The sequence below is a fragment of the Xanthobacter sp. NM-25 genome, from assembly GCF_022138605.1.
In the GTDB taxonomy this organism is placed as follows: Bacteria; Pseudomonadota; Alphaproteobacteria; order Rhizobiales; family Xanthobacteraceae; genus Xanthobacter.
In genome coordinates this window covers 1-56,458 of the sequence record NZ_JACBFS010000004.1, presented here as the reverse complement: position 1 = coordinate 56,458, position 56,458 = coordinate 1, and the positions used below count along the sequence as shown (strand labels likewise).

Sequence of the window (56,458 nt, the reverse complement as noted above, 5' to 3'; positions counted from 1 at the left end):
CCCTGGATCTCGCCAGCGGTGGCCGGGTGGGCTGGAACATCGTCACCACGGCCGATCCCGCCGCCTCGCGCAATTTCGGCGCCGATGCGCTGGAGGCCCATGCCACCCGCTACGAGCGGGCGGCTGAATTCGCGCAGGTGGTGACCGCGCTGTGGGACAGTTGGGAAGACGACGCGCTGGTGGCCGACAAGGCCAGTGGCCGCTTCATCGATACCGCCAAGGTCCACGCCATCCACCATTCCGGACGCTATTTCCGGGTGGAAGGTCCGCTGAACGTGCCGCGCTCCAGCCAGGGACGCCCGGTGCTGGTGCAAGCTGGTGGCTCCGCCGACGGACAGGCGCTCGCCGCCCGCACCGCCGAGGCCATCTTCAGCGTGGCCCATTCCAAAGCCGACGCGCTGGCCTTCGCCCAGGCGATCCGCAGTCAGGCACGCGCCTTCGGGCGCAGCGGAGACGATATCGTCATCCTCCCGGGCCTCGGCACCATCATCGGCTCCACCGAGGCGGAAGCCCGGCGCCGCGAGGAGGAACTCTGGGAGCTGATGCCCGGCGACTATGGCCTGCGCCGGGTGGCGGGCATTCTTCGCGTGGATCCCGCCAGCCTTGATCTCGACAGCCCCCTGCCCGACGTGCCCCGCCCGAGCGATGGCATGCAGACCTTCTTCGATGCCCTGGTGAGCGCCGCCCGCCGGGACAAGCTGACGGTTCGCCAGCTCATCCGCCAGTTCGGCGGCAGCACCGGCCATCGGGTGGTGGTGGGCACGCCCGAGCAGATCGCCGATGATATCGAGGACTGGTTCCGCACCGGCGCGGCGGACGGCTTCAACCTGATGCCGGACGTGCTGCCCGATGGGCTCGAGGTGTTCGTGGATCATGTGGTGCCGCTGCTCCGCCGGCGCGGCATCTTCCGCACCCACTACCAGGGCCGGACCCTACGCGGCCATTTCGGCCTCGAAGTGCCACAGAGCCGCTTCGCTGCCAGCACCTGCACACCCGCCGCAGCGAACGCCTGAAAGCGGCCTGTCGCGCCTCACCTCAACGGGACCGGTCGCCGCCTGGAGCCTCACGCACCAAGCCAGCGGGGGGCTCATATTTATTGCCAGAACAGCGTTTTGGCCTGCCTCGCGACCCAACCTCGCGAACCAGAGGATTGGACGATTTATTTATTTGACTTAATCCATCTATTTAATGATTAATGGCGTTACACCGACGCGCGCCAGGAGCGGCGACGCTGCTTTCGACGCCAATCCCGCGTCACACGAGATCCCCCACGACATCGCCCGCGAGAACACCCATGAATGAAATCGTTTCCGCCGCACGGACGGCCCCTTCGGCACCCCTTCGTCCTCAGTCTCCGGCGCTCGATGCGCTGATCGAGGTCATCGCCGAAGGCGCGCTGAAGCGTGAGGCCGAGCGCATCCTGCCCCACGAGCCGCTGGCCCTGGTTCGCCAGGCCCGGCTCGGGGCGCTGCGGCTACCGGTGGACGCCGGCGGCGCGGGAGCATCATTCCGCGAGCTGTTTCAGGTGGTGCTGAAGCTCGCCGCCGCCGATCCCAACGTCACCCACATCCTGCGCAACCACTTCACCTTCGTGGAGCGCTACGCCCGCACCCCGAAGAATGAGGCGGAGGCGCGCTGGCGCGAGGCGGTGGCGGGGGGCGCCATCGTCGGCCTCGCCAATACGGAGAGCAACGCCAAGGTGGTGGGCGGCTCCCCCTTCGCCACCGTGCTGGAGCCCGATGGCGATGGCTGGCGCATCACCGGCCGCAAATACTACTCCACCGGCACCCTGTTCTCCGATTTCGTGCTGGTGCGCGTCGCCACCCCGGACGGGCGCAACGCCTCGCTGGTGCTGCCGGTGAAGCGTGAGGGAATCGAGCTGGTGGACGACTGGGATGGCATCGGCCAGCGCCTCACCGGCTCCGGCACCACCGTGTTCAACAATGTGCGGGTGGAGCCCGACGAGGTGGTGGTCGACGCCGACGGCATCGGCTACGGCGCCTATTACACCAGCACCCTGCCCCAACTGTTCCTCACCACAGTGAACGCCGGCATTCTGCGCGCGGTGCTGAAGGACGCCACCGCCCTCCTGAAGAGCCGTACCCACACCTTCTTCTTCGCCCCGGCCCCGGTGCCCACCGAAGACCCCATCCTGCAGCAGACCATCGGCGAGCTTTCGGCCTATGCCTTCGCCGCCGAAACCCTGATCCTGGCCGCCGCCGATGCCCTCGATGTGGCCGACCGCCAACGCAGCACCGGCGCTAGCGAAGAGGATCTGCGCGAGGCCGGTCACGAAGCCGCCGTACGGGCCGCGCGCGCCAAGGTCATCATCGACGACTTGGTGCTGCGCGCCGGCGGCCAGCTGTTCGATGTGGGAGGCGCCTCGGCGGCCCATCGCGACGCCAATCTGGACCGCCACTGGCGCAACGCCCGCACCATCGCCTCGCACAATCCGCGCGCCTACAAGGCCCGCCTGCTCGGCAAGCTGGAAATCGACGGCACGCCGCTGCCCTCCGCCAGCTTCTTCTGAGCCGCCCGCACTCCACATGCGCCGGCCAGGGCCGTTCTCGGCCGGCACCTCCTCATTCGTATCGAGCCTCCCGCGTCATGCCCCATTTCCCGTCCCGCCTGCCTGCCCTCTCCCGCCGCACGCTGTTGTCCGGCGCCGCCGCAACCTTGCTGGTGCCGGCCACCGCCCGCCTTGGCGCTGCCGCGACGACCTCCAGCGAATCCCCCGCGCCGAAGGCCGGCGGAACACTGGTGGCGGTGCTCGATCCCGAGCCCGCGGGCCTGGTGGCCGGCATCACCATCTCGGCCCCGGCGGTGGCGGTGTCCTCAAACATCTTCGACGGCCTCGTGGATTATGACGAGGGTTTCAAGCTCCGGCCGGCGCTGGCGAAATCGTGGGAGACTTCGGCCGACGGCACCACCATCACCTTCCGCCTGCGCGATGACGTGACCTGGCACGACGGCACGCCTTTCACCGCGGCGGATGTCCAATATTCCCTGATGGAGGTGACGAAGAAGACCCATCCACGCGGGAATGCGGTGTTCGCCAACCTCACCGCCGTGGAGACGCCTGATCCCTATACGGCCGTATTCCGGTTTTCCCGACCCTCTCCGGTAGTGTGGTCCGCCTTCAACGGCACCGAAACCCAGATCCTGCCCAAGCATCTCTACGAGGGCACCAACCCGCTCACCAACCCGTGGAATTCCAAGCCCATCGGTACCGGCGCCTTCATCTTCAAGGAATGGGTGAAGGGCGACCGGATCGTGCTGGAGCGCAACCCCAATTATTGGGACAAGGGCCGGCCCTATCTCGATCGGGTGGTGTTCCGCATCATCCGCGATCCCGCCTCCCGCGCCGCCGCCCTGGAGACAGGGGAGGCCCAATACATTCCGCTCAATCCGGTGCCGCTCGCCGACGTGGCCCGCATCCGCGCCTCGAAGGATCTGGTGGTCGAAACCCGTGGCTTTGAAGGCCCGGCACAGATGTATTTCTTTGACTTCAACCTGCGCCGCGAGCCGTTTGGCGATATTCGCGTGCGCCAGGCTTTTGCCCACGCGCTCAACCGGCAGGCGCTGGCGGATACGGTGTTCTACGGTCTCGCCAAGCCGGCCACCGGGCCGGTGCCGAGCTATCAGACCCAATTCTATACCGCCGACGTGCCGCAATACGACTACAGCCTCGCCAAGGCCGAGGCGCTTTTGGACGAGGCCGGGCTACGCAAGGGGCCGGACGGCGTGCGCCTGCGCATCGATCACATCCCCTCCGCTTATGGCGAGGACTATCGGCGCGCCGGCGAATACTTCAAGCAGGCACTGAAGCGCATCGGCATCGAAGTCACCCTGCGCAATTACGATCTGCCGAGTTATGTGAAGGTGGTTTTCACCGATTACGACTTCGATACCCATAGCGCCTGGTATTCCGCCTATCCCGATCCGCAGATCGGCGTTCAGCGCCGCTATTGGAGCCAGGCCATCAAGAAGGGCACGCCTTCTTCCAACGCCTCCGGCGTCGCTGATCCCGAGATCGATGCGGTCATCGCCCGCATCCAGACCGAAGGCAATGTGGAGGCGCGCAATGCCCAGATCCGCGAGCTGCAGCGCCTTGCCCAGGCGAAGCTGCCTTCGGTGAACCTGCTGGAACTCAGCTTCTTCCGCGTCTATTCGCGCCGGCTCGCCGGCATCGAATATGGCCCGTTCGCCGGCTACCAGTCCCTGAAGACCGTGTGGCTGGAGAGCTGACCCATGCCCCGGATCGCCCTTCGCCTGCCCGATGGACGGGTGCTGCGCTATCTCGGCCTGAGGGTGGTGCAGGTGGTGCCCACCATTCTCGCCATCGTGGTGCTGAATTTCTTCTTCCTGCGCCTCGCCCCAGGCGACCTCGCCGAGGTGATGGCGGGGGAGGCGGGCTCGGCGACGCCGGAATACATGGCGCTGCTGCGTCAGCAGTTCGGCATCGACGAATCGCTGCCGGCGCAGTTCGCGAAATACATGGGGCAGCTGCTGCAGCTGAACCTCGGCTATTCCTTCCGCAACTCCATGCCGGTGCTGGAGCTGATCTTGTCCCGCGCGCCCAACACCGCCCTGCTCATGCTCTCCAGCCTCCTGGTGGCGCTTTTGCTCGGCATGATGTTCGGCGCCATCAGCGCCCATTGGCGGGGGCGCTGGCCGGACGGCATCCTCTCCGCCCTCACCACGGTCGGCTTTGCCACGCCATTGTTCTGGGTGGGGCTGATGCTGATCGTGCTGTTCTCGGTGGAGCTGCGCTGGCTGCCGGCCGGCGGCATGTCCGACCTGCAGAACGTCCACACCGGCCTTGCCGCCGTGGGCGACGTGGCGCGGCACATGGTGCTGCCGGTGCTGTCGCTCGCCTTCTTCTACATCGCCATCTACACCCGCCTGACCCGCTCGGCGATGCTGGAGGTGCAGGAGCTGGACTTCGTGCGCACCGCCCGCGCCAAGGGCATCGCACCTCTACCCATCGCCGTGCGCCACGTGCTGCGCAACGCGCTGTTGCCCATCGTCACCATGACCGGCCTGCAGCTCGGCGCGCTGCTGTCGGGCTCGGTGGTGATCGAGACCGTGTTCGCCTGGCCCGGCATGGGGCGACTGGCCTTCGATGCCGTGTTCCAGCGCGACATCAATCTGCTGCTCGGCGTGCTGTTCTTCTCCTCGTTCCTGGTGATCGTGTCCAACCTCGCGACCGATCTCGTCTATGCCCTGCTCGACCCGAGGATCGACATCCGATGAGCCTCGACGCCACTTCAGCGCCACTGGCGCTGGCCCCCGCGCGGTCGCGCCGCAGCTGGCGGCTCAACCCCTCCTCCTTCACCGCCCGCTTCCTGCGCAGCCGCACTGCGCTCATCGGCACCACCGGCCTCCTCCTGGTCTCCCTGGCAGCGGTGTTCGCCGGCGTGCTGTTTCCCGGCGACCCCCTCGACATGGTGGCGCGGCCCTTCATCTGGCCCTTCACCACCTGGACCTATCCGCTGGGCACCGACATGCTCGGCCGCGACATCCTGGTGGGTCTCGTCTATGCCGCCCGCGTTTCGCTGGCGGTGGGGCTTGCGGCGGCGGCGCTGGCGGTGGGGCTGGGCGTTCTGTTCGGCGCCCTCTCCGGCTATTTCGGCGGCTGGGTGGACCAGGTGCTCACCCGCATCACCGAAGTGTTCCAGACCATGCCCTCGCTGGTGTTCGTGGTGGTGGTCGTGGCCATCCTCAGCCCCTCCATCACCTCCATCGTGCTCGGCATCGCCATCACCTCGTGGCCGCAGATCGCCCGGCTGGTGCGGGCCGAGACCCTGCGCCTGCGTGATGCCGAATTCGTGCAGGCGGCGCGGGTGATGGGCATGGGCCACGGCCGCATCATCCTCACCCACATCCTGCCCAACGCCATCTCCCCGGTGATCGTGGCCGGCTCCATCCTCGTCGCCCACGCCATCCTCACCGAGGCGGCGCTGTCGTTCCTCGGCCTAGGCGACCCCAACCTGATCTCCTGGGGGTCCATGATCGGCTCCGGTCGCGAGGTGCTGCGCACCGCCTGGTACATGACGGCGCTGCCCGGCATCGCCATCTCCATCACCGTCATGGCCCTCAACCTCCTGGGCAATGGGCTCAATGATGTTCTCAACCCGCGGGTGGCGCTGACATGAGCCCCGCCCTCCTCGATGTAGCCGACCTCACGGTGCGCTTCCGCACCCCGAGCGGCCGGCTGACGGCGGTGGACCGCCTCTCGTTCCAGGTGGCCGCGGGCGAAACCCTCGCCATCGTCGGCGAAAGCGGCTGCGGCAAGTCGGTGACCGCCATGGCCCTGCTGCGGCTGCTGAAGGCACCGCCGGCGGAGATTTCCGGCACCCATGTGCGGTTCGACGGCACCGACCTGTTGCCCCTCAGCGAGCGGGCCATGCGGGATCTGCGCGGCAACCGCATCGCCATGATCTTCCAGGACCCGCTTTCGGCGCTGAACCCAGTGCAGACCGTCGGCACCCAGATCATCGAGAGCCTCAAGCGCCATACCGCCCTGCGCGGCGCCGCTTTGCGGTCCCGCGCGGTGGAGCTTCTGGACCTGGTGCGCATTCCCGAGCCGCAGCGGCGGGTGGATGACTTTCCCCACCGCTTCTCCGGCGGCATGCGCCAGCGGGTGATGATCGCCATCGCCATCGCCGCCCGTCCGGCCCTCTTGATCGCCGACGAGCCGACCACCGCCCTCGACGTGACAGTGCAGGCGCAGATCCTGAAGCTGCTGGTGTCGCTGCAGCGGGAATTCGGCATGAGCCTGGTGCTCATCAGCCACGATCTCGGGGTGGTGGCGGAAACTGCCGACCGGGTGCTGGTGATGTATGCGGGGCGCAAGGTGGAAGAGCGGCCGGTGGCCGACCTGTTCGCCCGCCCGCTCCACCCCTACACCCGCGCCCTCATGCGGGCGCGGCCGACGCCCGGTGTCACCCGGGCATTTCTCGATGAGATTCCCGGCATCGTGCCCTCCCTCGCCGATCTCCCCGCGGGCTGCGCCTTCGCGCCCCGCTGCGGCTTCGCCATCGATGCCTGCCGGCTGCGCCCGCCGCCGCTGGAGCCTCTGGCGGGAGCCGGAGCCGTCGCCTGCATCCGCACCCACCACGCCCCTGTGGAGGAGCCCGCATGAGCGCGCCCGCCCTCGCCATCACCGACCTCGTGGTCACCTACGCCACCGCGCGCGGCCGCCTCACCGCCGTGGACGGCCTTTCCCTCACCATCGCGCCGGGTGAAACCCTTGGGCTGGTGGGCGAAAGCGGCTGCGGCAAGTCCTCCCTCGGCAAGGCCGTGGTGCAGCTGGTGGAGCCGCACTCGGGCGCACTCGCCGTGGATGGGCAGGACCTCACCACTCTCTCCGCCCGCGCGCGCCGCGCCCTGCGGCCGAAGGTGCAGATGGTGTTCCAGGACCCCATGGGCGCCCTCGATCCGCGCCAGCGGGCACTCACCATCCTGGAAACGCCACTGAAGCTCAACGGCGTTCGGGACAAGGCCGAGCGCCGCGCCCGGGTGCTGGCGCTGATGGAGGAGGTGGGCCTACGGCCGGAGCTGGTGGACCGGCTGCCCCATGAATTCTCCGGCGGCCAGCGCCAGCGGCTCGGTATCGCCCGGGCGCTGGCCCTCAAGCCCTCGGTGATCGTCTGCGACGAGCCGGTTTCCGCGCTCGACGTGTCGCTGCAGGCGCAGGTGCTGAACCTGCTGCGCCGGGTACAACGCACCACCGGCGTCGCCTACCTCTTCATCAGCCACGACCTCTCGGTGGTGGAGCACATCGCCGATCGCGTCGCCATCATGTATCTGGGCAAACTGGTGGAAATCGCCCCCCGCGACCGGCTCTGGCGAGCCCCCGCCCACCCCTATACCCGGGCGCTGATGGATGCGCTGCCGCGCATGGACCCGGCCCATAGCCGCATCGCCGACAAAGAGGTGATCGGCGGCGATCTGCCGAGCCCCTTCACGCCGCCGCAGGGCTGCCGCTTCCACACCCGCTGCCCGCTGGCGGTGGCGCGCTGCGCCGCCGAGGCGCCAGCGCTGAGACCCATTGCCGACGGCCATTTCGCCGCCTGCCATTTCGCGACGCCGGCGACGCCACAGCCCGCCCCCGCCGCGCCCCAGCGCCATCTCGTGACACCCGCCTGAGCGCGCCACGCCCCGCTGCCGACCGCATCTGCCTGCCCCCATTGCCTGCCCCGCCCGGCGCAGCCTCGTGCCCGCCGATCCGGAGACCCGACCCATGAATGCACGCATCACCCTGTCCCCCGCCGATTATCCCGACAGCCCCCTGTCGCAGGCATTGAAGCAGCCCCTGCTGCTCGGCCTGTTCCTACCCATCCAGAACGGCGGCTGGTCGCCCTCGACCCTGCCGCGCACCACCGACTGGACCTTCGACTACAACAAGGCCCTCACCCTCAAGGCCGAGGAGTTGGGCTTCGACCTCGCCTTCGGCCTCGCCCAATGGGTGGGCAAGAACGGCTATGGCGGCGCCCTCAAGTATCGCGAGCAGACCATCGACCCGTTCGTCACCGTGGCGGCGCTCTCCTCGGTCACCTCGCGCATCCTGCTCATCTCCACCATCCATGTGCTGTACGGGCCGTGGCATCCGCTGCACCTCGCCAAATTCTCGGCGACGCTGGACCACATCTCCGGCGGGCGGTTCGGCATCAACATGGTCACCGGCTATGCCCCGCGCGAACCGCGCATGTTCGGCATTCCCCACATCGAGCATGACGCCCGCTATGCCCGCGCCGACGAATTCATCGGCATGGTGGAGCGGCTGTGGGCCTCCAGCGAGAATGTCACCATCGACGGCCAGTATTGGAAGCTGGAGGAGGCCTTCGTCTCACCCCGCCCGAAATATGGCCGGCCGATCCTGGTCAATGCCACCGGCTCGGCGGCGGGCTTTGCCTATGCCGCCCAGCATTCGGATCTCGTCTTCATCACCAGCCCGGCGGGCGCCGAGATCGAGGCAGCGCTGGCAGCCCTGCCGGCGCATGTGGGCGCCCTGAAGGCCAAGGCGCGGGAGGTGGGCCGCGAGGTCAGGGCCATCATCAACCCCATGATCGTCTGCCGCCCCACCGAGCAGGAGGCGCGCGAATATCACGCCGCCATCCTCGCCCATGCGGATACCGAGGCGCTGCAGGGCTTCCTCGACCACCATGCCGCCGGCGACAGCCAGGCCTGGCGCAACCACAAAGGCGAGCACCGCATTCTGGGCGGCAACATCCAGATTATCGGCTCGCCGGAGCAGGTGGCGGACAAGCTCATCCGGCTGAAGCAGGCGGGCGTGGACGGCGTGCAGCTCGCCTTCTTCGATTTCCAGCCCGACCTCGATTATTTCGGCACGGCGGTCCTGCCCCTGCTGAAGCAAGCCGGCCTGCGGCTCTGATCCCTCCCACAACACGCACAGCACGACACGAACCGCAAAGGCTGCCCCATGTTCAATCGACGCGATCTCCTCCGCCTCGCCGCCGCCGGCGTCTCGCTAGCCACCATGCCCGTGGCCCGCGCCGCCGACGGCACGCCCGTGCGCGGCGGGCATCTGGTGAGCATCGTCGTGCCCGAGCCGCAAAACCTCGGCATCGCGGTTTCGAACCCCACCATCGTCATCGCGGCGAACATCTTCGATGGCCTTGTGACCTATGACGAGACCGGGACGCCCCAGCCCCGCCTCGCCGAGCGGTTCGAGCAATCCCCCGACGGTCTCACCCTCACCTTCCACCTGCGCCAGGGCGTGAGGTGGCACGATGGGGTGCCGTTCACGGCCGCCGACGTGAAATATTCCATCCTGGACGTGGTGAAGAAGACCCACCCGCGTGGGCGCGGTACCTATCAGCATCTCGAAGACATCGAGACGCCGGACGATCACACGGTGGTGTTGAAGCTGGCGAAGCCCTCCCCGGTGATCTGGGCGGCGCTTTCGGCCAACGAAACCCAGATCTTCCCCAAGCATCTCTATGAAGGCACCGACCCACTCACCAATCCGTGGAACGTCAAGCCCATCGGCACCGGTGCCTTCATCTTTAAGGAGTGGGTGCGCGGCAGCCACATCACATTGGAGCGGAACCCCAATTATTGGGATGCCGGCAAGCCCTATCTCGATCGCATCACCTTCAAGGTGGTGCCCGATGCCGGCACCCGCGCCGCCGCGCTGGAGACCGGCGAGGTGCAGTACATTCCCCTGAGCCCGGTGCCCCTGTCCGATGTGGAGCGGCTGGCGAAGCGTGGTGACGTGGTGGTGGAAACGCGGGGCTGGGAGGCGGTGTCGCCGATCTTCTTCTTCGACTTCAACCTTCGCCGCAAGCCGTTCGACGACATCCGGGTGCGGCGCGCCATCGCCTATGCCATCGACCGGCGCGCCCTCGCCCGCAACGTCTGGTACGATTTCGCGGTGCCGGCCACGAGCCCGGTGCCGGCGAGCCAGAAGCAATTCTACGCGCCGGACCTGCCGCAATATGAATACGACCCCAAGAAGGCGGAGGCGCTGCTGGACGAGGCGGGGTTGAAGCGCGGCCCGGACGGCGTGCGCCTGCGCTTCACCCACCTCAACCATACCTATGGCGACGACTTCAAGCGCTCGGGCGAATTCATCCGCCAGCAGTTGAAGCGTGTCGGCGTCGAGGTGGAGCTCATCAATTACGACCTGCCCACCTTCCTGCGCAAAGCCTATACGGACTACGATTTCGACACGCTGAACGTGTTCTATGCCGCCTTCTCCGATCCTCAGCTCGGCGTGCAGCGGCGCTTCTGGAGCCGCAACATCCAGCCCGGCTCGCCCTGGAGCAATGCTTCCGGCTATTCCAACCCGGAGTTCGACGCGGTGGTGGAAGAAGCCGCGGTGGAAGCGGACGTGGCCAAGCGCAAGGCGCTTCTGGCGCGCCTGCAGTTGATCGCCCAGACCGATATTCCCTCCATCTCCCTGCTGGAGCTGAAGCAGTTCCGCGTCTGGTCGAGCCGGCTGAAGGGCGTGGATGTGAGCCCGGTCGGCGTCTACGGCAGCCTCGGCTCCGCCTGGCTCGAACCGGTGCCGAGCACCAGGGGCTGAGCCCCCGTCGCGGGCGGGCCCGGCGGTTCAACCCAGCCGCCGGGCCTTGCACGCCCGGTGCCACTTCGGAGCGCTTGCCCGCTTCATGACGACCGCACGGGCCCGAATGACAGCCCGCACGACTTCCACGCACCATCACCCAACCTTCGCCCATCTCTTTTGTGGCAACGCTCAAATTTTAATTGAGTTATTTTATCGATTTTATTAAATTAAGAGGATCGACACCTCAGCAGGGCGCTCCGCCCCGCCTCTGAGAGAGGATCCCTTGCCCCTGCATCCGTCCCAGCTTGCGTCCGCTGCCGCGGCCGTTTCCCCCTCCACCGCACCGCCGCTGGTGCTGGTGGATCTCAGCCGCCCGGCCCGGCCGAACCGGGCCCGCTCGGGCCTCACCAAGACTCTGCGCCTGCTGCTGCGCGCTTTGGTGCCGGCGGTGCTTCTAGTGGTGTGGCAGGGGGTGTGCGCGCTGCATCTGGTGAGCCCGGAAACCCTGCCCTCTCCGGCCGACATCATCGCCGCCTTCGCCGAGCTGATCCGCACCGGCGAGCTACAGAGCGCCATTCCCGCTTCCCTGGGGCGGGCGCTGGTGGGCCTGGCGCTGGGCGCCACCACCGGCCTCATCCTCGGCCTGTGCGCCGGCCTATGGCGGCTCGGCGAGGAATTGTCCGACGCGGCGCTGCAGATGCTGCGCACCATCCCCTTCATCGCCATGATTCCGCTGTTCATCATCTGGTTCGGCATCGGCGAGCAGGCGAAGATCGCGCTCATCTTCGGCGCCACCATCTTCCCCGTCTATCTCAACACCTATGCCGGCGTGCGCGGCGTGGACGCCAAGCTGGTGGAGGCGGCGCAGGTGTTCGGCCTCTCGCCCCGGCTGATCGCGCAGCGGGTCATCATCCCCACCGCCCTGCCCTCCATCCTGGTAGGCCTGCGCTATGCCGCCGGCGTGGCACTGCTGGCGCTGGTGGCCGCCGAGCAGATCAACGCGCGCTCCGGCATCGGCTTCATCCTCATTAACGCCAACCAGAACCAGCGCACCGACATCATCATCGCCGGCATCATCGTCTACGCGCTGCTCGGCATTCTCATCGATCTCGCCATGCGCGTGGTGGAACGCCTCGCTCTGCCCTGGAGGCCCAGCCTTGTCCCTGCATAGCTCGTCCCTGCATCACCCCGCGCCGGTGCGCGCCACCTCCTACATCCCCGCTCCCGATCCGTTCGCGGATAACCCGGTGGCGGTCCATCTCGCCGGCGTGCGGCGGGTGTTCAACGGCCGCGCGGTGCTCGACGGCATCGATCTTGACGTGCGGCGCGGCGAGTTCATCTCCCTGCTCGGGCCCTCCGGCACCGGCAAGACCACCCTGCTGCGCATTCTCGCCGGGCTCGACGGCGCCGATGGCGGCCGGGTGCAGGTGGCCGCCGCCCGCTCGGTGGTGTTCCAGGAGCCGCGCCTCGTCCCCGCCAAACGGGTGTGGCAGAACGTGCTGCTCGGCGCGCCACAGACCGCCGCCACCCGCACCGCTGCCGCCCGGGCTTTGGAAGAGGTGGGCCTCGGCCGCCACACGGACGCCTGGCCGCGCACCCTCTCCGGCGGCGAGGCGCAGCGGGTGGCGCTGGCCCGGGCGCTGGCCCGCGAGCCTCACCTCCTGCTGCTGGACGAGCCGTTCGCCGCCCTCGATGCCCTCACCCGCATCCGCATGCATGATCTGGTCGCCCAGCTGTGGCGGCGCCATCTGCCGGCGGTGGTGCTCGTCACCCACGACGTGGACGAGGCCATCCTCCTGTCCGATCGGGTCATCGTGCTGGCCGGCGGCAAGGTGCGCTTCGACGCGCGGCTCGATCTCGCCCGCCCCCGCCAGCGCGGCGACGACGCCTTCGTGGCCCTGCGCGCCCGCCTGCTCGCCGAGCTGGGCGTCGCCCCCTCCATCCCCCACCACGCCTGACCCTCTTCTGCGGAGCCCTCACCGTGACCTTGCCCGTTCTATCCCGCCGCCTGATCCTCGCCGCCGGCCTCGTGTTGTCTGCCACCCCCGCCTTCGCGGCGGAGGAGAAAGTGAAGCTCTTGGTCGGCTACCAGGATCTCACCGTGCCCAGCACCGTAGAGGCGTCCAAGGTGCTGGAAGGCGCGCCCTATGAGGTGCAATGGGTGATCCTGCCCGGCCCGGCGGCGCAATTGTCGGCGCTCTATTCGAAGAATATCGATGTGGGTCATATGGGCGACACCTCGCTCATCATCGAGCAGGGCAAGGCCAAGGAAGACTGGGACCCGGCGCGGCCGCCGCTGCAGATCGTCGCCGGCTGGCGCGCCACCGATGCCAAATATCCGCCCATCGTCACCGTGGCCCGCGCGGATGCCGGCATCAATACTTTGGCGGACCTGCGCGGCAAGACCTGGGCCTATAATTTCGGCGGGTTCAACTATCTCCAATACGTGCTCTCCGGCATCAAGGCGGGGCTGACGCCGAAGGATTACGAGCCGGTGCAGCTCGGCGATCAGAACGCCTCGGCCGCCGCCTTCAACTCCGGCCGGGCGCAGGCCTATTCCGGCTCCATCGCCCCGGTGGCGGAAGGCATCGAGAGGGGCAGCGCCAAGGTCATCGTCACCAGCGACGCCCTCGACATTCCCGCCCTCAACGTCTTCACCGCCCGCGGCGATGTGCTCAAGGACCCGGCCAAGGCCGCCGCTCTGGCCGATTTCCTGGCCCGCGTGCGCAGCCATTGGACCTGGTATGCCAACAATCTCGATACGGTGGAAAAGCTCTATGTGGAGAAGGTGAAGCAGACGCCCACCCGCGCCAAGCTCACCACCGCCTATCAGAACGCCACCTTCCAGCCGCTGGATGACAAGCTGGTGGAACGTGAGCAGAAGATCGCCGACATCCTGTTCGAGGCCGGTGCGATCCCCAAGAAGATCGACGTCAGCGTCGAGTTCAACCGCGCCTTCAACACCGCCACGGTCGGCGGCAACTGAGTCGGGGCGCTCGTTCAACAGGAGGATCACGCCATGACTCTTTCGTCCCCGGCAATCCCTCTGCCGGCCGCCGACACCGCCGCGCTGGCGCGCCTCGCCGCCGAGGTGCGCCAGGATCTGGAGCGCATCGGCGAGACCGGGGCCGACTGGGTGCCCGCGCCCGACGGCATCGATCACAACGTGGTGGTGGTGGGCGCCGGGCAGAGCGGCCTTGCCATCGCCCTCGGCCTCAGGCGTGCCGGCATCGGCCGTGTGGAGGTGGTGGATCAGGCCCTGGCGGGAGCGGAAGGCATCTGGCGCGGCCCCGCCCGCATGAACGTGCTGCGCACCCCCAAGGTGCCGCCGGGCCCGGAGCTGGGATTGCCCAGCCTCTCATTCCAGGCCTGGTTCGAGGCCGCCTACGGCCGCGAGGCCTATGCCGCGCTGCCGGCGATCCCGCGCACCCTCTGGGCGGACTATATCGACTGGTTCCGCACCGCCGCCGACATCCCCGTCCGCAACGGCGTACGCCTGGAGCGGGTAGAGCCGCAGGCGGGGCACCTCAACCTCCATTTCAGTGCCGGCGAGGCGCCCTTCACCCGCACCGCCCGCAAGCTGGTACTGGCCACCGGCATTGCCGGCTCCGGCGGCCCGTTCATTCCGGAGGTGGTGCGCCAAGGCCTGCCGGCCACCCTCTATGCCCACACGCACGCCTTCGATCCCGCCGCCCTCAAGGGCCGCACGGTGGCGATCCTGGGCTCGGCGGCCTCGGCGTTCGATGCGGCGGGCGCGACGTTGGAGGCCGGCGCACGGGCGGTGCACCTGTTCGCCCGCGGCGACGATCTCGCCCGCGGCTCGGCCATGAAACCTTTCTCCTTCTTCGGCGCCTGGGAGCATTTCTACGCGCTACCCGATGCCGACCGCTGGCAGGTGATGCGCCATTTCCGGCGGCGCGCCGCGTTCCCGCCGGTGCCCGCGGTGAAGCGAGCGACAGCCTTCGCCAATTTTCACATTCATCTTGACGCCGATTGGGGGCGCACCGCGCCCCACGACAGCGGCGTGCGCATCACGCTGCGCTCTGGCGAGACCTTCCATGCGGACCATGTGCTGCTCGGCACCGGGTATCTGGCCGATCCACACCTGACCCCTGCCTTCGCCGACTTCGCCACGGACATCGCCCGCTGGTCCGATGTGGTGCCGAGCGCCAGCACCGACGATGAGGCGCTCGCCGCCGCCCCCTATCTCGGCGCCGGTTTCGAGCTGGTGGCACGGCCGGGGCAGAACGCGCCGTTCCTCGCCGACATCCATTTCATGGCCTTTTCGGCCATGACCTCCACCGGCCGGCCGGTGGGCGACATCGCCAGCCTGCGCCACAATGTGCCGCGCGTAGTGGCCGCCATCGGCCGCGATCTCTTCCTGAAGGATCGGGCGCTGCATCTCGGCCGGTTCCTGGCGCCCGTGGCGGACACCGATCTGCCGCGCGACGCCTATGCGGCCGCGCTGGCCGCGCCCGCGGAAGCGGCGGAATAAACCGGCCTGGGCGGAGCGAGCCAGTCCCCGCCTGTTCCTTCGCCCACGCCAAAGCGGCGGGCCGGCCCCCAGGACCGGCCCGCCGTCTCATGTCAGCCCCACACCTTGAAGGAGACCGTGTCGTCGGCCTCGATCTGGCGCAGCAGGTCCACCTCCCAATCCAGATAGCGCTGGAACGCGGCATGACGGTCGCCGTCTTCCTGATAGGGGGAGCGCCAGACGTCATCGGCCGTGTGGAGCAGGCGCGAAAGGCTGCTTTCCAGCGGCAGACCCGCCGCCTGCCAGCCCAGCGTGCCGCCATCGAGCACCCACACCTCGCGGCCGGCGCCGGCGAGGTCCGCCACCGCCAGCGCCGCCAGCCGGCCATCGGCGGAGGTAAGCACCAGCGGACGCGGCGGCAGATCGGCGATGCCCACAGGAAGGCGGGAGCGGACGGCGAAATGCGCCCCGGGCACATGGCCGCGCTCGTAAGCCAGGCTGGAGTCGAGATCGAGCACCACCACCGCATCCTGCGCCAGCAATTGCTGCAGCCGCTCCGGGGTCAGCCGGGGCACCGTGGGCAGAGGCCCCAGCACCGGAGGGGCATCGGGCCCGCGGTCGAGGCCGGACGCCCGCGGATCGAGGGTGGTGACGAACACCTCGCCGATGCCGAGCTGGATCAGCCAGGACGCGGTGATGGCGGCGCGCACCCCGTCGGCATCGTCCACGAGCACGATGCGGGCATTGCGGGTGCCGATCCAGCGATCGGTGGCCTGCACCAATTGGCCGCCTTCCGCCCACCGGCTGTCGGGCAGGTGGCCCGCCTCATATTCCGCGCGGGTCCGCACATCCAGAAGGTAGAGGCTGCGGGCCTCCCGCTCCGCCGCCAGCCGGGCGAGGCCTGCGGCGTCCAAGTGGCGGATGCCGAAGCGCGCGGCAAGCCGCGCCACTGTGGCGCGTGCCTTCTCCAGGGCGTCGCCTTCAGGCGCCGGAGCGGGGCGCTGGGCGCCATGGGCGAGGCCATAACCCTCGAACAGCCAGGCCATGGTGCCGTTTTCCAGGGCCACCACCGGGTTGGGCAGGCCGGCATTGATGAGGGCCTGGGCGCCGATGATAGAGCGGGTGCGCCCAGCGCAATTGACCACCACGAGCGTGTCGTCGGAGCCGACCAGCCCATGCACGCGATAGGGCAGCTCGGCATTGGGCACCGCATGGGCGCCGGGAATGCTGAAGGCCTCGAACTCCTCCAGCGTGCGCCCGTCCAGCACCACCAGATCCTCGCCCCGGTCGATCCGGGCTTTCAGATCCCGTGCCGAGAGGTGCGGGGTGCCGTAAGCGTGCTCCACGAACTCGCCGAAGGCCTTGGAGAATACGTTGGCGCCGGTGTAGAGCGCACCGCCCGATTCGGCCCAGGCGGCGGTGCCCCCGTCGAGCACCGTGACATCCCGATAGCCGGCGGCCTGGAGCCAGTGGGCCGCCCGCGCCGCCAGCGTGCCCTCGCCGTCGTCCACCACCACCACCGGCGCATCGAAGCGCCCCAGCAGGGCGCTGGCGCGCAGCTCGATCTGGCTCAAGGGAAGCGGCACCGATTGCAGGATGTGGCCGGAGCCGGAGCGCACTCCCTCCTCCCGCACATCGACAACGGCGATCTCGCCCGATTCCGACAACAGCCGGCGCAAGGCCGCGGGAGTGATGCGCGCCACCACCTCGGCGGCGAGCCGGCGGTCGGCAAAGGCGGATGGGTGGGTCGAAAAAGCAGCAGGGACGGCGCTCATAGCAGAAGCTCCTGTGGGGGATGGCGCATGGTCTTCGCTTTGATTTATTATTTCAATTGATTTTATTGACTAATGCAAAAGCGACTGCTTACCTAAGCCTCCGATCGCCGCCGCACCGGGTTGCCGCGCCCGGAGCCCGCATCGCCGGAGAGTGAAATGAACTTTGCCATGCCCCATGGACCTGGGACGACATCCGGGAGCGGAACCGACGGTGGCGAGCAATTGCTCTGGTCGCGCCTGCGCCGCGAGGCGCGGCTCGCGGTGGACGAGGAGCCACTGCTGGCCGGCGTGCTGCAGGCCACGATCCTCGATCAACCCGATCTCGCCCACGCCTTCGCCTATCGGCTGGCCAACCGCCTCGGCGGCGGCGACCTGAGCCGCCTGGCGGTGCGCGACATCTTCGCCGCAGCGCTCGCGGCGCGGCCTTCACTGCGCATCGCCTTCGCCGCTGATCTCGCCGCCATCTATGATCGCGACCCCACCTGCCGGCGCTATCTGGATCCCTTCCTTTACTACAAGGGCCTGGCGGCGCTCGAAGCCTACCGCATCGCCCATTGGCTTTGGGCGGATGGACGAACAACCCTGGCCCTGCACTTCCAAAGCCGGATCTCGGAAGTGTTCCAGGCCGACATCCACCCCGCCGCCCGTATCGGCACCGGCGTGTTCATCGATCACGCCACCGCGGTGGTGATCGGCGAGACCGCCGTGGTCGCCGACGACGTGTCCATCCTCCAGTCGGTCACCCTCGGCGGCAACGGCAAGGACCGGGGCGACCGGCACCCCAAGATCGGCCGCGGCGTGCTGCTCTCCGTGGGCGCCAAGGTGCTCGGCAACATCCGCGTGGGCGAAGGCGCGCGGGTCGCTGCCGCCGCCGTGGTGCTGCATGACGTGCCCGATTTCGCCACCGTCGCCGGCGTGCCCGCCAAGGTGATCGGCCAGGCGCCCACCACCGGCCCGTCCCAGTCCCCCGCCTTCACCATGGATCAGATGTTCGGCGACGGCATCTGATCCCCCAACGACCCAGCCACCACACAAGGCCCCATCATGAGCGCCCAAAGATTGAGTGTCAGCGCGGCCGCCGCCCGGAATCTGGCGACCGCGAGCGTAACCGTCGTCCAGAATTCAGAAAATACGCCGCGTTGGCTGCATCGCCTTCTGCCCTGGGTGGACGTCGCCGGCGGCGTCTATCGCGTCAACCGCCGTTCGGTGCTGGTGCCGAAGCCGGGCCGGGTGGCGGTGGCCGAGAGCGATGGCGCGACCCGCATCGTGCCGGAGAGCCTCGCCGCCATTCCCCTGCTGAGCGATCTCGACGCGGATGCCGCCCGCGCCCTCGCCGCGGCCTTCACCGTGAGCCGCCACGGCGCCGGCGAGGTCATCGCCGCGCCTGCGGCAGATGGCCAGAAACTGCTGGTGGTGGCCGATGGCACCCTCGAATATTTCGTCACCGGCCCGTTCGGCGGCCTGTTGCGCCAGGGACTCGCCACCCGCGGCGACTATTTCGGCGATCATGCCCTGGTGGGTGAAAAGCGCCATGTGCCGGGCATCAAAGCCCTTTCCGACGTGACCCTACTGAGCCTCGATGTGGCCACCCTCGCCGGCCTCAACGCGGTGCGCGATGCCATCGCCGCCACCGCCACCCGGCTGAAAGCCCTGGAGGCCGTGACCAACCCCTATGGCGAGCCGCGCATCAAGCTGCTCTCCGGCCACACCGGTGAGCCCGAGCTGCCCACCACCTTCGTGGATTATGAGGAGCGTCCGCGCGAATATCACCTCTCCACCATCCAGACCGTGCTGCACACCCACACCCGCATTACCGATCTTTATTCCAACGAGATCGACCAGCTGCGCGAGCAGATCCGCCTCACCGTGGATGCGGTGAAGGAGCGGGAGGAATGGGAGCTCATCAACAATCCCGATTTCGGCCTGCTGGCAGAGGTGGCGCCGCGCTTCCGCATTCCCACCCGTTCCGGCCCGCCGACCCCCGACGATCTCGATGAATTGCTGACCCTGGTGTGGAAGCGCCCCGCGTTCTTCGTGGCCCATCCGCGCACCATCGCCGCTTTCGGCCGCGAGGCGACCCGGCGCGGTGTGCCGCCGGTGGTCATCCATCTCTATGGCTCGCCGTTCCTGACCTGGCGCGGGGTGCCGCTGGTGCCCTCCGACAAGCTGCCCATCACCGTCGATCCCGCCAGCGGCATCGCCTCCTCCTCCATCCTGCTGCTGCGGGTGGGCGAGGCGGAACAGGGCGTGGTGGGGCTGCAGAAGGCCGGCGTCACCGGCGAGGTGGAGCCGGGCCTGTCGGTGCGCTATTCGGGCACCAACGAGCACTCCATCGCCTCCCACCTGGTCACCCGGTATTTCTCGGCGGCGGTGCTGATCGAGGATGCCATCGCCCGTCTCGATAACGTGCTCATCGGCCGCTACCATGACTACGCCTGAGGCCCCCGCGAACCGGTCCGGCGCCGCTGAGGCGCCGCTCACCGCCAATCCGTTCCACACCACCCTCATCACCCGCCTCGCCAACGCCCTCTACCGCGAGGGCGAAGGCGGACAGGCCGCCGGACCGCTCTGGGAAGATCTAAGTCTCCCCAGCGGCCCGGATCTGCGCACGGTGGCGGTGCCCGGCCTTACCGGCCGGGTGCTGGCAACCGATCCATCGGCACACAGCCGCGATCACACGGCACCGGTACATCCGGTGGCGCAGCCCTCGGCGCTGACGCCGGCGCCAACTCCAGCGTTGCCGGCCTCACCGGGATCCTGGCGCCGGATCTCAGTGGTCGACACGCCGGCGGGCATCGGCCGCGATGATCCCTTCGCCACGCCCGATTTTTATTTCCTCACCCCCGGCACCTCGCGCACGGCGCCGGGCCGCGCAACCGCCGCCCGGGTCGGCCCCACGGGCACGCCGCTGGGCTTCGACCCTTACGTGGTGCGGCGGGATTTTCCCGCCCTCCACCAGAAGGTGAACGGGCACCCGCTGGTGTGGCTGGACAATGCCGCCACCACCCACAAGCCGCAGAGCGTCATCGACGCAACGTCGGATTTCTACGCCCACGACAATTCCAACATCCACCGCGCCGCCCACACCCTGGCGGCCCGCTCCACCGACCTGTTCGAAGGTGCGCGGAACAAGCTCGCCCGCTTCATCAACGCCGCCAGCGCACGGGAGATCATCTTCGTGCGCGGCACCACCGAGGCCATCAATCTGGTGGCCAACACCTTCGGCCGCAGCCAGATCGGCGCCGGCGACGAGATCATCGTCAGCGCCATCGAGCACCACGCCAATATCGTGCCCTGGCAGCTCCTGGCCCAGGCCACCGGCGCGGTGCTCAAGGTGGCGCCGGTGAACGACCGGGGCGAGATGATCCTGGAGCAGTTCGCCGCCCTGCTCACCGGCCGCACCAAGCTGGTGTCGGTGACCCACGTGGCCAATGCCCTGGGCACCGTGCTGCCGGTGGCGGAGATCATCGCCATCGCCCACGCCCATGGGGTTCCAGTGCTGCTGGATGCAGCCCAGTCCTCGCCCCACATGCCGCTCGACGTGCGGGCGCTCGACGCCGACTTCCTGGTTCTGTCCGGCCACAAGATCTTCGGCCCCACCGGCATCGGCATCCTCTACGGCAAGGCCGAGATCCTGGAAAATCTGCCGCCGTGGCAGGGCGGCGGGCACATGATCCGCGACGTCACCTTCGCCCGCACCGCATTCCAGGGGCTGCCCGAGCGGTTCGAGGCCGGCACGCCGGACATTGCAGGCGCGGTGGGTCTCGGGACGGCGGTGGATTATCTCCAAAGGACCGGCCTACCCGCCATTGCAGCCTATGAGCACGCGTTGCTTGACTATGCCACGGCGGGGCTTGAGGAGGTGCGCGGCCTCACCCTGATCGGCACCGCCCGCCACAAGGCGAGCGTGCTCTCCTTCGTGATCCGCGACAAGGATCCCCAAGACGTGGCAAAATTCCTTGATCGCCGCGGCATCGCCGTACGGTCGGGGCATCATTGCGCGCAGCCGGCCCTGCGCCGGTTCGGCGTGGAGGCGACGGTGCGTGCCTCCCTCGCCTTCTACAACACCCGCGAGGACGTGGACGCCCTGGTGACAGCGCTCCACGCTTTGCCGAAGAGCTGAACAGGAGGCCCCATGGCCGAAATCATCTCCATCGCCGCATTGCGCAGCCGGCTTGAGAGCCAACCGGACCTCGTGCTCATCGACGTACGCACCCCAGCGGAATATGCGCAAGTGCATATTCCGCAAGCCTTGAGTGCTCCCCTCAGCGGGCTCGACCCGGAGGCGCTGGCCGTGAGCGGCCGCGCCCCGCGCGACCGGCGCATCCATGTCATCTGCCGCACTCAGAACCGCTCGAAGCTCGGCGCCGCCGCCTTCGAGAAGGCCGGATTTCCCGACGTGACGGTGGTGGAAGGCGGTACGGCCGGCTGGGAGGCCGCCGGCTTTCCGGTGACGCGCGGCGCGGTGGCGGTGATTTCGCTGGAACGGCAAGTACGTATCGCCGCCGGCAGTTTGGTCGTTCTGGGCGTGCTGCTGGCCGTTCTGGTGCATCCCGCCTTCATTGTGCTGTCGGGCTTCGTCGGTGCCGGGCTGGTGTTCGCCGGCATCACCGATATCTGTGGTCTCGGCCTGCTGCTGGCCCGAGCACCGTGGAACCAGCGCGTGGAGAAGGCTTGATCGTCAATACTTTACACATTTCCGACCGGCCGTCTGACGGACCAATCCGGTGAGCTTTGCCGCAAATTCGCCGGGGTTTCTCCGCCGACTTTCCTTGACCCTGTAAGTCTGGCGTAAGCTGAGCCGACGACTTTCCGCTCGACCTTCCAAGGCAGGATGAGTGGAGCGGATGTCTCAGCTGATCATCGAGCCCGGCGATGCCGAGCGGAGCGACGTCGAAGCGTTCATTCAGAACGTTTACCAGCGGCAATACGGGGCCCGGATCCAGGCTTTCGCCAGTCGTCTGATCTGCCGTTTCAGCCCCCGCGGCGACCTTCTGTGCGCCGCCGGATTGCGTCTTGCCGGGGATGGCTTTTTCTCCGAGCAATATCTCGGCGCGCCCATCGAGGCGCTGCTGACAGCCCGCGAGGGCCGAACGGTGCGGCGCGAGGAGGTGCTGGAAGTCACCACCCTCGCCGGTCGCTCGCCGCGAGACATCCGCCCCTTCGTCGACGACATCATCGGCTTCGGCGCCGACCACGGAATCGGCTGGGGCTTCTTCACCCTCACCCACCGCCTCAGCCTGCTGCTCGCCCACCGCGGCCTTGCCCCCATCCCCCTCGCCGAGGCCGACCCCGGCCGGGTGGCCGATGCAGCCGCCTGGGGACGGTATTATGCCACGTCCCCGAAGGTCTACGCCGTGCGCGGGGCTCCGCTGCTGCGCAGCCGCGTTCCGACAAGCCGGGAGGCGGGGCATGCGGACCTTCTTTGAGCAGGTTCTCGCGAACGCCCATGCGGCGCCGGAGCGCCCCTTGTTCAGCGATGCGGCGGGCACCCTCACCCGCCGCGGGCTGCTGGTGGAGGCGGGGCGGCTCGCCGCTCAGTTTCCCGCATCGGCGCGGGTGGTGGGCCTTTTGCTGCCGAACGGGCGGGAATGGGCGGTGGCGGCGTTTGCCTGCCTGATGTCCGGCCGGATCGCCGTGCCGCTGCCGCCCTTCTTCAGCCCCGCCCAGCTGGCCCATGTGATCGGCGATGCGGGGATCGATCTGGTGCTGACCACCGCCGGCGCCCCGGCCCTGCCCGGCCTTCCCTGCCTGTCGGTCCGGCTAGGTGATGGCGAGGGGCCGTGGCCCAGCTATCGCGAGGGATTTGGCGCCATCATCTACACCTCCGGCTCCACCGGCCGCCCCAAGGGGGTGCGCCATGAGAGCGGCCAGCTCGGCTGGTCGGCGGCGGCGCTCGCCAGCGCCATCGGCGCCACGGCAGAGGATTCCTATCTTTCGGTGCTGCCGCTGGCCCTTTTGCTGGAAGCGCTGTGCGCCGTGCTGGTGCCGGCCCTGGTGGGCGGGCGGACCTATTTCGACACAGCGCTCGCCGATGCCGTGGGGCACGGCCAGCCCACGGGCCTTGCGGCCACCTACGCCCATCATCAGCCCACCGTCGGCGTGCTGGTGCCCGAGCTGCTGCGCGTGTGGGTGGGGGAACTCGGCGCCACCGGCCGCAAGGCCCCGGAGAGCCTGCGCTTTGTCGCGGTGGGCGGCGCGCCGGTGCCGGCGGGAGTGGCGGCTGCCGCCTGGCAGCTGGGCATTCCGGTGCATGAGGGCTACGGCCTTTCGGAATGCTGCGCCGTGGTGGCCCTGAACCGGCCCGGTGCCCGGGTCGCGGGCACCGTGGGCGCGCCGCTGCCGGGGCTCGCGGTCTCCCTCGCCGCCGATGGCGAAATTCTGGTGGACGGCCCCTCGGTGACCGATGGCTATCTCGGCGGCCCACCGGCACGCCGCCCCTGGGCCACCGGCGATCTTGGCGCCTTCGACGATGCCGGCCGGCTGCGGGTGCTGGGCCGCAAGGACAATGTGATCGTCACCGCGCTGGGCCGCAATGTGCGCGCCGAATGGGTGGAGACCACCCTTCTCGACGATCCCGACATCGCCGCCTGCGCGGTGGTGGAGGCGCACGGCGCGGTGGCGGCGCTGATCCTGCCCACGGCCCCGGCGGAAACCGCCCTCACCACGGACCCCGCCCGCCTCATCGCCCAGGTGGCGACGCGCTGCTCCGGCCTGCCGGCCTATGCGCGCCCGGTCCGGATCGAAGCCCTGACCCGCGCCGAGGCCCAGGCGCTCCAGCTCCTCACCGGCAACGGCCGCATGCGCCGGCAGGCGGTGCGAGTCCATTTCGCCGCCGCCACATCCGCCGGCGCCGCCTGACCCCCCAATCAAGACGAAAGGCCCCCCACGTGACCCAGACCACCCAAACCGCACATTCCCCGGCGCACGCGCCGCGCTTCTATGAGCGCCTGACCCAGGAGACCACCGCCGAGCGGGAGCGCTTCCTGGCCATTCCCTTGGTGCAGCAGGCGCTGCGCAACGGCGCCCCCAAGGCGCTCTATGTGGCGTTCCTCACCGAGGCTTACCACCATGTGAAGCACACCTTTCCGCTGCTGGCCCTGGCCGCCTCCCGCACCGGCGACGAGCGCTATCAGGATGCGCTGATGGCCTACATGCAGGAAGAACGGGGCCACGAGAAATGGATCCTCGATGACATCCGCGCCTTGGGGGGCGATGCGGACGCGGCGCGGCGCGGCACGCCCGGCCCGGCCTGCCGCATCATGGTGGCGTTCGCCTATCACGCCATTGAGCATGTGAGCCCCTATGCCATGCTCGGCAGCGTGCATGTGCTGGAAGGCATGTCGGTGCTGCTGGCCGATCGGCTGGCCGATACCCTCAAGCACAGTCTCGGCACAAAGGGTGAAGCCGGCTTCACCTATCTGCGCACCCACGGCAGCCTCGACCAGGACCATGTGGCCTTCTTCCGCAATCTGGCGGACGGCATCGACGCGGCCGCGACCCAGGACCTGATCATCGATCACGCCAAGCTGTTCTACCGGCTCTATGGCGACATCTTCCGCGATCTCGGCGCCGGCGCGGAGCTGCATCATGCCGCGTGAGACCCCCGCCGCACGGCACGTGCTCATCACCGGCGGCGGCTCCGGCATCGGTCGGGCGCTGGCCCGGGAGGCGGCGCGCCGCGGCTTCAAGGTGGCCCTGTGTGGCCGCCGGGCCAAGGCCTTGGCGGAAACCGCCGCCGGCCTGCCCGCGTCCGCCGAGCCGCTCATCATTCCCTGCGATCTCACCTCCCCCGCCGATCGCCAGAAGCTGGTGGCGCGGCTCGGCGCCGCCTGGCCGGGGCTCGATGTCCTCATCAACAATGCGGGCGTGGTGGAGGGCGGCGATGTCTCCGCCCTCGATGACGCGGCGCTGGAAGCCACCTTCCGCACCAATGTGGTGGCGCCCATGGCGCTGACGCGGGACCTGCTGCCGCTTCTGGAAGCCGCCCGCCCGTCGCGGGTGGTGAATGTGGGCTCGGTGTTCGGCGACATCGCCTATCCCGGCTTTGCCGCCTATTCCGCCTCCAAATTCGCCTTGCGCGGCTTCTCCAGCGCCTTGCGGCGGGAATGGGCGGCGCGGGGTATCGGCGTCACCTATGTGGCACCGCGGGCCACCCGCACCGCGGCCGCGTCGGCCTTCGACGACCTCATCGCCACAACCCGTATGGCCCTCGATGCTCCGGAAGCGGTGGCCGGCCACATCTGGCGCGCCATCGCGGCGAGCCGCGACAGCGCCTATCCCGCTGGGCCCGAGCGGCTGTTCGTGCTGGTGCAGCGCCTCGCCCCCAAGCTCATCGACCGCGCCCTGACGCGCACCACCACACGGGCCGCCTGAAGGCGCCTTCCCCCCTCTCGCGCCCTGCCGGGCGCCCCCATTCAAAAAGGACACCCCATGCGCCACTCCCCCAAGCTGCTGCTGCGCGCCGCATTGCTCGCCACCGTCGCGCTGGCGGCGAGCCCCCTCGCCTGGTCGCCCGTAGCTTTTGCAGCCCCGCCTGCCGGCACCGAAGATGCCCTCGCCGCCCAGGTGCGGCAGATGCAGATCAAATGGGAAACCATCAAATTCACGGTGCCGGAAGGCGACCGCCAGACCGAACAGATGAACGCTCTGGGCGCCGAAGCGGACACCATGGCGGAGAAGAATCCGGATCGGGTGGAAGCGCTGATCTGGGATGGCATCATCACCTCGGAGCGGGCCTCCATGGTCAACCCCATCTCCGCTTTGTCGCTGGCGACGCGGGCCCGCGACACCCTGGAGAAGGCCTATCGCATGAGCCCCACCGCCCTTGATGGCGGCGCGGCCACCAGCCTCGGCGTGCTCTATTATCGGGTGCCCGGCTTCCCCGTGGCGTTCGGCGACAAGAAGAAGGCCCGCCATCTGTTGGAGCAGGCCACCGCCGCCGCGCCCAACGGCCTCGACGCCTGGTATTTCTATGGCGACTTCCTGATGGACCAGGGCGAATACGTCAAGGCTCACGAGGCCTTCACCCATGCGCTGGCCATCGCACCCAACCCGCAGCGCCCGTTGTGGGACAAGAACCGCCGCCTGGTGATCCAGGAGAAGCTCGAAAAGATCCAGGCCAAGCTGTGATGAGTGCCGTGACCGAAACATCCCCCGCGGCCGAGCGGCGGCTGTGGCATCGGCTCGGGTGCCAGCTCGCCCATCCCGAGGGCACCACGGGCCGGGTGATGGGCCACCTGATGGCGCGCCTGAACCGGGAGCCCAACCGCCACGCCATCAAGGCGCTGCGCCTGGAGCCGGATGATGACGTGCTGGAAGTGGGCTTTGGCCCTGGCGAGGCCCTGGTGCAGATCGCTCGCCGGGTCACGCGGGGCCGCATCTGCGGCCTCGATGGCTCGCCCACCATGCTGGAGCAGGCCGGGCACCGCAACGCCAGGATGATCGACGCCGGCCGCATGGAGCTGCGCTGCGGCGACATGCGCCGCCTGCCCTGGGCCGATGCCAGCTTCAGCAAGCTGCTGGCGGTGAATGTGGCCTATTTCTTCGATCCGGAAGGGTTGGCGGCGGCCGAGCTGCATCGGGTGCTGCGCCCCGGCGGCCTCCTCGCCCTTTACGTGACGGAGCGGGCCACCATGGCCCATTGGCCGTTCGCCGGGCCGGACACCCACACCACCTATGACGGCGCGGACCTCGAACGGGTGCTGCGCGCCAGCGGCTTTCGCGCGCAAAACCTCCAGGTGCGCCCCCTGGCGCTGCCCTTCGGCATCGCCGGCCTCGTCGTCACCGCAGCGGCCTGAGCGTCCATCGGACGGGCCCCGCCTTCCCCCGCTTCCGCCGTGCCCCCGCCGCGGCGAGAGGCGCGCCGCTCTCCGTCAGCCCGCGCTGACGGCGGGCGGCGCGAGGGGCGGAAAGCGCATTTCCGCACTGCCCCCACCCCTCTCCCCATTGGACAGGACCAGTTCGCCCCCATGCACCAGCATGGTGCGCTCGACGATGGCAAGGCCGAGACCCACACCTTCCCGCCGATCACTGCGCACCAGCCCGCGCCGGCGATGCTCCGCATCCAGCACATCGGCGGGAAGGCCGGGGCCTTGATCGACAACGCGGATCGCGGGGGTATCGGTGACGACCACTAAGATCAGGCCACCCTCCGGCGAATGCTCCAGCGCATTGTCGATGAGATTGCGCAGGGCACGGAACACATCGTCGCGGCCGCCCGCCACCAGCACCGGCACCGGGCCGGCCTCCACCTCGATCAGGCGATGGCGGGCGATGATCTGCGGCGCCAGGAACGCGGCGGCCTCGCGCGCGGCGACGGCCAGATCCACCACATCCCCCGGCTCGATGCGGAAGCGGCCGAGCCGGACCCGATCCAGAAGCTGCTCCACCAGCCGCTCCATGCCCGCCAGCTCCCGCTCCAGCACCCGCGCGAACGGTGCATCGGTGGCGGCGAGCTGCGCCTTCATCACCGCTAGCGGGGTGCGGAGCTCATGGGCCATGTCACCGACGAATTCTTCCTGCGCGCGGTAGCCCTCCCGCAGCCGGCCCAGCGCCTGGTTCACCGCCCGCACCAGGGCCAGTACGTCATCCGGCAGGCCCTGCTCGCTCAGGGTCACCGAGACCCCGCCGGGCTGGATCCGTTCCGCCTGTTGGGCCGTCTGCGCCAATGGTCGCAAGGCGATGCGCGCCACCAGAAGGTTGGTGCCGAGCATGATCAGCATGAAGGGAATCCACAGCCAGGCGATGTCCTGCAGAAACTCCTCCAGCACCGAATCGAAGACCACGTCGCTGCTGGGGAACACCACCTGCACATAGGCCGGGGGCTGCAAGCCCGGCACCTGGAGCGACAGCCCATAGAGCGCCTCGGCCGAACCGCCCTGGGGCAGCTCGAAATAGCGCTCCGCCTCATCGGCCACCGGCACCAGCGCATCCTTCATGTCCGGCGAGCCGGCGATGCGCTCGCCGGAGGCACCGAGCACGATGAAATGGCCCCCCTCCTGGGCGATGCGATGCACGGTGGAGGTGCGGATGGGGCCGAAGGTGCCGGTGGCGTCAGGCCGCACGTCCTTGGCGATGCTCATGGCGAAGGAATGCAGCGTGCCTTCCCGGAACCGGGTGTTGATGGCATCGAAGCGCACATAGAGGAACAGGGCGGCGACGCACACCGCCAGCACGCTCACCACCACCATGCCCAGCATGAGCCGGCCGAACAGGCCGCGGACCGCCCGCCTCACGGCGCGATCCTCGCCAAGAGATAGCCGATGCCGCGCAGGGTGTGGATCTCCACATCAGCCCCCACGCCCGACAATTTCTTGCGCAGGCGGTGGATCAGCACCTCGATGGCATTGGAGCTCACCTCCTCGCCATGGCCGTACAGCGCCTCCTCCAGCGCCGCCTTGGAGACCACCACACCGCTGCGGCGCAGCAGCAGCTCCAGCGCGCCCACCTCGCGCCGGCTGAGATCGAGGCCCGTGCCGGCCACCGTGGCGCGGCGGGCGGCGGTGTCGAGCTCCACATTGCCCTCCTTGAGGGCAAGGCCGGCCGGCGCCCCCGGCCGGCGCAGCAACGCCCTGAGCCGCGCCACCAGCTCATCCATGTTGAAGGGCTTGCGCATGTAGTCGTCGGCGCCGCCATTGAGGCCGGCGATGACGGAAGCGGCATCATCGCGGGCGGTCAGCACCAGAACCGGCGTGCCGAGCCCGCGGCGGCGGATGAGGGCCAGCACCTCCATGCCGTCGAGGTCGGGCAGCCCGAGATCGAGGATGATGGCATCATAGCCCGTGGCCCGCAGCGCCACCTCCGCATCCCCCGCCGCGCCCACCGCGTCCACCGCGAATCCGGCGGCGCGCAGGGCGCTGGTGGTGAGCGCATTGAGGCGCGTGTTGTCTTCAACGAGCAGAATGCGCATGGGCCGCCCCGCACAGGAGCGGCCACTTAAGGCACCAATTATGGCGCAAAAGCCAGCCATGGCGCTCCTGTGCGCCTTCTGTTGTCAGGCGTCGCCGCTCTCACTATAGATCGCAGCGGATGAGACGGGCGCGACCCTGTCGCGCGAAGCAGGCTGGAAACCATGGTGGCACGCATCTACAAGCCGACCCGCAATGCCATGCAGTCGGGCGTGGCGAAGACCAAGCATTGGGTGCTCGAGTTCGAGCCCGAGCAGCCGCGGACCGTGGAGCCGCTGATGGGCTACACCTCATCCGGCGACATGCGCAGCCAGCTGCGCCTCTCGTTCGAGAGCAAGGAAGAGGCGATCGCCTACGCCGAGCGCGAAGGCATTCCCTACCAGGTGTTCGAGCCCCACGAGACGAGCCGCAAGAAGATCGCCTATTCGGACAATTTCGCGTTCCGCCGCATGGGCGCCTGGACCCACTGAGCGGCAGCCTCGCCTCCGGCCCCGTAGCTCAGCTGGATAGAGCAAGTGCCTTCTAAGCACTAGGTCGCAGGTTCGAGCCCTGCCGGGGTCGCCATTTCGCGCTGGAGCAGGCCGCTGCAGCGCGCGGCCGGTGGGCGCTCGCTTCAGAGCCCGGCCGGCCTGCTGCTCACCACGGTGCGGATGGCGAACGACGACTGGATGCGTGCCACGCCCGGCAGGCGGGAGAGCACCTCCTTGTGCAGCCGTTCGTAATCAGCCGCGTTGCGAACCTCGATCTTCAGCAGATAGTCGGCCATTCCGGTCATCAGATAGCAGTCCGTCACCTCCGGGCAGCGCCGGGCCGCCGCCTCGAAGCGGTTCAGGAACTCCTCGGTCTGCCGGTCGAGGGTGATCTGGGTGAGCACCACCAGCCGGTCATCGGGCCCCGGCCGGTTGATCAGCGCCGTGTAGCCGCGAATGACGCCGGACCGCTCCAGCTGCCGCATGCGCCGCAGGCACGCCGAGGGCGACAGGCCGACCGCCGCCGCCAGATCCGCATTGGAGATCCGCCCATCGCCACGCAAAACCTGAAGAATGCGCGTGTCCACGTCGTCGAGACTGGTCATGGCAGAATCTTTCGCTGCAGCGCAGAAAATTGCAGCTCATGGCGCGCTTGAGCAGATAGTGGCAGCGATTCGCCGGAAATGTCTTCGCCACAGACGTACACTTGTCCATGTCCCGGAGGCAGAGGGCCGAGGGCGGGAGGCGGACATGCGCATTCTCATTCTCGGAAGCGGCGTGGTGGGGGTGGCCTCGGCCTATTATCTCGCCAAGGCCGGCCATCAGGTCACGGTGCTCGATCGTCAGCCCGGCGCCGGGCTGGAAACGTCGTTCGCCAATGCGGGCCAGGTGTCCCCCGGCTATTCGGCGCCGTGGGCCGGCCCCGGCATTCCGCTCAAGGCCATCAAATGGCTGATGATGCATCACCGGCCACTGGTGGTGTGGCCGAGCCTTGATCCCAAGCTCTATTTCTGGCTCGCCAGCATGCTGGCCAATTGCACCGAGGACGCCTACCGCCGCAATAAGGCGCGCATGGTGCGCCTCGCCGAGTTCAGCCGCGACGCGCTCAAGGCGCTACGGGCGGAAACCGGCATCACCTATGACGACCGCGCCAAGGGCACCCTGCAATTGTTCCGCACCCAGAAGCAGCTGGACCACGTGGGTGCCGACACGGTGGTGCTCGATGCCCACGCCGTGGCCTATGAGGTGCTCGATCGGGCCGGCTGCATCGCCGCGGAGCCGGCCCTGGCCCGGGTGAAGGAGAAGTTCGTGGGTGGCCTGCGGCTGCCCGGCGACGAGACCGGCGATGCCCACCTCTTCACCCAGCGGCTGGCAGCGCTGGCCGCCGGCATGGGCGTCACTTTCCGCTATGGCCAGACCATCGAGGCCCTGCGGCACGAGGGCGGGCGCATCACCGGCGTAACCCTGAAGGGGGGCGAGGTGACCACCGCCGACCTCTATGTGGTGGCCATGGGCAGCTATTCCCCGGCGCTGGTGGCGCCGCTGGGCATCCGCCTGCCCATCTATCCGGTGAAGGGCTATTCGCTCACCCTGCCCATCACCGATCCGCAGGCCGCGCCCGAATCCACGGTGATGGACGAAACCTACAAGGTGGCCATCACCCGGCTCGGTGATCGGATCCGCGTGGGTGGCACCGCCGAGCTGGCGGGCTTCGACCTGCGGCTGCGGGACCCGCGCCGGCAGACCCTGGCCTTCTCCGTGAGTGATCTGTTCCCCGATGGCGGCGATCTCGACAAGGCCAGCTTCTGGACCGGCCTGCGGCCCATGACACCCGATGGCACCCCCATCGTCGGCCCCACCCCCTTTGCCAACCTGTTCACCAACACCGGCCATGGCACTCTGGGCTGGACCATGGCCTGCGGCTCTGGAAAGGTGCTGGCCGATCTCATCGGCGGGGGCGCGCCGGATATCGCCGCCGACGATTTCGCCTTGTCGCGCTACGCGGCCGCCGCCTGAGCGGGCACCGCCCGGTCAAGTCCGCCCCTCAGGCCGACCTCCAGCGGGTCGGCAGCGGGTCCAGCCCGTCCCGCTCCAGGCCGAGGGCGAATTCCACCGCCCGCGCGATCATCGCGTCGGTCTTGTCGATACCGCTCACCTGCACCTGCGCGCCGCCCATGATCTCGGCTACCGGCTGGCCGGCGCGCACCGCCACTCCCGGCCGCAACAGGCCGCGCAGCCGCCCCTCCATGGGGGCCGCGAGCAGGGTGGTGCCCACCAGTCCCAGCATGTCGCCGGCGGGGACCGTCTCGCCGATGCGGCGCATGGAGTGGAACACCCCGTCAACCGGCGCCGCCACCAGATCCTGCGCGCGGCCATGCCGGCGCGGGCCGCCCTGCGCCGGGCCAGCCCGCAGCACGGCGCCGGGATCGGCCCCGCCCACTTCCATCACCAGGTCGCAATCGGTTCCCGCGCAGCCGCCCGGCCCCAGTACCAGCACCAGCTCCATGGCCAAGCCGGCCCGATCCGCCCCCGGCCCGCGCGCATCCACCAGCGCATCCCAGGGCCAACGAGCGACATCCGCCAGCCGTGGCAGGGTCAAAAGCGGAATGAACATGCCGCTCCGCAGGCCGGCCAACAGCTCTCCATCGTTCCCCACCCGCCGCGCCTCGACACCGCCCAGGGTCGCGCTGCCGTCGAACCAGGCATCGCCATAGGCCATGCGGCGGCGCAGCAGGGCGGGCGGTCCTGCCTCATGCAGAGCCACCGCATAGCCCGACAGCAGCAGAGTGCGCGCCACCGCCGATGCCATCTCATCCACCCCGCAGACGAGGACGCTGCCCTTGTCCCCCATTCGGCGCCCTCCCCTGTGATCCGACAGCAGCTTCAGCGCCGCTCCGGCATTATCGGCTGTTCCCCACACATGGCGCTCGGCGCCGCGACGGCCGCGCGCAAGCAAGCCGCCGCCCCGACCTTCCCCCTCCGGAGGCCGGGACGGCGGATGCCCCCCAGACGACGCCGCAATGCGGCGCCGGGATGGATCAGGCGGTGAGCTCGGCGGCGGTCTTGCCCACCTGGCTCTCGTCCACGGCCTTCATGATGCCGTGCTCCATGAGCAGGTCTTCCAGCTCGTCCATGGTGATGGGGGTGGGGATGATGCCGTTGCCCACATTGGCGTGCACCTTGGTCGCCAGGTTGCGATAGTGCTGCGCCTGCTGGGACTCGGGCGCATACTCCACCACGGTCATGCGACGCAGCTCGGCGTGCTGCACGATGTTGTCGCGCGGCACGAAGTAGATCAGCTCGGTGCCGAGCTTCTTCGCCAGGGACTCCGCCAGTTCATACTCCTTGTCGGTCTGGCGCTCGTTGCACACCAGCCCGCCCAGGCGCACGCCGCCGGAGTTGGCATACTTCAGAATGCCCTTGGAGATGTTGTTGGCCGCATACATGGCCATCATCTCGCCGGACATGACGATGTAGATCTCCTGGGCCTTGTTCTCACGGATGGGCATGGCGAAGCCGCCGCACACCACGTCGCCGAGCACGTCGTAGGATACATAGTCGATGTCCTCGTAGGCGCCGTTCTCCTCCAGGAAGTTGATGGAGGTGATCACGCCGCGGCCGGCGCAGCCCACGCCCGGCTCCGGACCGCCGGACTCAACGCACTTGATGTCCTCGAAGCCGATCTTCATCACGTCTTCGAGCTCGAGGTCTTCCACCGAGCCGGCGTTGGCCGCCAGCGACAGGATGGTGTCCTGGGCCTTGGCGTGCAGGATCAGGCGGGTGGAGTCCGCCTTCGGGTCGCAACCCACGATGAGGATCTTGTGACCCATCTGCGCCAGGGCGGCGAGGGTGTTCTGGGAGGTGGTGGACTTGCCGATGCCACCCTTGCCATAGAAAGCAATCTGCCTCAGGCCCATGCTGATCTCCTGAATGAGAGCACCCGCCGCGGCCGACCAGGCTGGCCGAACCCTCAAGCGCATGACACGACGAAATGCTGCAGAGGACTTGAGCAAGACCAGTGCCAACAACAGTTGTACTGCGACCCGACGGGCGCTCTAAGGGAGATGGGGCCGGACGCCCAACCACGCCGCACTAAATTTCTACCGATTTTTCATCATGCTATGATGCATGATCGCGGATCGCCTGCCGGGCGATAGGTCATCGCTATGATTTATCATTATATGACGATGGTCGGTCGGCGCCGCAGCGCCACCACCGTTGGTGCTGCGCCCACAGCCAGCAACTGCTGCGGTTTTCCGTTATTTCTCTGCCACCTGGATCCTGGCCGCGCAGCCGCCCAGGAGATCGCGACACAATGGCCTGCCACGGCGCGCTCTGTTGCAAAGCACACAGGGATGTCACAAACGCCACAGCTTCCCCTGCCTTGAGGGCGCCGCCCGCAGATCTTGGCGCGCGCACCTTATGTATGCCGATTATATGGCGTGCTCCATGCATGCCGGTGCCGGGTGGTTATGATAGACAGGAAGCCAGACGTCGCCGCAGCGCAGCGACAGCCGGGGGGTGAGGAATGGGCGCATCGACCCGCATCGACGCCATGCTGGCGTTGCGCAGTGAGGGCCGCTTTCTGGTGGGGCGCGATCGCATCGCCATTCTGGAGGCGGTGGCCCAGCACGGCAGCATCACCGAGGCGGCCAAGGCTTTGGGATTCAGCTACAAGACCGCATGGGATGCGGTGGCCGCCATCAACAACCTCATGCCCCGCCCGGTGCTGATTACCCGGGCCGGCGGCAAGCGCGGCGGCGGCGCCACCCTCACCGAGGAAGGCCATCGGCTCATCGCCGCATTCCGGCGCCTCGAAGACAAACTGGCCCGCATCTCCACCCTCATTGCCGAGGAGGGGCTGGACAGCCACACGGATTTGCTGTTCTGGAGCGTGGCCATGAAGACCAGCGCGAGAAACGTCTTTCATTGCACCGTGCGGGAGGTGCGCCGGGCGCCGGTGAATGTGGAGGTGGTGCTTCAGGTTTCCGAGGCCCATTCCATCGTCGCCGTCATCACCAATGAGAGCGCCGATGACCTCGGCATCACGGTGGGGCGGGAAGCCGTCGCCCTGGTGAAGGCCTCGTTCGTAATGCTCGCCCGCCCCGAGCCGCACCTGCGCCTGTCCACCAGCAACGTCATTCAGGGCAAGGTGCTGGAGCGGATCGACGGCGGCGTGAACAGCGAGATCGTCATCGATCTCGGCGGCGGCAAGACCCTCACCTCCATTATCACTCGCTCGGGCGCCGATGCCATGGGCCTGAAAGCCGGCGAAGACGTCTGCGCCTTCTTCAACACCTCCCAGGTCATCCTCGCGGTGGATTGAGAGCCGTCTGGCCCGCCAGGACACGCGCGGCGCAGCACCTTGCAAAAGCTGGAGCGGCGGGCCGCGCAAACGCGACCCGCCGCTCATCCGAGACCGTCTGTGCCGGCTGCACCTGCCTTTCGCGGAGCGGCGGACGCCCTGGAGCCGGAGAGCAAGGATAGCTCCAGACCCTCACGCCGCACGCGAAACAGCGGCCGCCGGAACGGGCGACCCGGTTTCCAGGCCGATCAGGCGGCGATGTCCGCCGTCAACTGATCGAAGGTCGGGCGCGGAATGCGGAAGAAGCCACGGCCGTTGGCCAGGGTCTGATAGTGTTGCGGCACGCCCATATAAAGCAGATTGAACCATTCCCGATCGGTCATGGCCTCCGGCCGCCCATCGATGGTGAAGATCTCGGCGCTGGGCCAGAAGCGAACGTGGATGAGAACTTCACTGGGTTCTTCGACAAAAGCAGTCGTCGGCTCGACAATCTTCGCAAGCGCCGTCATCGACAGTCTCCGGATCGCGGTGTCACGGGGATGGGGCAATGACAGTGTCATATATTTTCTTTACATAACGGGTCAAGGCACGAAAAGCGGCACGCTGCTTTTTTCATCTTTCGCGGCGCCATGTATAGGAAGTGCATGCAAGGCGGGTCCAAAATGGTTGTTCATGCGGCACTGAAAACCCGCCCGGCGCCTTGAAGGACATCAAGTTCTGCGGAAAGCTGCGGCATTTCCGGTGCACCGAAGCTCATGCCCCCCTCGTCCGCCCGCCCACCAGTCGACGCCCCCATCGGCACCCGCCCGCGCCGTGTGATGCTGGCCTGGGAACAGGGGCGGGGATTCGGCCACACCACGCGCCTGCGGGTGCTGGCCGAGCCCCTGATGGCCCGGGGCATCGAGGTGGTGGCGGTGGTGCGCGATCTCGCCCTTGCCCGCCCTCTGCGCGATGCCGGGGTGCGGCTGATCGAAGGGCCGCCCTGGGCGCCGCCGGCCCCGCAGCCGGGCGATGACGTCCCCGCCTCCGCCACCATCACCGACGCCCTCGCCGCCTTCGGCCTGCGCGACCCGGACAGCGTGCGGCCGGTGCTGGCGCGCTGGCGCGCCCTTCTCACCGCAGAGCGGCCGGACCTGGTGGTCTGCGATTACGCCCCCCTCGCCACCTGCGCCGCGCGGGGCTTCGCCCCCATCCTGCAGACCGGCTCTGCGGTGTTCATGCCCCCGGCGCATCTGGAGCGCATGCCGCTGCTGCACGACTTCGCCCCGCCCCGCCATGGGGACGCGGCCCTGTGCGACACCCTCAACCGCTGCCTGCGTGCCGAGGGGCTGCCGCCGCTGGATCGCATCGGCGACCTGTTTGGCGGCTCGGCCTGCTTCGTCGCCTCCTTCCCGCTGCTCGATCCGTATGTCGACCTGCGCGGGCGCGATGCGGACGGCCCCCTCCTCACCGGCGACTGGCAGCCGCAGCAGCCCACGGCCGCGGGCATCTTCGCCTACCTGCATCCGGACGTGGCGAGCCTACCGCAGGTCCTCGCCATGCTGCGCGCGCTCGGGCCGCGGTTGGAGATGCATATCCCCCTGGTGCGGGCCCCGTTGCAGGCGGCGCTGGAAGAGGCCGGCGCCCGGGTGCATGTCCAGCCGGTGGCCATCGGCCCCACCCTCGCCCGCGCGCGAATGATCCTGCACCAGGGCAATGCGGGAGTGGCCACCGATGCGCTGCTGGCGGGCATTCCCCAGTTCTCCATGGGCCAGCACATTGAGCATCACTTGAACGGCTCGGCCCTCACCGCCGCCGGCGTAGGGCGGCACGTCAATCTGTTCGATCCCGCCTGTCGCATCAGTGCGGACGATGTGCTGACGGTGCTGCACGACGACGACATGGCACTGCTCGCCGGCGCCGCGGCGACCATGCACCGGCCCCTGCTGAACCCCTCCCCCCGCGCCCGGCTGCTGGCCACCTGCCTCGCGCTGCTGTGAGCACGGCGCCGCGGCGTCAATAGCCGTAGGGCGGTGGGATCTGCTGTTCGATGGGGTGGAGCACGTAGTCCTGCCCCTGCTGCGAGGCCTGCTCGACGATGAGATCCGCCTCGCCCTGCAGCCGGGTGTTGGAGGAGCGGCAGGTGGCCACCGCCAGATCCAGCGTCGTCTGCCCCTGGGCCGGCCGCGAGCAGGGATGGGCGGCCGCGGCGGTGACCGGCATGTCCGGCGGCGGCGCCTGCCGGCGCCCGCCGGTCTGGCCCGGACGGCTGCGGGTTTCCGCCAGCAGCGCGTCCATCTCCGCCTGCGGCACCCGCGCCGGAGCGGAAATGCCCTGCCCGCTCACATCCACCATGAAGCCGGGCCGGCGCAAGGTCACGCTCTGGCCACCGGGGCCCACCACGTCCAATTGGCCGAACTGCAGCACCGCGCGGGTGACGCCGTCGCGATGGGCGAAGGTGGCGACGCCGCCCCGGATGCCGATGGTGGCAACCGGCGTGCGCACGCTCGCCGCCCCGCCATGGCTCGCCTGGCCGCCGACGAAGCGCAGGGTGCCCTTGGCGAGATCCACCGCCATGGAGCCGGCATCGCGGGCGGGATCGAACACGAACTGGTCGATCACCAGATCGGACCGCGGACCGATGTTGAGGGTGGTCTTGTCGAGAAACACCACCTGAACCGTGCCACTCTCGGAGGTCTGCACCCGCTCGTTGCGAATGATGGGCGAACCGAGCTGGAGCGTGCGGGCGCCGGATGCGCCGACGCCGGTGGAGCGGGGGTTCACGGCGGCGGCGGTGCCGACGGTCTGCTGCGCCAGCGCGGCATCACTCGCCGCCACCAGAGCCAGGGAAGCGACCGACGCCAAAAGACGGGCGGGTGTGCTGATGGGCATGATCGACGCTCCTCAGAACCGCACGTTCGGGCCGACCGAAATGCTGAAATTGTTGAACTGATAGTTCGGCAAGGCGGAATCCGACCACGTGTACTGTACCTGGGTCAGCACGCCGAACAGCTCGTGCACCGGCACATCAAGGGCGAGGCCCACGCGATACTGGTCATCGGTGCGGGTGATGAAGCGGGAGACGAACGGGTTCGCCGCGTCGAAATCGTAGCGGGAATAGCCGATGCTCGGAATGGCGAGCCAGCGCTTGACGCCCCACAGGCCCTCGAACTCGATGGGCAGGGCCAGATCCACCGCGAAATTGTCGTAGCCATACCAGGGCACGTCGGCGCTGGCGTCGTTATAGGCGAGGCGCATGCGCCAGCGCACGCTGTCGGTGAGGGCGCCGAACAGATTGGCGCCCAGGGTCCACATCTCCCCACTCTGCAGCCCGGCGGTGGGATAATCGGCCGTGTCGTTGTAATTGCGCTGGCGCAGTTCCACGAATGGCTCGATGCCCAGCGGCGCATAGGCCGGCCCTGGCTGCAGGGTGCCGAAATGGAACGGCAGCAGCAGCGAGGCGCCCACGCCATAGGTGCCAAGATAGCTCGCCCCGCCCAGGCTGACCCCGCCCAGAATGCCGTAGGCCCGCACCGAGGAGCCGGGCAACGCATCCGGCAGCAGAGCGAAGCGCGGGCCGGAATTGAACTCGACGAAGCCCAGGTTCAGCCGCTCCAGATCGAACTGCTGAGAATAATAGAGATTGAGATTGCTTTCCCAGACATCACCCCTCTGGGTGCCGAAATCATAGACGTGGCGCACGGTGGCGAGACCGAACACGCTGCCATCTGCCTTAGCGGCGTAGCTGGGCGGCAGCAGCGCCGCCACGTCGTCGCCGATGACGATGCGGCTGGAGGGGCCATAACTGGCGTTGGACTGGTAACGCACCCCCGCCTGCGCGTAGAGGCTCCACTGGTTCGGCGCGAGCCGACGCTCGATCTCGGTGAGATAGGCCGCCACATTCTCCCGCTCGCTGGCGCTGAGCTGCCCGGAGGCGGCCAGTGGGGCGAAATAGCTGCGGGCAGTCTCATAGGAGCCGAGCCGGTAATAGAGCCGCGCCAGCTGCAGGCGCACCTGCACCAGCTGCGGATCAAAATCCACCACGCGCTCATAAATGCCGATGGCGGCTTCATAATCGCCGCGCGCCACCGCCTGCTCGGCGGCGGCGTAGGCGAGCCGCACATCGCCGGGGTTGCGCATGGAGCGCTGATAGAGCGCCTGTGCATCCTCTCCGGCGCCATCGGCCGTGGCCGGCTGCGCATGCGCGCCCGCGCCAAGCGCGCAGCCCAGCGCCAGTGCACCCATTCCACCGGCGTGCCGCAGCCAGCCGCGCGCCCTCTTTCCCGAGACCAGCATAGCGATTTTCCAGCTAGTGCTGGCAAGGCCCCGCCCCTTGCCTTCCCTTTTCTTTTAACATTCGGAAACAAAAAAGGGGATTCCGTAGAGGAACAGAGCGCGCCAAACGGCACTCTTTGCCTGCCTGATCCGCATTTTTGTCACACTGCGCTGTGTTCGACGCCAGAATGCTACCACTGAAGCGGTAGTATTCGGCAGACAACCGGAAGGTTGAGATCAACGGATCTCGCGCGGGGGCGGCAAAGGCAGAGGCGCCGCGGTCGCAGGGCCGGGGGACTGGCCAGCCCGTGCCCCGTCCACCGCCTCCAGAACCGCCTCGAACGCCAGTTGCGCCAGACACCCATAGCCGGCATCGTTCATGTGGAAGCCATCCCAGGCGAACAGGGCGCGAAAGCCCTTGGGGTCGGCCGCCGCCCACGCCTTCATCATCCGGTAGCGCCCCAGCACGGTGATGCCGCGCGCCTGCGCGGCGCTGTTCACGGCCGCCACGAACTGCTCGTAGCGCGGCACGCTGAGGATGGCGCGGAAATACTGCTGGTCCACCACCATCACCGCCACATCGGCCGCCTGGGCCGCTGCCAGGCCGTCGGTCACCATGGTCGCCAGCCGCTCCGGCGTGCCGCCGAAGATCACGTCATTGGTGCCCACCTGCCAGATCACCAGATCCGGTGTCTCCGGCGCCTGCAGGAAGGCCTGCAGCCGCTTCAGCGTGGCCGGAGAGCTTTCTCCCGAGACCCCGGCGTTCGTCACCTCCACGCGCCCCTCGCCCAGCGCCGCGCCAAGCCGATCGGCCAATTGGGCGGGAAAGGTGAGATTCGGCCGGGACGCCCCGACACCAGCCGTGCTGGAGGAGCCGATGGCCAGAATGCGCAGCGGCAGCCCCGCCCGCAGCCGCTCCACGGCACCGGCCCGCAGTACTAAAGGCGGCTCCGGCCGCGCCTCCGGCGGACAGGCCCGCGCCGGCGCAGCCCCCAGCGCCCCAGCCACCAGGACAGCCGCCACGAGACCCCGTGCGGCGACTCCGCGCGCTGCAAGCCTCCGTGCTGCAAATCGCCATGCAGGAAACTGCTTTGCCGGAAGCGCGGCGACCGCGATCCGCCACCGGCCCGGCATCGCCGCCACGATCGGATCGCCGCGCATTGCCTGGGCGCCGCTGCCGTCGGCGCCCCCGCGCCCACACTGCCATTTCATGAAGCTTCGCCCACCCTGCCCGCGCCCGGCCGCCACACGCCGGCGCCTGAGCGCGCATCGGCGCATTAACATAGGCAACGCCCCCGGCTCAAGGCGAACCCCTTGATTGGGCGTGGCATTCAGATGATTTTCGGATTTTCGCGACGGAGAAGATGGCGGGAGTGACGGGGCTCGAACCCGCGACCTCCGGCGTGACAGGCCGGCGCTCTAACCAACTGAGCTACACCCCCGAACCGGTGCGACACTGTCCGTCGCGCCGTCGAGGACCGCTTGATAGGTTAGGTGCCCTCGTTTCGTCAAGCGAGCGGCTGCGTTTTTGTGACAAGGGTGTGGATAGCTTTGCCCCTTTCGCGGGGAAATCCGCGCGGCGCCTCGGTTCCCGCGGCGGATCCAGCCTGTTGCACCGCAGGCGTGCGGCGTCCGCTGCCCAGCGTGAGGCGGCGACCCGACTGCAGGACTCGCCGCACATGATTCTGAAAGTACTGAGAAATGGGGGACTGGTGGGCGGTGACGGGCTCGAACCGCCGACCCTCTCGGTGTAAACGAGATGCTCTACCAACTGAGCTAACCGCCCGGATGCGGAGGCCTGTGCCGCGCGCCGATCGCTGCGGGCGAGGCCCGGCTGCCGGTGAAAGCCATATAAGCTGCGCCAGCCGGCGCGTAAACCTCAGCGAGGGGAACCTCAGGCGGCCGCTCCGCCCGCCGTATAGACCATCAGACCGGCGTTCGCCGCCCGGGCTGCACCGGGCCATCTCCGTGACCAGCCTCAGCCGCGCTGCACGGCCCGACAAGCGGCACGCGGCTCAGCAGGTGCAGTGAGCGCCCCCACAGCCCCGAACGCCATCCAGCGCCCCCGAAACACAAAGGGCGCGCCACCACGGCGCGCCCCTTTCATCCCTGAACGGCGCACCTCGAAAGATGCGCCCGCAGGATCTCGCCGCGCGGCAGGCGGCGCGGCCAGCCGTACGATCACTCGTTGACGGCTTCCTTGAGGCTCTTGCCGGGGGTGAACTTCGGCGCCTTGGAGGCGTTGATCTTCACCGGCTTGCCGGTGCGCGGGTTGCGGCCTTCGCGGGCGGCGCGGGTGACCACCGAGAAGCTGCCGAAACCGATCAGCTTGACTTCCTCGCCCTGCTGGAGCGCCTTGGCGATGATGTCGAAGGTGGCGTCCACAGCCGCAGCCGCAGCCGTCTTCGTCAGCTTGGCCTCTTCAGCCACCGCAGCGATCAATTCGTTCTTGGTGGTCATCTGACCATTCCCTTCCGTTGTCAAAACGCGAATCGTGAGGGGCGCGGCCCCTGCCGATCGGCGCGAGCATCACGGAAAATATGGCATTTGCAAGCGCGATCGGGGCCAAACCCGCACCAATGCACGATTTCTCAGTGTGCGAGCGCAAAAAAATGACGGGCGGCGCACAGGGTGCGCCGCCCGTCGATTTTGGCTAAGTGGTTGAAACTGCTCAGTGAGCAACCACGCCGGAGGCATCTTCGCCCGCCACCGGCGCATTCACCGGCTTCTCTTCCCAGGTGATGGGCTCCGGAGGCCGCACCAGGGCGTTGGCGAGCACTTCATCCATCCGCGAGACCGGCACGATCTCCAACGCATTCTTCACGTTGGCGGGCAGGTCCGCGAGGTCCTTGGCGTTCTCCTCAGGGATCAGCACCTTCTTGATGCCGCCCCGCAGCGCCGCCAGGAGCTTCTCCTTGAGGCCGCCGATGGGCAGCACCCGGCCGCGCAGGGTGATCTCGCCCGTCATGGCCACGTCACGCCGCACGGGAATGCCGGTCATCACCGAGACGATGGCGGTGGCCATGGCCACGCCCGCCGACGGGCCGTCCTTCGGGGTCGCCCCTTCGGGAACGTGCACGTGGATGTCACGGCGCTCGAACAGCGGCGGCTCGATGCCGAAGTCCACCGCCCGCGAGCGGACATAGGACGCCGCCGCCGAGATGCTCTCCTTCATCACGTCACGCAGGTTGCCGGTGACCGTCATCTTGCCCTTGCCGGGCATCATGAGGCCCTCGATGGTCAGCAGCTCGCCGCCCACCTCGGTCCAGGCGAGGCCGGTGACCACCCCCACCTGATCCTCGGTCTCCATTTCGCCGTAGCGATAGCGCGGCGCGCCGAGGAAATCCTCGAGGTTCTTGGCCGTGACCTTCACCGACTTCTTCTTGGAGAGCATCAGCTCCTTCACCGCCTTGCGGGCGAGGGTGGAGATTTCGCGCTCCAGGTTTCGCACGCCCGCCTCGCGGGTGTAGCGCCGGATCAGGGTCATCAGGGCCGCGTCGTCGATGGCCCATTCCTTCGCCGCCAGGCCGTGCTTCTGCAGGGCGTTGGGGATCAGATGCTTGCGCGCGATCTCGGCCTTCTCGTCCTCGGTGTAGCCGGCGATGCGGATCACCTCCATGCGGTCCAGCAGGGCCGGCGGGATGTTCAGCGTGTTCGCCGTCGTCACGAACATCACGTTCGAGAGGTCGTAATCCACCTCCAGATAGTGGTCCGCGAAGGTCTTGTTCTGCTCGGGGTCGAGCACCTCAAGCAGGGCCGAGGACGGGTCGCCACGGAAATCGGCCCCCATCTTGTCGATCTCATCCAGCAGGAACAGCGGGTTGGCCTTTTTGGCCTTGCGCATGGACTGGATGATCTTGCCCGGCATGGAGCCGATATAGGTCCGCCGGTGGCCGCGGATCTCCGCCTCGTCCCGCACGCCGCCGAGGGCAACGCGCACGAACTCACGGCCCGTCGCCTTGGCGATGGACTTCCCGAGCGAGGTCTTGCCGACACCGGGCGGGCCGACAAGGCACAGGATGGGACCCGTGAGCTTGTTGGCGCGGCTCTGCACGGCGAGATACTCGACAATGCGCTCCTTGACCTTGTCCAGGCCATAGTGATCGGCGTCCAGCACCTCCTGGGCGTAGTTCAGATCCTTCTTGATCTTGCTCTTCACGCCCCACGGGATGGACAGAAGCCAATCCAGATAGTTGCGCACCACGGTGGCTTCCGCCGACATGGGCGACATCTGCCGCAGCTTCTTGAGCTCGTGGGTGGCCTTCTCACGCGCCTCCTTGGTGAGCTTGGTCCGCTTGATGCGGTCTTCCAGCTCCTGGAGGTCGTCCTTGCCGTCCTCGTCGCCCAGCTCCTTCTGGATCGCCTTCATCTGCTCGTTGAGGTAGTACTCGCGCTGGGTCTTCTCCATCTGCCGCTTGACGCGGGAGCGGATGCGCTTTTCCACCTGCAGCACGGAGATCTCACTCTCCATGAGGCCGAGCACCTTCTCCAGCCGATCGGACACCTTCACGGTCTCCAGCACCCCCTGCTTTTCGGGGATCTTAACGGCCAGATGCGAGGCGATGGTGTCGGCGAGCTTCGAGTGATCCTCGATCTGGCCGACCACGCCCACCACCTCAGGCGAGACCTTCTTGTTCAGCTTCACATAATTTTCGAACTCGGTGATCACCGAGCGCGCCAGGGCCTCGGCCTCCACCTGATCGCCGGAGGCATCCTCCAACATCATCGCCTCGGCCTCGTAGAGATCGGTGCGATCGGTGTAGCGCGAGACCTGGGCGCGGGAGACGCCCTCCACCAGCACCTTCACGGTGCCATCCGGCAGCTTCAGCAGCTGCAGCACGGTGGCCAGCGTGCCGACGCCATAAATGGCCTCGGGCGCCGGATCGTCATCGGAGGCATTTTCCTGAGTGGCCAGGAGAATGTAGGTGTCGCCGCGCATCACCTCTTCGAGGGCGCGGATAGACTTCTCGCGACCCACGAACAGGGGAACAATCATATGGGGAAACACCACGATGTCCCGCAGCGGGAGCACCGGGTAGGTTTGCGACACACCGGCAACGAGCGGGGGGCGCGGCTTCTGGCTCGTCATGACCCAATCCTTTCAAATCGCACACGCGAAGACGCTGCCGCGCGCGTGCGCAGCCGGATACCGGAACGGCTTTTCAATGCTGAAGCGGCGGAAGCCGCAGAGGGCATGAGGTCCGAGCACGGAGACCGGAGCTTTCCCGATGAAGATGGACATGCCGCCAGCCCGTTTCAAGGGCTGGAGGGAACACCCGCGAAGAACCACACGGGGTGAGGGACGAACGGCCTTAAAATCAAAGAGCAGGGTGTCCCCCGCGCGGACGGCGCGGGGGAAGCGTTTGGAAATGTCGCCGTCAGGCACTGGCGCCCGCGTCACCGACGCGGTCCGCATAGATGTAGAGCGGCCGGGCGTTCTGCTCGACGACCTCGCGGGAGATCACCACTTCCTCCACACCCTCGAGCCCAGGCAGGTCGAACATGGTGTCGAGCAGGATGCCTTCCATGATGGAGCGCAGGCCGCGGGCGCCGGTCTTGCGCTCGATGGCCTTGCGGGCGATGGCGCCCAGCGCCTCCTCGTGGATGGTGAGATCCACATTCTCCATCTCGAACAGCCGCTGATACTGCTTCACCAGCGCGTTCTTCGGCTCGGACAGGATCTTCTTCAGCGCTTCCTCGTCCAGGTCCCCCAGCGTCGCCAGAACCGGCAGACGGCCGATGAACTCGGGGATGAGGCCATACTTCAGCAGATCCTCGGGCTCCACCTCGCGGAACACCTCACCGGGGCGACGATCCTCGGGCGGGGCCACCTTGGCGGCGAAGCCGATGGAGGTCGAACCCTTGGAGCGCGACGAGATGATCTTGTCGAGCCCAGCAAAGGCGCCGCCGCAGATGAACAGGATGTTAGTGGTATCCACCTGCAGGAACTCCTGCTGGGGATGCTTCCGGCCGCCCTGGGGGGGGACCGAGGCCACCGTACCTTCCATGATCTTCAGCAGGGCCTGCTGCACGCCCTCGCCCGACACGTCGCGGGTGATGGACGGATTGTCGGATTTGCGACTGATCTTGTCGATCTCGTCGATGTAGACGATGCCGCGCTGCGCCCGCTCCACATTGTAGTCGGCCGCCTGCAGCAGCTTGAGGATGATGTTCTCCACATCCTCGCCCACATAGCCCGCTTCCGTCAGGGTCGTGGCGTCGGCCATAGTGAATGGCACATCGAGGATGCGCGCCAGGGTCTGCGCCAGCAGGGTCTTGCCCGAGCCGGTGGGGCCGATGAGCAGGATGTTCGACTTGGCGAGTTCCACATCCCCATGCTTGGTGGCGTGGTTCAGGCGCTTGTAGTGGTTGTGCACCGCCACCGAGAGGACCTTCTTCGCGTGGTCCTGGCCGATGACATAGTCATCGAGGACCTTGCGGATCTCCTTCGGGGTCGGGATGCCATCCCGCGACTTCACCAGAGAGGACTTGGACTCTTCCCGGATGATGTCCATGCACAGCTCGACGCACTCGTCGCAGATGAACACGGTCGGTCCGGCGATGAGCTTCCTGACCTCATGCTGGCTTTTGCCGCAGAACGAGCAATAAAGCGTGTTCTTGCTGTCGCTGCCGCCGGTCTTGCTCATCTTCGTCTCCTACGATCTTCCGATACGGACACAAAGCGCGCCTGTGTCGTACAGATCACCAGTGGGGGGTTGGGCGAAGCAAGAACCTCGCCAACCCCGATATGGGCATTGGCCATTGATCAGCCAACCACCCTCCGGCGACACGATCAAGGCGGAAGATTGATTTTCCCCGCCACGTCCCAGGACCTGGTTAAAGGCGATCCCGAAACGCGATCCTCACCGTGTCGCCGACCGGCCATCGACTGCCCGGTTTCCACAGGCGGGCGACGGCGCCGCCCCGTGGAGACCTGAAACGCAACGGCCCCCGCCTTGTGGCGAGGGCCGACACGCGGCATCCGATGCCGGCTTACTGACATGCAAGCGCGATCCTGCACCGCACGCAAGAGGAACGATGCGTAATCGCAGCCGCGAAGACAGCCTCAGGCCACCTTCGCCGCGTCGTCGCCGGGGCGCTTGTCGATCACCGAATCGATCAGGCCGAACTCCTTGGCGGCTTCCGCCGTCATGAAGTTGTCGCGCTCCAGGGCGTCCTCGATCACCTGGAAATCGCGCCCGGTGTGCTTCACGTAGATTTCATTGAGGCGCTTCTTCAGGCTCAGGATCTCCTGGGCGTGAAGCATGATGTCCGTGACCTGGCCCTGGAAGCCGCCAGACGGCTGATGCACCATGATTCGCGCGTTCGGCAGAGCGAAGCGCATGTCCTTCTCACCCGCCGTCAGCAGCAGCGAGCCCATGGACGCCGCCTGGCCGATGCACAGGGTCGACACCGCCGGCTTGATGAACTGCATGGTGTCGTAGATGGCGAGGCCCGATGTCACCACTCCCCCGGGGGAGTTGATGTACATCGAGATTTCCTTCTTGGGATTGTCCGCCTCCAGGAACAACAGCTGCGCCACCGCCAGGGTGGACATGCCATCTTCCACCGGGCCGGTGAGGAAGATGATGCGTTCCTTCAAAAGGCGCGAATAAATGTCATAGGAACGTTCGCCACGGTTGGTCTGCTCGACCACCATGGGAATGAGGTAATTCATATAAGTATCAACGGGATCACGCATCTTTTGTCCTCGGGCGCGGTTGGTCCGGAAGGGCACTTCCGGCGCGCAATCATGCTCTGGCGCTAGCGGTGGCGCACCAAGGCGCGCCACCCGGGTTCATGGTGAGGACAAAAGCCGCCTGATCCCTCAGGCCGCCTTGTCCTCATCCTCCGCCTTGTACAGCTCCTCCTTGGTGACCGGCTTTTCGGTCACCTGGGCGAGCTCCAGGAGGAAATCGATGACCTTCTCCTCAAACAGGGGCGCACGCACGGAAGCCAGCGCCTGCGGATTGCGGCGATAGAACTCCCACACCTGCTGCTCCTGGCCGGGAAACTGGCGCGCCCGTTCCACCACGGCGCGGGACACCTCGTCATCGGCAACCTGGATATTGTTCCGCTCGCCGATTTCCGCAAGGACCAGACCAAGGCGCACACGCCGTTCGGCGATCTTGCGATAGTCGGCGCGGGCCTCCTCCTCGGTGGTGCCTTCGTCGGCGAACGAGCGCTTCTGGCTGGCCAGATCCTGCTGGACCTGGTTCCACACACCCTCGAACTCCTGGTCGAGCAGGCCCTCCGGCACGTCGAACTTGTGCATGGTGTCGAGGGCGTCCAGCAGCGCGCGCTTCACCTTCTGGCGGGCGACGCCGGCATGCTCCGCACCGATGCGCTCACGCACCATGCCCTTGAGCTTCTCCAGGTCTTCCATGCCAAGGGTCTTGGCGAACGCGTCATCGATGGAGACCGCGCCGGGGGCTGCCACCGCCTTGCAGGTCACCTCGAACGAGGCGGCCTTGCCGGCCAGTTCGGCCGCGCCGTAATCCTCGGGGAAGGACACGGACAGGGTGCGATTCTCACCGGCGGAAATGCCCACCAGCTGCTCTTCAAAGCCAGGAATGAAGCCCTTGGAGCCCAGCACCACGTCGATGTCGGTGCCTTCACCGCCTTCAAACTTCTCACCGTCCACATAGCCGGTGAAGTCGATGGTCACGCGGTCGCCGGTCTCGGCGGCACCGGTCTTCGGCTCGAACGGGCGGTTGGAATCGGCGATGCGCTGGATGGTCTCGTCCACCTCGGCGTCGGAGACTTCGAGCACCGGCTTCTCGACCGCAATCTCCTTGAAATTGCCCAGCTCGATCTTGGGCAGGATCTCCAGCGCCAGATCGTAAACGAGGTCCTTGCCGCCATCCAGCAGGCCCTGGCCCTGGGCGTCGTCTTCAGGCAGGGTCACCTTCGGCTGCAGGGCGAGACGGAAGCCGCGCTCCTCGACGATCTTGCCGTTGCTCTCGTTGACGGTCTGCTCGATCACCTCGCTCATGACCGACTTGCCGTACACGCGCTTGAGATGCGCCGCCGGCACCTTGCCCGGGCGGAAGCCGTTCAGCTTCACCTGGCCCTTGAGCTCGTTCAGGCGCGCCTCGGCCTTGGCGTCCAGGTCCGCGGCGGGAACCACCACGCGGAACGCGCGCTTGAGGCCTTCGGCTTGGGTCTCGGTCACCTGCATCGTCTTGCCTTCACATCCTTGCCGCCGCTGACGGGCGGAACCTGAAATCCATGGGCTCCTCGGGTATCGCGCGCGAGGATCTACGACCTTCCGGAGAAGACCGGGCCGACCGGGCCCCAGATCGAGGCCCATCAGCCGACCGCCCTTCGTCACCGCCGCCAAGGCAGCGTGCGCGAACGGGAACGACCCTGGCGCACCGGCATCTGGTGCGGGCGGAGGGTTTCGAACCCCCACGACTTGCGTCACGGGAACCTAAATCCCGCGCGTCTACCAGTTCCGCCACGCCCGCTTGCCGCAACCTGCGCCATTCGGCACCGGCTGACACCTTTGGCGCATTCCACGCCGCGCTGGCCGCCCCGAAAAGGCGGCCACACCCATAGGAGGCTCGACCGGGCGCGCAAGCGCCGGTCGGGCCGCGGCTTATATCATGGTCTACGCGGCGCGCAGCAATAAAATGCGGGCGCCGACGCCGCGCCGGGTCGCGCGCGTGCGGCCGCGTACTGCTTCTGCGGTGGTTGTGCCTTGCCCTTTGCTGCGGCCCGGCCCAAGCTCCCATCGGGCCGCGTGGCACCGCGGCCCAGCGGCGGCCCGAACCGTCGCCGCGCCTGAAGGCCACGGCCCTTTGGAGAACCCCGCGTGACGACGCACACCTTCTCCCGCAGACTGCTGCTGAAGGGCGCGGGCGCCCTCGCCTGCACCAGCTCGCTCGCCCCCCTCGGCACCGCCGCCGCGCAGACCACGGCGGTGCCGCTGAATGCCGCGTCCGCGCAACGGCCCGAGCTGGCGGGCCAGGGGCCCCTCGCCCTCTTCAACGATGCCCTGCCCGGCCCCCTGCTGCGGGTGAGGAAAGGCGATCCCCTGGCGGTGCAGCTGCAGAATGGCCTCGACGCGCCGCTCTCCCTGGTGTGGCATGGCGTACGCACCACCAAGGGCGCCGCGCCGACGGCGGCGGTTTCGCCCGGCGCCCAGCAGCAGCTGACCCTGGTTCCCCGCGATGCCGGCACCTACTGGTACCATGCAGCCGCGCCGGCGCAGGCACATCGCGCCCTGGCGGGCCCGCTGGTGGTGCTGGAACCGGGCGCCCCGGCCTATGATTCGGACCACGTCCTGTTCATCCAGGGCTTTCCGCCGGCCAGCGGTCTGCCACTGTTTCCGGTGAATGGGGCCATCTCGCCCACCTTCGAGGGCCCGGCGGACGGCCGCACGCGGCTGCGCCTCATCAATGCGACACCGCTGTTCCTGCCGCTGCGGGTGGATGCCCCTGCCGCCTATGTGATCGCGGTCGATGGGCAGCCGGCCGAGCCGTTCGCCCCCAAGGACAATCGCCTGCAGCTTGCCCCCGGCGGCCGGATCGATCTCGCGGTGAGCCTCGGCGATGCCAATCCCGCCCGGTTGCTCCTGGACACGGCCGCCGAGCCGGTGCAGCTCGCCATCGTCAGCCCCGTCGGCGCCGGCGGCACACCTGCCGATGGTCCGCCCCCGCCCCTGCCGGCCAACGACCTGCCGAAGACGCTGCCGTTTGCCAATGCCGCGCGGTTCACACTGAAGATCGGCGGGGCAACGGCCGCGCCGATCGGCCCTGTGAAGGCGGGCCAGGTGGTGGTGCTCACCCTGGATAATGCCCTCGACACGCCGGTGGCGGTGCGCATCGATGGGCATCCCGTGCGCCTGCTCGATGCGGTTTACGACGGCTGGAGCCCCTGGTGGCACGACACCGTGCCGGTCGCGGCCAAGAGCACCCGCCGCATCGCCTTCCTGGCGGACACCGCCGGCCAATGGGCCATCGTCGCCCAGCGTGGCGGCGACGGCGCCACGCTGACGACGACCACCTATCAGGTCACGGCCTGAGGCCGCCGGTCTCGGTCAGACCACCCCGTGGGCTTCGTAAAGGCGGGTGTAGACCACGCGCAGAGCCTCGGGCAGATCATCGGCGATCAGCCCCGGCCCCGCGACGCGCGCAGCCTCGCCGTGGATCCACACCGCCGCCGCAGCGGCTTCGAACGCCGGCATGCCCTGGCAGAGCAGGCCGGTGACGAAGCCAGCCAGCACATCGCCCGCGCCTGCGGTCGCGAGATAAGGCGGCGCATTCTCGGCGATGGCGGCGCGCCCATCCGGCGCCGCCACCACCGTATCGGCCCCCTTGAGCACGATGACCGCGCCGAGCTGCGCCGCGGCGGCCCGCGCCCGGGCGAGCTTGCCCGGCAGCGCCAGCAGGGCCTCCCCCTCGAACAGGCGCGCGAACTCGCCGTCGTGCGGCGTCACGATCATCGCCTGCGCCGTCGTCGCCAGGGCCGCCAGGGCCCACGGCGCGCCCGCATAGGAGGTCAGCGCATCCGCATCCAGAACGAGCCGGCGTCCGGGCGCGGCGATCTCCACCTTGCGCCGGGTCTCCGGCCCCACGCCCAGCCCCGGCCCGAGCAGCACCGTGTGAAGCCGGCTGTCGGCGAGCAGGTCGGCGAGCCCCGCGGCATCCTCCATGGGCCGCGACATGATGGCGGCGTAGGATGCCGCCTGCAGGGGCAGCACCTCACGCGGGCAGGCGATGGTGACCAGCCCCGCCCCCGCCCGCAGGGCGCCGCGGGCCGCGAGCCGGGCGGCGCCGGAGGTCCAGGCCGGCCCACTTACCACCACGGCATGCCCGCGGCTGTATTTGTGCCCGCCCGCCTGGGGCACGGGAAAGACCTCGTCCCAGAGCTGCGGGGCATTCACCGCCGTGGGTGGACGAATCTCGTTCAGCACCGCCTCCGGAATGCCGATGTCGGCCACCCGCACCTTGCCGCACAGGCTCCGTCCCGGCTCCAGCAGATGCCCCGGCTTGCGGCGGAAGAAGGTCACTGTGTCCTCGGCCGGCGCGACGGCGCCACGGATCTGGCCGGTGGCGCCATCGAGGCCCGAGGGCAGGTCCACCGCGACGATGGGCCGGCCCGACACCGCCATGCGCTCCACCAGCGCCCGCGCCGTGCCATCCAGATCGCGCGCCAGGCCGGCGCCGAACAGCGCGTCCACCAGAACGTCGGCTGCGGCGAGGTCCGCTCCTTCCGCCGGCTCCACCGGCCCGCTCCATTGGCCAGCGACCACTGCCGCGTCGCCCCGCAGCGCCGTCCGGGGACCCAGCAGCGCCACCCGCACCCGATAGCCCCGCTGACTGAGGATGCGGGCGGCGACAAAGCCATCGCCCCCGTTGTTTCCCGGCCCGCACAAGACCAGTATGCGAGCGTCCAGCGCGCGCCTGGCCACCACGTCGGCCACCGCCCGCCCGGCGCTCTCCATCAACCGCAGGGACGGCACGCCCATGGCCACCGCTGCGCGATCGGCGCGGCCCATTTCCTGTGGATCAAGAAGCGCACACACCCCTGCCCCCTCTCGGCAATGCCTAGTTCGTGCACATTGTTGCCGAAGGTCGCACGAATTTTCTGCCTTTTCTGTAGGCATATTGAACGTTTTTAGTGCACATAAGAGCTCAATCTTCGCCCTGGGATGGCATGTCCCCTAGAATGGGCGGGTGGCACACATCCTGCTTAACAGTGGCCGGCTCAACCATGCGGCGGAGGGTTGAGCTAGGGGAGACGGAGCGCATGAAGAAGATCGAGGCGATTATCAAACCCTTCAAGCTCGATGAGGTGAAAGAGGCATTGCAGGACGTGGGCCTGCAGGGCATCACCGTCACCGAGGCCAAGGGGTTTGGGCGGCAGAAGGGCCACACGGAGCTTTATCGCGGTGCCGAGTACGTGGTGGATTTCCTGCCCAAGGTAAAGATCGAGGTCGTGCTCGCCGACGAAATGGTCGATAAGGCGGTCGATGCCATCCGCCGTGCGGCGCAGACCGGACGGATCGGCGACGGCAAGATCTTCGTGTCATCCGTCGAGGAAGCGATCCGCATCCGCACCGGCGAGACCGGCCTCGACGCGATCTGACCGCTCCGAGAAAAATCCAAAGTTTTCCGCAGAAAGGTAGACATTCACATGACGACCAAGACGGCCAAGGACGTCCTCGACCTCATCAAGAGCGAGGATGTGAAGTACGTCGACCTGCGCTTCACCGATCCGCGTGGCAAGTGGCAGCACGTCACCTTCGACATCTGCATGGTGGACGAAGAGTTCCTCACCGAGGGCACGGCGTTCGACGGCTCCTCGATCGCCGGTTGGAAGGCCATCAACGAGTCCGACATGCTGCTCATGCCGGACCCGACCACCTGCTGCATCGACCCCTTCTTCTCCGAGACGACCCTGTCGATCGTCTGCGACGTGCTGGAGCCCACCACCGGCCAGCCCTATGGCCGTGACCCGCGCTCCATCGCCCGCAAGGCCGAGGCCTATGCCCAGTCGACCGGCATCGGCGACACCGTGTTCTTCGGCCCCGAGGCCGAGTTCTTCATCTTCGACGACGTCCGCTTCAAGGCCGATCCCTACAACACCGGCTTCAAGCTCGACTCGGTGGAGCTGCCCACCAACGCCGACACCGAATATGAGGGCGGCAACCTCGGTCACCGCGTGAAGACCAAGGGCGGCTACTTCCCGGTTCCCCCGATCGACAGCGCTCAGGACATGCGTTCCGAGATGCTGGCCTCCATGGCCAAGATGGGCGTGACGGTCGAGAAGCACCACCACGAGGTGGCTTCCGCGCAGCACGAGCTGGGCATGAAGTTCGCCACCCTGGTGAGCATGGCCGACCAGATGCAGGTCTATAAGTACTGCATCCATCAGGTCGCCAACATCTATGGCAAGACTGCCACCTTCATGCCGAAGCCGGTGTTCGGCGACAACGGCTCGGGCATGCACGTCCACCAGTCCATCTGGAAGGAAGGCAAGCCGCTCTTCGCCGGCGACAAGTATGCGGACCTGTCCCAGGAATGCCTGTGGTACATCGGCGGCGTCATCAAGCACGCCAAGTCCATCAACGCCTTCACCAACCCGCTGACCAACTCCTACAAGCGTCTGGTCCCGGGCTATGAAGCTCCGGTGCTGCTGGCCTACTCGGCCCGCAACCGCTCGGCCTCTTGCCGCATCCCCTACACCAACAACCCGAAGGCCAAGCGCGTCGAGGTCCGCTTCCCCGACCCGGGCGCGAACCCCTACCTCGCCTTCGCCGCTCTGTTCATGGCCGGCATGGACGGCATCCTGAACCGGATCGACCCCGGCCAGGCCATGGACAAGGACCTCTACGATCTGCCCCCGGCGGAGCTCAAGGAGATCCCGACCGTGTGCGGCTCGCTGCGTGAGGCCCTCGCCTCGCTCGCCGCCGACCACGAGTACCTGCTGAAGGGCGATGTCTTCCAGAAGGACTTCATCGAATCCTACATCGATCTGAAGATGGCCGAAGTGATGCGTTTTGAAATGACGCCCCACCCGGTCGAATTCGAGATGTACTACTCGGTCTGAGGCCTGCGCCTCTTCGGTGCCCCGTCCGCGGGGCACCGGCTGATGTGCACGCCGTGCACGTTATCCTGCAGACTTGGGCGTCCCTGGTGGGCGCCCATTTTCTTTTTCGCGACACCCCCATCCGTTGCCCACGCGCGGCCACGCAATGCGCCCTGCAGGCACCCTGGACCTCCCTCTCAGCACCTGCCCAGAGACACGGTGATGGCCGGCTCGCATGCCTTTGGAAAACTCCATTGAGGTGCTTGCAGAGGCGAAGCCCCCCCCCTATAAGCGCAATGCGTCAGCGCCCTTCGTCTATCGGTTAGGACGCCACCCTTTCACGGTGGAGAGAGGAGTTCGATTCTCCTAGGGCGCGCCACGCTGTTTTTGTGCCTGAAATCCTAGCATTTTCAGTGGGTTAGCGGAAGCTGCGTTGGCTATGGGACCCCATGCGGGACCCCAGCCGGGACCCCATAAGCGCGTCGATGAGTCGGGCAAGGGGCTGGCAAGCGGGCTTCAAGAGCTGGTCATGGGCCGTTGCGGGCCTGAAACAAAACAACAGATCGCGGGACGGACAAGCCGGAGTAGACCGATCGGTCCGCCCTCCCGCGCCCCTCACCCAGCCTCCTCCCGCTACGCGGGTCCCTCCTGAAGCACCCGATACACACTCGCCCGGCCAATCCCGAGGCGCCCGGCGATCTCCGTGGGGCTCACGCCCTCGCCCTTGAGCCTCCGCACCTCATCGGCCTTGGCCCGTGCCGTGGGCTTCCTGCCGCGGTACTTGCCCTCAGCCTGAGCCTTAGCGATGCCCGCCCGTTGGCGTTCCAGCATGAGGCTGCGCTCAAACTCCGCTACGGCCCCGAACAGGGACAGCGTCAGGCGCCCGGAAGCGCTCGTGGTGTCCATCTGGCTGCCCCCGAGGTTGCGGATGACAAGGCCCACGCCCTTGGCGTCGAGGGCGCCCACGATCTGCCATAGGTGTGTGATGGATCGAGCGAGCCTATCGAGCTTGCAAACCACCAGGGTGTCGCCCTCGCGGACGAAGTCCAAGGCCCGTTCCAGCTCCGGCCGGGACGCGGCAACGGCGCTGACGTGCTCCTTGAAGACGCGCTCGCATCCTGCCGCCTGCAGCTCGGTCACCTGGGCATTGAAGCCTGCGTGTTGTTCGTCAGTGCTCACCCGCGCGTAGCCGACATACATCGTCCTGTTCTCCCCTTCCCGTGTCTCTCTAGGGGGCTCCCCTGCGAGACGGTGTGGAGGGCGTCCGATAGGGTCCATTCCGGAGTTTCGGACGCCTCGTCTCACAGGGCCTTGAGCCCTATTGAGGGACCCACGCAGTGGGCTGCGGCATCGCCTGTGCGGCCTCTCTGGCGGCTTGGGTGATGCGGGCACTGCGCACCCTGTCCCCCACGTTCGCTGAACGCTCACGCTCACGCCGTTCGGCCCGCAGCTCTCGGGCGTAGGCTTTCACGAACACCCGGTTGAACTCCCGCAGGCGCCGGAAGGCCGCGTCATAGACCGCCTTCCCCCGCTGCCATTCCCGAGAGAACTTCACCTCGTCGGGGGTGAGGCCAAGCACGGTGCGATGGTCGCCCCGCAGATGGTCCAGCCACGCCCCCGCACGGGCCACGCTCGCCTCAAGGGCGGCCTGTAGGGCCTTGGCTTCGTCAAAGGTCATGGTGCTATCGGTCACTGTCAGCTTTCCTCAAGTTGTTGGGAAGTGTTCGTGGGCCGATCGTCGCTCCGAACATGAGAAAAGACTGATTCGTCTCGTTGGAACTGTCAAGCTCAATTCTGAGACATTCTTGATTTTTCTCAGGAGTTGTTGATGTTCAATACAGATTTAGTCAGACCGTCAACTTACGACAGAAGCGGAATAACGCAGGCATGTGGGCGCGTGTACATGCGTTGCGGGCGCCTGTGCTGGCGCTGCGGGTGGGCGTGACTTGCCCTTCACGCGCGGTTTGCCGTTTCGCGCGACCATTTCGCGTGGGCGCGAGGGGGCACGGGGGGTACCGCGCGGGCTTTTATCTATCGATGGGCACTTCAGAAATTTCCGCCAAATGTCCGCACACTCCGTAGAGCCCACCTTGGAGCCCGCCTTTAGGAGGCGCGACACGTTCAGGAGGGTGACGGGCGCTCAATCTCTGTCTGGGAAAAATTCCCCGCACAGGCCGAAGCCTCTGGCACAAGGGAAAGCAAGTGGAGGCGTAGAGCCAAGGGGTCGGACCTTGGAGGCTCCACCGCCACTGTCCCTCAGGTGGAGGACAGGTCACCTAGGAACGGCCGCACGATGTCTTCCAGCCGCCCTTTCTGGCCGGGCTGTATGAGACCCATGGCCTTTGCCATGCCGATAGCGTCCGCCATGCGCTGGATTTGCACCTGCCGCTTCAGGTCGTCGAAGGCCCGGGCTTCCAGGGTGTTGTAAGCGGCGATGTAGGCCTTCTTGAACTGGCGGGCCTTGGCACCGGTGAAGCCTAGGACGAGGTCGGTGAAGCCGTCCCGGTCCATGTTGAAGGAGCGCAGATTACGGCCGGTGGGGTCTGTATAGGAGCTGGCGTTAAAATTAACGGCTGAACCGCGCCGGGATTGTCGGAGGCTTCCACTCCTGAGAGATTGAAGCCACGATGAGCAAGACGACGAACAAGTTCTCCGCCGAGGTCCGTGCCCGCGCGGTTCGGTTGGTGCTGGAGCA

50 protein-coding genes and 5 tRNA genes (1 of these 55 cut by a window edge) are annotated in these 56,458 nt (G+C 67.7%); 32 read left to right on the top strand and 23 right to left on the bottom strand.

The features are described from left to right. The 13 genes from MEU52_RS11965 to MEU52_RS11905 all read left to right on the top strand — a co-directional run. Window positions 1–1,013, top strand: the 3' portion of a protein-coding gene (locus MEU52_RS11965) for an LLM class flavin-dependent oxidoreductase (protein WP_238122523.1). 331 nt of this gene lie to the left of the window's left edge; the window shows 1,013 of its 1,344 coding nt (coding positions 332–1,344); its start codon lies off the left edge, out of view; its stop codon occupies window positions 1,011–1,013. 281 nt (window positions 1,014–1,294) lie between these two features. Further along, on the top strand, window positions 1,295–2,530 hold the full coding sequence (locus MEU52_RS11960) for an acyl-CoA dehydrogenase (protein ID WP_238122522.1): 1,236 nt from the start codon (window positions 1,295–1,297) through the stop codon (window positions 2,528–2,530). Window positions 2,531–2,607: 77 nt separating this feature from the next. Further along, the gene (locus tag MEU52_RS11955; protein ID WP_238122521.1) at window positions 2,608–4,248 is read left to right on the top strand and encodes an ABC transporter substrate-binding protein; all 1,641 of its coding nucleotides are present in this window, start codon (window positions 2,608–2,610) and stop codon (window positions 4,246–4,248) included. Window positions 4,249–4,251: 3 nt separating this feature from the next. Beyond that, window positions 4,252–5,256, top strand: a complete 1,005-nt coding sequence (locus MEU52_RS11950; RefSeq protein WP_238122520.1) for an ABC transporter permease — start codon at window positions 4,252–4,254, stop codon at window positions 5,254–5,256. After that, window positions 5,253–6,158 carry an ABC transporter permease gene (locus MEU52_RS11945; RefSeq protein ID WP_238122519.1) on the top strand — a complete coding sequence of 302 codons (906 nt, stop codon included), beginning with the start codon at window positions 5,253–5,255 and terminating at the stop codon, window positions 6,156–6,158. The genes MEU52_RS11950 and MEU52_RS11945 overlap by 4 nt, the downstream gene beginning before the upstream one ends. Then, window positions 6,155–7,147, top strand: a complete 993-nt coding sequence (locus MEU52_RS11940) for an ABC transporter ATP-binding protein (protein ID WP_238122518.1) — start codon at window positions 6,155–6,157, stop codon at window positions 7,145–7,147. The genes MEU52_RS11945 and MEU52_RS11940 overlap by 4 nt, the downstream gene beginning before the upstream one ends. After that, window positions 7,144–8,154 carry an ABC transporter ATP-binding protein gene (locus MEU52_RS11935; protein WP_238122517.1) on the top strand — a complete coding sequence of 337 codons (1,011 nt, stop codon included), beginning with the start codon at window positions 7,144–7,146 and terminating at the stop codon, window positions 8,152–8,154. Before MEU52_RS11940 ends, MEU52_RS11935 begins: the two co-directional genes overlap by 4 nt. Before the next feature lie 94 nt (window positions 8,155–8,248). Continuing rightward, window positions 8,249–9,400, top strand: a complete 1,152-nt coding sequence (locus MEU52_RS11930) for an LLM class flavin-dependent oxidoreductase (RefSeq protein WP_238122516.1) — start codon at window positions 8,249–8,251, stop codon at window positions 9,398–9,400. Window positions 9,401–9,448: 48 nt separating this feature from the next. Continuing rightward, window positions 9,449–11,056: an ABC transporter substrate-binding protein gene (locus tag MEU52_RS11925; protein WP_238122515.1), complete on the top strand. Its 1,608-nt coding sequence runs from the start codon at window positions 9,449–9,451 to the stop codon at window positions 11,054–11,056. Between the two features lie 265 nt (window positions 11,057–11,321). Beyond that, complete coding sequence (locus tag MEU52_RS11920) at window positions 11,322–12,209, top strand: ABC transporter permease (protein WP_238122514.1); 888 nt, start codon at window positions 11,322–11,324, stop codon at window positions 12,207–12,209. 43 nt (window positions 12,210–12,252) lie between these two features. Continuing rightward, window positions 12,253–12,996, top strand: coding sequence for an ABC transporter ATP-binding protein (locus MEU52_RS11915; RefSeq protein ID WP_443267083.1), 744 nt, complete (start codon window positions 12,253–12,255; stop codon window positions 12,994–12,996). Window positions 12,997–13,019: 23 nt separating this feature from the next. Further along, window positions 13,020–14,024: a PhnD/SsuA/transferrin family substrate-binding protein gene (locus MEU52_RS11910; RefSeq protein ID WP_238122513.1), complete on the top strand. Its 1,005-nt coding sequence runs from the start codon at window positions 13,020–13,022 to the stop codon at window positions 14,022–14,024. Between the two features lie 33 nt (window positions 14,025–14,057). Further along, on the top strand, window positions 14,058–15,533 hold the full coding sequence (locus tag MEU52_RS11905) for an NAD(P)-binding domain-containing protein (RefSeq protein ID WP_238122512.1): 1,476 nt from the start codon (window positions 14,058–14,060) through the stop codon (window positions 15,531–15,533). Between the two features lie 92 nt (window positions 15,534–15,625). Here the strand turns inward: MEU52_RS11905 and MEU52_RS11900 are convergent, their stop codons facing one another. Continuing rightward, window positions 15,626–17,287 carry a rhodanese-like domain-containing protein gene (locus MEU52_RS11900; RefSeq protein ID WP_238122511.1) on the bottom strand — a complete coding sequence of 554 codons (1,662 nt, stop codon included), beginning with the start codon at window positions 17,285–17,287 and terminating at the stop codon, window positions 15,626–15,628. A 168-nt stretch (window positions 17,288–17,455) separates the two neighbouring features. Between MEU52_RS11900 and cysE the strand changes: the two genes are divergently transcribed. From cysE to MEU52_RS11850, 10 genes are all read left to right on the top strand, one after another. Continuing rightward, window positions 17,456–18,295 carry a serine O-acetyltransferase gene (gene cysE, locus MEU52_RS11895; protein ID WP_238122510.1) on the top strand — a complete coding sequence of 280 codons (840 nt, stop codon included), beginning with the start codon at window positions 17,456–17,458 and terminating at the stop codon, window positions 18,293–18,295. 36 nt (window positions 18,296–18,331) lie between these two features. Then, entirely contained in the window at window positions 18,332–19,726 is a 1,395-nt protein-coding gene (locus MEU52_RS21825; RefSeq protein ID WP_273546299.1) for a family 2B encapsulin nanocompartment shell protein, read from the top strand. Beyond that, complete coding sequence (locus MEU52_RS11885) at window positions 19,713–21,410, top strand: cysteine desulfurase (protein ID WP_238122509.1); 1,698 nt, start codon at window positions 19,713–19,715, stop codon at window positions 21,408–21,410. Before MEU52_RS21825 ends, MEU52_RS11885 begins: the two co-directional genes overlap by 14 nt. A gap of 12 nt (window positions 21,411–21,422) precedes the next feature. Beyond that, window positions 21,423–21,965, top strand: a complete 543-nt coding sequence (locus tag MEU52_RS11880) for a rhodanese-like domain-containing protein (RefSeq protein WP_238122508.1) — start codon at window positions 21,423–21,425, stop codon at window positions 21,963–21,965. A 169-nt stretch (window positions 21,966–22,134) separates the two neighbouring features. Next, the gene (locus MEU52_RS11875) at window positions 22,135–22,716 is read left to right on the top strand and encodes a thermostable hemolysin (protein ID WP_238122507.1); all 582 of its coding nucleotides are present in this window, start codon (window positions 22,135–22,137) and stop codon (window positions 22,714–22,716) included. After that, window positions 22,700–24,148 carry an AMP-binding protein gene (locus MEU52_RS11870; RefSeq protein WP_238122506.1) on the top strand — a complete coding sequence of 483 codons (1,449 nt, stop codon included), beginning with the start codon at window positions 22,700–22,702 and terminating at the stop codon, window positions 24,146–24,148. The genes MEU52_RS11875 and MEU52_RS11870 overlap by 17 nt, the downstream gene beginning before the upstream one ends. A gap of 29 nt (window positions 24,149–24,177) precedes the next feature. Further along, window positions 24,178–24,888: a TenA family transcriptional regulator gene (locus tag MEU52_RS11865; protein WP_238122505.1), complete on the top strand. Its 711-nt coding sequence runs from the start codon at window positions 24,178–24,180 to the stop codon at window positions 24,886–24,888. Then, a complete protein-coding gene (locus MEU52_RS11860; protein ID WP_238122504.1) occupies window positions 24,878–25,663 on the top strand; it encodes an SDR family NAD(P)-dependent oxidoreductase in 786 nt (261 codons plus the stop codon). The genes MEU52_RS11865 and MEU52_RS11860 overlap by 11 nt, the downstream gene beginning before the upstream one ends. 57 nt (window positions 25,664–25,720) lie before the next feature. Further along, window positions 25,721–26,419, top strand: coding sequence for a tetratricopeptide repeat protein (locus MEU52_RS11855; RefSeq protein ID WP_238122503.1), 699 nt, complete (start codon window positions 25,721–25,723; stop codon window positions 26,417–26,419). Then, window positions 26,419–27,087, top strand: coding sequence for a class I SAM-dependent methyltransferase (locus MEU52_RS11850; protein WP_443266785.1), 669 nt, complete (start codon window positions 26,419–26,421; stop codon window positions 27,085–27,087). Before MEU52_RS11855 ends, MEU52_RS11850 begins: the two co-directional genes overlap by 1 nt. Before the next feature lie 75 nt (window positions 27,088–27,162). Here the strand turns inward: MEU52_RS11850 and MEU52_RS21965 are convergent, their stop codons facing one another. Both MEU52_RS21965 and MEU52_RS11840 read right to left on the bottom strand, forming a co-directional pair. Beyond that, window positions 27,163–28,524, bottom strand: coding sequence for a sensor histidine kinase (locus MEU52_RS21965; protein WP_238122501.1), 1,362 nt, complete (start codon window positions 28,522–28,524; stop codon window positions 27,163–27,165). Next, window positions 28,521–29,198 (bottom strand): response regulator transcription factor, encoded by a 678-nt coding sequence (locus MEU52_RS11840; RefSeq protein WP_238122500.1) that lies wholly within the window; start codon window positions 29,196–29,198, stop codon window positions 28,521–28,523. Before MEU52_RS11840 ends, MEU52_RS21965 begins: the two co-directional genes overlap by 4 nt. A gap of 162 nt (window positions 29,199–29,360) precedes the next feature. On the opposite strand from MEU52_RS11840, the gene MEU52_RS11835 reads away from it, so the two are divergent. Next, a complete protein-coding gene (locus MEU52_RS11835) occupies window positions 29,361–29,666 on the top strand; it encodes an ETC complex I subunit (RefSeq protein WP_238122499.1) in 306 nt (101 codons plus the stop codon). Window positions 29,667–29,683: 17 nt separating this feature from the next. After that, window positions 29,684–29,760 (top strand) — tRNA-Arg (locus tag MEU52_RS11830). Between the two features lie 49 nt (window positions 29,761–29,809). Here the strand turns inward: MEU52_RS11830 and MEU52_RS11825 are convergent. Beyond that, complete coding sequence (locus MEU52_RS11825; RefSeq protein WP_238122498.1) at window positions 29,810–30,271, bottom strand: Lrp/AsnC family transcriptional regulator; 462 nt, start codon at window positions 30,269–30,271, stop codon at window positions 29,810–29,812. A 145-nt stretch (window positions 30,272–30,416) separates the two neighbouring features. On the opposite strand from MEU52_RS11825, the gene MEU52_RS11820 reads away from it, so the two are divergent. Next, the gene (locus tag MEU52_RS11820; protein WP_238122497.1) at window positions 30,417–31,682 is read left to right on the top strand and encodes a D-amino acid dehydrogenase; all 1,266 of its coding nucleotides are present in this window, start codon (window positions 30,417–30,419) and stop codon (window positions 31,680–31,682) included. A 28-nt stretch (window positions 31,683–31,710) separates the two neighbouring features. Here the strand turns inward: MEU52_RS11820 and MEU52_RS11815 are convergent, their stop codons facing one another. Together MEU52_RS11815 and nifH are read right to left on the bottom strand one after the other, a co-directional pair. Beyond that, window positions 31,711–32,517, bottom strand: coding sequence for a hypothetical protein (locus tag MEU52_RS11815; protein ID WP_238122496.1), 807 nt, complete (start codon window positions 32,515–32,517; stop codon window positions 31,711–31,713). A gap of 187 nt (window positions 32,518–32,704) precedes the next feature. After that, a complete protein-coding gene (gene nifH, locus MEU52_RS11810; RefSeq protein ID WP_238122495.1) occupies window positions 32,705–33,583 on the bottom strand; it encodes a nitrogenase iron protein in 879 nt (292 codons plus the stop codon). Window positions 33,584–34,194: 611 nt separating this feature from the next. Here nifH and MEU52_RS11805 point away from each other — a divergent pair. After that, window positions 34,195–34,992, top strand: a complete 798-nt coding sequence (locus tag MEU52_RS11805) for a TOBE domain-containing protein (protein ID WP_238122494.1) — start codon at window positions 34,195–34,197, stop codon at window positions 34,990–34,992. A 227-nt stretch (window positions 34,993–35,219) separates the two neighbouring features. Here MEU52_RS11805 and MEU52_RS11800 read toward each other — a convergent pair whose 3' ends face one another. Next, window positions 35,220–35,480, bottom strand: a complete 261-nt coding sequence (locus MEU52_RS11800) for a hypothetical protein (RefSeq protein ID WP_238122493.1) — start codon at window positions 35,478–35,480, stop codon at window positions 35,220–35,222. A gap of 246 nt (window positions 35,481–35,726) precedes the next feature. Between MEU52_RS11800 and MEU52_RS11795 the strand changes: the two genes are divergently transcribed. Further along, the gene (locus tag MEU52_RS11795; RefSeq protein ID WP_238122492.1) at window positions 35,727–36,950 is read left to right on the top strand and encodes a hypothetical protein; all 1,224 of its coding nucleotides are present in this window, start codon (window positions 35,727–35,729) and stop codon (window positions 36,948–36,950) included. Window positions 36,951–36,966: 16 nt separating this feature from the next. Here the strand turns inward: MEU52_RS11795 and MEU52_RS11790 are convergent, their stop codons facing one another. The 12 genes from MEU52_RS11790 to MEU52_RS11735 form a co-directional block, all read right to left on the bottom strand. Beyond that, window positions 36,967–37,842 (bottom strand): FecR family protein, encoded by an 876-nt coding sequence (locus MEU52_RS11790; RefSeq protein ID WP_238122491.1) that lies wholly within the window; start codon window positions 37,840–37,842, stop codon window positions 36,967–36,969. A gap of 12 nt (window positions 37,843–37,854) precedes the next feature. After that, complete coding sequence (locus MEU52_RS11785; RefSeq protein ID WP_238122490.1) at window positions 37,855–39,246, bottom strand: tetratricopeptide repeat protein; 1,392 nt, start codon at window positions 39,244–39,246, stop codon at window positions 37,855–37,857. Window positions 39,247–39,462: 216 nt separating this feature from the next. Then, entirely contained in the window at window positions 39,463–40,248 is a 786-nt protein-coding gene (locus MEU52_RS11780; protein WP_238122489.1) for an SGNH/GDSL hydrolase family protein, read from the bottom strand. A gap of 342 nt (window positions 40,249–40,590) precedes the next feature. Continuing rightward, window positions 40,591–40,667, bottom strand: a tRNA-Asp gene (locus MEU52_RS11775). Window positions 40,668–40,935: 268 nt separating this feature from the next. Further along, a tRNA-Val gene (locus MEU52_RS11770) sits at window positions 40,936–41,011 on the bottom strand. A 395-nt stretch (window positions 41,012–41,406) separates the two neighbouring features. After that, a complete protein-coding gene (locus MEU52_RS11765) occupies window positions 41,407–41,685 on the bottom strand; it encodes an HU family DNA-binding protein (RefSeq protein ID WP_238122488.1) in 279 nt (92 codons plus the stop codon). 211 nt (window positions 41,686–41,896) lie between these two features. Further along, entirely contained in the window at window positions 41,897–44,314 is a 2,418-nt protein-coding gene (gene lon, locus MEU52_RS11760) for an endopeptidase La (RefSeq protein WP_238122487.1), read from the bottom strand. 12 nt (window positions 44,315–44,326) lie between these two features. Next, window positions 44,327–44,467 carry a hypothetical protein gene (locus MEU52_RS11755; protein ID WP_238122486.1) on the bottom strand — a complete coding sequence of 47 codons (141 nt, stop codon included), beginning with the start codon at window positions 44,465–44,467 and terminating at the stop codon, window positions 44,327–44,329. Between the two features lie 136 nt (window positions 44,468–44,603). After that, window positions 44,604–45,872, bottom strand: coding sequence for an ATP-dependent Clp protease ATP-binding subunit ClpX (gene clpX / locus MEU52_RS11750; RefSeq protein ID WP_238122485.1), 1,269 nt, complete (start codon window positions 45,870–45,872; stop codon window positions 44,604–44,606). Window positions 45,873–46,291: 419 nt separating this feature from the next. Further along, window positions 46,292–46,927, bottom strand: a complete 636-nt coding sequence (locus MEU52_RS11745; protein WP_238122484.1) for an ATP-dependent Clp protease proteolytic subunit — start codon at window positions 46,925–46,927, stop codon at window positions 46,292–46,294. A 126-nt stretch (window positions 46,928–47,053) separates the two neighbouring features. Further along, complete coding sequence (gene tig, locus MEU52_RS11740; RefSeq protein WP_238122483.1) at window positions 47,054–48,406, bottom strand: trigger factor; 1,353 nt, start codon at window positions 48,404–48,406, stop codon at window positions 47,054–47,056. 204 nt (window positions 48,407–48,610) lie between these two features. Beyond that, window positions 48,611–48,695 (bottom strand) — tRNA-Leu (locus tag MEU52_RS11735). A 347-nt stretch (window positions 48,696–49,042) separates the two neighbouring features. Here MEU52_RS11735 and MEU52_RS11730 point away from each other — a divergent pair. Continuing rightward, window positions 49,043–50,254 carry a multicopper oxidase family protein gene (locus MEU52_RS11730; protein ID WP_238122482.1) on the top strand — a complete coding sequence of 404 codons (1,212 nt, stop codon included), beginning with the start codon at window positions 49,043–49,045 and terminating at the stop codon, window positions 50,252–50,254. A gap of 15 nt (window positions 50,255–50,269) precedes the next feature. Here MEU52_RS11730 and MEU52_RS11725 read toward each other — a convergent pair whose 3' ends face one another. After that, window positions 50,270–51,730, bottom strand: coding sequence for an NAD(P)H-hydrate dehydratase (locus MEU52_RS11725; protein ID WP_238122828.1), 1,461 nt, complete (start codon window positions 51,728–51,730; stop codon window positions 50,270–50,272). Between the two features lie 251 nt (window positions 51,731–51,981). Between MEU52_RS11725 and MEU52_RS11720 the strand changes: the two genes are divergently transcribed. The 3 genes from MEU52_RS11720 (at window position 51,982) to MEU52_RS11710 (ending at window position 54,142) form a co-directional block, all read left to right on the top strand. Continuing rightward, entirely contained in the window at window positions 51,982–52,320 is a 339-nt protein-coding gene (locus MEU52_RS11720) for a P-II family nitrogen regulator (protein WP_238122481.1), read from the top strand. Between the two features lie 48 nt (window positions 52,321–52,368). Then, a complete protein-coding gene (gene glnA / locus MEU52_RS11715) occupies window positions 52,369–53,784 on the top strand; it encodes a type I glutamate--ammonia ligase (RefSeq protein WP_238122480.1) in 1,416 nt (471 codons plus the stop codon). Between the two features lie 283 nt (window positions 53,785–54,067). Then, window positions 54,068–54,142, top strand: a tRNA-Glu gene (locus tag MEU52_RS11710). Window positions 54,143–54,396: 254 nt separating this feature from the next. Here MEU52_RS11710 and MEU52_RS11705 read toward each other — a convergent pair. The 3 genes from MEU52_RS11705 to MEU52_RS11695 form a co-directional block, all read right to left on the bottom strand. Further along, complete coding sequence (locus tag MEU52_RS11705; protein ID WP_238122479.1) at window positions 54,397–54,963, bottom strand: recombinase family protein; 567 nt, start codon at window positions 54,961–54,963, stop codon at window positions 54,397–54,399. A gap of 118 nt (window positions 54,964–55,081) precedes the next feature. Then, complete coding sequence (locus tag MEU52_RS11700) at window positions 55,082–55,456, bottom strand: hypothetical protein (protein WP_238122478.1); 375 nt, start codon at window positions 55,454–55,456, stop codon at window positions 55,082–55,084. A gap of 563 nt (window positions 55,457–56,019) precedes the next feature. Beyond that, window positions 56,020–56,458 (bottom strand): Rha family transcriptional regulator (locus tag MEU52_RS11695; RefSeq protein ID WP_238122477.1); only part of this gene is annotated, 439 nt, incomplete at its 5' end.

Excerpts from the sequence above, each read along its gene's own strand:
- clpX (WP_238122485.1), bottom strand. The coding sequence starts at position 45,872 with ATGAGCAAGACCGGCGGCAGCGACAGCAAGAACACGCTTTATTGCTCG.
- MEU52_RS11825 (WP_238122498.1), bottom strand. The coding sequence starts at position 30,271 with ATGACCAGTCTCGACGACGTGGACACGCGCATTCTTCAGGTTTTGCGT.
- MEU52_RS11720 (WP_238122481.1), top strand. The coding sequence starts at position 51,982 with ATGAAGAAGATCGAGGCGATTATCAAACCCTTCAAGCTCGATGAGGTG.
- MEU52_RS11850 (WP_443266785.1), top strand. The coding sequence starts at position 26,419 with ATGAGTGCCGTGACCGAAACATCCCCCGCGGCCGAGCGGCGGCTGTGG.
- glnA (WP_238122480.1), top strand. The coding sequence starts at position 52,369 with ATGACGACCAAGACGGCCAAGGACGTCCTCGACCTCATCAAGAGCGAG.
- MEU52_RS11790 (WP_238122491.1), bottom strand. The coding sequence starts at position 37,842 with ATGCCCATCAGCACACCCGCCCGTCTTTTGGCGTCGGTCGCTTCCCTG.
- MEU52_RS11925 (WP_238122515.1), top strand. The coding sequence starts at position 9,449 with ATGTTCAATCGACGCGATCTCCTCCGCCTCGCCGCCGCCGGCGTCTCG.
- MEU52_RS11855 (WP_238122503.1), top strand. The coding sequence starts at position 25,721 with ATGCGCCACTCCCCCAAGCTGCTGCTGCGCGCCGCATTGCTCGCCACC.
- MEU52_RS21825 (WP_273546299.1), top strand. The coding sequence starts at position 18,332 with ATGAGCGCCCAAAGATTGAGTGTCAGCGCGGCCGCCGCCCGGAATCTG.
- MEU52_RS11935 (WP_238122517.1), top strand. The coding sequence starts at position 7,144 with ATGAGCGCGCCCGCCCTCGCCATCACCGACCTCGTGGTCACCTACGCC.
- MEU52_RS11905 (WP_238122512.1), top strand. The coding sequence starts at position 14,058 with ATGACTCTTTCGTCCCCGGCAATCCCTCTGCCGGCCGCCGACACCGCC.
- MEU52_RS11835 (WP_238122499.1), top strand. The coding sequence starts at position 29,361 with ATGGTGGCACGCATCTACAAGCCGACCCGCAATGCCATGCAGTCGGGC.
- MEU52_RS11870 (WP_238122506.1), top strand. The coding sequence starts at position 22,700 with ATGCGGACCTTCTTTGAGCAGGTTCTCGCGAACGCCCATGCGGCGCCG.
- MEU52_RS11725 (WP_238122828.1), bottom strand. The coding sequence starts at position 51,730 with ATGGGCCGCGCCGATCGCGCAGCGGTGGCCATGGGCGTGCCGTCCCTG.
- MEU52_RS11800 (WP_238122493.1), bottom strand. The coding sequence starts at position 35,480 with ATGACGGCGCTTGCGAAGATTGTCGAGCCGACGACTGCTTTTGTCGAA.
- MEU52_RS11880 (WP_238122508.1), top strand. The coding sequence starts at position 21,423 with ATGGCCGAAATCATCTCCATCGCCGCATTGCGCAGCCGGCTTGAGAGC.
- nifH (WP_238122495.1), bottom strand. The coding sequence starts at position 33,583 with ATGGGCCTGAGGCAGATTGCTTTCTATGGCAAGGGTGGCATCGGCAAG.
- MEU52_RS11820 (WP_238122497.1), top strand. The coding sequence starts at position 30,417 with ATGCGCATTCTCATTCTCGGAAGCGGCGTGGTGGGGGTGGCCTCGGCC.
- MEU52_RS11930 (WP_238122516.1), top strand. The coding sequence starts at position 8,249 with ATGAATGCACGCATCACCCTGTCCCCCGCCGATTATCCCGACAGCCCC.
- MEU52_RS11805 (WP_238122494.1), top strand. The coding sequence starts at position 34,195 with ATGGGCGCATCGACCCGCATCGACGCCATGCTGGCGTTGCGCAGTGAG.
- MEU52_RS11745 (WP_238122484.1), bottom strand. The coding sequence starts at position 46,927 with ATGCGTGATCCCGTTGATACTTATATGAATTACCTCATTCCCATGGTG.
- MEU52_RS11785 (WP_238122490.1), bottom strand. The coding sequence starts at position 39,246 with ATGCTGGTCTCGGGAAAGAGGGCGCGCGGCTGGCTGCGGCACGCCGGT.
- MEU52_RS11940 (WP_238122518.1), top strand. The coding sequence starts at position 6,155 with ATGAGCCCCGCCCTCCTCGATGTAGCCGACCTCACGGTGCGCTTCCGC.
- MEU52_RS11955 (WP_238122521.1), top strand. The coding sequence starts at position 2,608 with ATGCCCCATTTCCCGTCCCGCCTGCCTGCCCTCTCCCGCCGCACGCTG.
- cysE (WP_238122510.1), top strand. The coding sequence starts at position 17,456 with ATGCCCCATGGACCTGGGACGACATCCGGGAGCGGAACCGACGGTGGC.
- lon (WP_238122487.1), bottom strand. The coding sequence starts at position 44,314 with ATGACGAGCCAGAAGCCGCGCCCCCCGCTCGTTGCCGGTGTGTCGCAA.
- MEU52_RS11960 (WP_238122522.1), top strand. The coding sequence starts at position 1,295 with ATGAATGAAATCGTTTCCGCCGCACGGACGGCCCCTTCGGCACCCCTT.
- MEU52_RS11795 (WP_238122492.1), top strand. The coding sequence starts at position 35,727 with ATGCCCCCCTCGTCCGCCCGCCCACCAGTCGACGCCCCCATCGGCACC.
- tig (WP_238122483.1), bottom strand. The coding sequence starts at position 48,406 with ATGCAGGTGACCGAGACCCAAGCCGAAGGCCTCAAGCGCGCGTTCCGC.
- MEU52_RS11765 (WP_238122488.1), bottom strand. The coding sequence starts at position 41,685 with ATGACCACCAAGAACGAATTGATCGCTGCGGTGGCTGAAGAGGCCAAG.
- MEU52_RS11900 (WP_238122511.1), bottom strand. The coding sequence starts at position 17,287 with ATGAGCGCCGTCCCTGCTGCTTTTTCGACCCACCCATCCGCCTTTGCC.
- MEU52_RS11840 (WP_238122500.1), bottom strand. The coding sequence starts at position 29,198 with ATGCGCATTCTGCTCGTTGAAGACAACACGCGCCTCAATGCGCTCACC.
- MEU52_RS11950 (WP_238122520.1), top strand. The coding sequence starts at position 4,252 with ATGCCCCGGATCGCCCTTCGCCTGCCCGATGGACGGGTGCTGCGCTAT.
- MEU52_RS11945 (WP_238122519.1), top strand. The coding sequence starts at position 5,253 with ATGAGCCTCGACGCCACTTCAGCGCCACTGGCGCTGGCCCCCGCGCGG.
- MEU52_RS11875 (WP_238122507.1), top strand. The coding sequence starts at position 22,135 with ATGTCTCAGCTGATCATCGAGCCCGGCGATGCCGAGCGGAGCGACGTC.
- MEU52_RS11860 (WP_238122504.1), top strand. The coding sequence starts at position 24,878 with ATGCCGCGTGAGACCCCCGCCGCACGGCACGTGCTCATCACCGGCGGC.
- MEU52_RS11885 (WP_238122509.1), top strand. The coding sequence starts at position 19,713 with ATGACTACGCCTGAGGCCCCCGCGAACCGGTCCGGCGCCGCTGAGGCG.
- MEU52_RS11815 (WP_238122496.1), bottom strand. The coding sequence starts at position 32,517 with ATGGGGGACAAGGGCAGCGTCCTCGTCTGCGGGGTGGATGAGATGGCA.
- MEU52_RS11705 (WP_238122479.1), bottom strand. The coding sequence starts at position 54,963 with ATGTATGTCGGCTACGCGCGGGTGAGCACTGACGAACAACACGCAGGC.
- MEU52_RS11755 (WP_238122486.1), bottom strand. The coding sequence starts at position 44,467 with ATGTCCATCTTCATCGGGAAAGCTCCGGTCTCCGTGCTCGGACCTCAT.